The sequence below is a fragment of the Syntrophobacter fumaroxidans MPOB genome (assembly GCF_000014965.1).
Lineage (GTDB): Bacteria > Desulfobacterota > Syntrophobacteria > Syntrophobacterales > Syntrophobacteraceae > Syntrophobacter > Syntrophobacter fumaroxidans.
Genome location: NC_008554.1, coordinates 3,618,233 through 3,675,903, shown reverse-complemented (window position 1 = coordinate 3,675,903; position 57,671 = coordinate 3,618,233). Strand labels below are relative to the sequence as shown.

General features: G+C 59.3%; 42 protein-coding genes, 1 tRNA gene and 1 pseudogene (1 of these 44 cut by a window edge). 35 read left to right on the top strand and 9 right to left on the bottom strand.

The window, feature by feature from the left end:
* Positions 1–214: 214 nt before the first annotated feature.
* Both SFUM_RS23985 and SFUM_RS15405 read left to right on the top strand, forming a co-directional pair.
* Positions 215–610: pseudogene (locus tag SFUM_RS23985) on the top strand (hydrogenase iron-sulfur subunit); the annotation flags it as partial.
* Positions 611–1,224: 614 nt separating this feature from the next.
* Positions 1,225–4,245 carry an FAD-dependent oxidoreductase gene (locus SFUM_RS15405; RefSeq protein ID WP_011699809.1) on the top strand — a complete coding sequence of 1,007 codons (3,021 nt, stop codon included), beginning with the start codon at positions 1,225–1,227 and terminating at the stop codon, positions 4,243–4,245.
* A gap of 173 nt (positions 4,246–4,418) precedes the next feature.
* Here SFUM_RS15405 and SFUM_RS23825 read toward each other — a convergent pair whose 3' ends face one another.
* From SFUM_RS23825 to hrpA, 6 genes are all read right to left on the bottom strand, one after another.
* Complete coding sequence (locus SFUM_RS23825) at positions 4,419–4,613, bottom strand: hypothetical protein (RefSeq protein ID WP_041440708.1); 195 nt, start codon at positions 4,611–4,613, stop codon at positions 4,419–4,421.
* 214 nt (positions 4,614–4,827) lie between these two features.
* Positions 4,828–6,381: a CaiB/BaiF CoA transferase family protein gene (locus tag SFUM_RS15395; protein ID WP_011699807.1), complete on the bottom strand. Its 1,554-nt coding sequence runs from the start codon at positions 6,379–6,381 to the stop codon at positions 4,828–4,830.
* Between the two features lies 1 nt (position 6,382).
* Entirely contained in the window at positions 6,383–7,993 is a 1,611-nt protein-coding gene (locus SFUM_RS15390; RefSeq protein ID WP_041440706.1) for a CoA transferase, read from the bottom strand.
* Positions 7,994–8,380: 387 nt separating this feature from the next.
* Positions 8,381–8,779: a CBS domain-containing protein gene (locus tag SFUM_RS15380; protein WP_011699804.1), complete on the bottom strand. Its 399-nt coding sequence runs from the start codon at positions 8,777–8,779 to the stop codon at positions 8,381–8,383.
* A 1,079-nt stretch (positions 8,780–9,858) separates the two neighbouring features.
* Positions 9,859–10,740 (bottom strand): NUDIX hydrolase, encoded by an 882-nt coding sequence (locus SFUM_RS15370; RefSeq protein ID WP_041440702.1) that lies wholly within the window; start codon positions 10,738–10,740, stop codon positions 9,859–9,861.
* Positions 10,713–14,642 (bottom strand): ATP-dependent RNA helicase HrpA, encoded by a 3,930-nt coding sequence (hrpA, locus tag SFUM_RS15365; RefSeq protein WP_011699801.1) that lies wholly within the window; start codon positions 14,640–14,642, stop codon positions 10,713–10,715. The genes SFUM_RS15370 and hrpA overlap by 28 nt, the downstream gene beginning before the upstream one ends.
* A 242-nt stretch (positions 14,643–14,884) precedes the next feature.
* On the opposite strand from hrpA, the gene SFUM_RS15360 reads away from it, so the two are divergent.
* The 16 genes from SFUM_RS15360 (at position 14,885) to SFUM_RS15290 (ending at position 36,307) form a co-directional block, all read left to right on the top strand.
* Positions 14,885–15,706, top strand: coding sequence for a purine-nucleoside phosphorylase (locus SFUM_RS15360; RefSeq protein ID WP_011699800.1), 822 nt, complete (start codon positions 14,885–14,887; stop codon positions 15,704–15,706).
* A gap of 74 nt (positions 15,707–15,780) precedes the next feature.
* A complete protein-coding gene (locus SFUM_RS15355; protein ID WP_011699799.1) occupies positions 15,781–17,124 on the top strand; it encodes an amidohydrolase in 1,344 nt (447 codons plus the stop codon).
* The gene (locus SFUM_RS15350; RefSeq protein ID WP_011699798.1) at positions 17,090–18,466 is read left to right on the top strand and encodes an amidohydrolase family protein; all 1,377 of its coding nucleotides are present in this window, start codon (positions 17,090–17,092) and stop codon (positions 18,464–18,466) included. The genes SFUM_RS15355 and SFUM_RS15350 overlap by 35 nt, the downstream gene beginning before the upstream one ends.
* 470 nt (positions 18,467–18,936) lie before the next feature.
* Complete coding sequence (gene pyk, locus SFUM_RS15345) at positions 18,937–20,370, top strand: pyruvate kinase (RefSeq protein ID WP_011699797.1); 1,434 nt, start codon at positions 18,937–18,939, stop codon at positions 20,368–20,370.
* 156 nt (positions 20,371–20,526) lie between these two features.
* Positions 20,527–21,816, top strand: a complete 1,290-nt coding sequence (locus tag SFUM_RS15340) for an ATP-dependent 6-phosphofructokinase (RefSeq protein WP_011699796.1) — start codon at positions 20,527–20,529, stop codon at positions 21,814–21,816.
* A gap of 123 nt (positions 21,817–21,939) precedes the next feature.
* Entirely contained in the window at positions 21,940–24,456 is a 2,517-nt protein-coding gene (locus SFUM_RS15335; RefSeq protein ID WP_011699795.1) for a glycogen/starch/alpha-glucan phosphorylase, read from the top strand.
* A 91-nt stretch (positions 24,457–24,547) separates the two neighbouring features.
* Complete coding sequence (gene glgX, locus SFUM_RS15330) at positions 24,548–26,641, top strand: glycogen debranching protein GlgX (RefSeq protein ID WP_011699794.1); 2,094 nt, start codon at positions 24,548–24,550, stop codon at positions 26,639–26,641.
* 362 nt (positions 26,642–27,003) lie between these two features.
* Complete coding sequence (locus SFUM_RS15325; protein ID WP_011699793.1) at positions 27,004–28,386, top strand: sigma-54-dependent transcriptional regulator; 1,383 nt, start codon at positions 27,004–27,006, stop codon at positions 28,384–28,386.
* A gap of 253 nt (positions 28,387–28,639) precedes the next feature.
* Positions 28,640–29,083: a response regulator gene (locus tag SFUM_RS15320; RefSeq protein ID WP_011699792.1), complete on the top strand. Its 444-nt coding sequence runs from the start codon at positions 28,640–28,642 to the stop codon at positions 29,081–29,083.
* A 442-nt stretch (positions 29,084–29,525) separates the two neighbouring features.
* Complete coding sequence (locus SFUM_RS23170) at positions 29,526–29,702, top strand: hypothetical protein (protein ID WP_153307218.1); 177 nt, start codon at positions 29,526–29,528, stop codon at positions 29,700–29,702.
* Positions 29,703–30,425: 723 nt separating this feature from the next.
* Entirely contained in the window at positions 30,426–31,364 is a 939-nt protein-coding gene (locus SFUM_RS15315) for a hydrogenase small subunit (RefSeq protein ID WP_011699791.1), read from the top strand.
* A 76-nt stretch (positions 31,365–31,440) separates the two neighbouring features.
* Complete coding sequence (locus tag SFUM_RS15310) at positions 31,441–33,081, top strand: nickel-dependent hydrogenase large subunit (RefSeq protein ID WP_011699790.1); 1,641 nt, start codon at positions 31,441–31,443, stop codon at positions 33,079–33,081.
* A 90-nt stretch (positions 33,082–33,171) separates the two neighbouring features.
* A complete protein-coding gene (locus SFUM_RS15305) occupies positions 33,172–33,684 on the top strand; it encodes a HyaD/HybD family hydrogenase maturation endopeptidase (protein WP_011699789.1) in 513 nt (170 codons plus the stop codon).
* 185 nt (positions 33,685–33,869) lie between these two features.
* Positions 33,870–34,112, top strand: a complete 243-nt coding sequence (locus SFUM_RS15300) for a HypC/HybG/HupF family hydrogenase formation chaperone (protein WP_011699788.1) — start codon at positions 33,870–33,872, stop codon at positions 34,110–34,112.
* A gap of 259 nt (positions 34,113–34,371) precedes the next feature.
* Positions 34,372–34,923 carry a glycine cleavage system transcriptional repressor gene (locus SFUM_RS15295; RefSeq protein WP_011699787.1) on the top strand — a complete coding sequence of 184 codons (552 nt, stop codon included), beginning with the start codon at positions 34,372–34,374 and terminating at the stop codon, positions 34,921–34,923.
* Between the two features lie 10 nt (positions 34,924–34,933).
* The gene (locus SFUM_RS15290) at positions 34,934–36,307 is read left to right on the top strand and encodes a PFL family protein (protein ID WP_011699786.1); all 1,374 of its coding nucleotides are present in this window, start codon (positions 34,934–34,936) and stop codon (positions 36,305–36,307) included.
* 168 nt (positions 36,308–36,475) lie between these two features.
* Here the strand turns inward: SFUM_RS15290 and SFUM_RS15285 are convergent, their stop codons facing one another.
* Positions 36,476–36,694: a PxxKW family cysteine-rich protein gene (locus SFUM_RS15285; protein WP_011699785.1), complete on the bottom strand. Its 219-nt coding sequence runs from the start codon at positions 36,692–36,694 to the stop codon at positions 36,476–36,478.
* 461 nt (positions 36,695–37,155) lie between these two features.
* Between SFUM_RS15285 and SFUM_RS15280 the strand changes: the two genes are divergently transcribed.
* From SFUM_RS15280 to SFUM_RS15260, 3 genes are all read left to right on the top strand, one after another.
* Positions 37,156–37,230 (top strand) — tRNA-Pro (locus SFUM_RS15280).
* A gap of 390 nt (positions 37,231–37,620) precedes the next feature.
* A complete protein-coding gene (gene fdhF / locus SFUM_RS15270) occupies positions 37,621–39,669 on the top strand; it encodes a formate dehydrogenase subunit alpha (protein WP_083764086.1) in 2,049 nt (682 codons plus the stop codon).
* A 663-nt stretch (positions 39,670–40,332) separates the two neighbouring features.
* Complete coding sequence (locus SFUM_RS15260; RefSeq protein WP_011699782.1) at positions 40,333–41,262, top strand: NAD(P)-dependent oxidoreductase; 930 nt, start codon at positions 40,333–40,335, stop codon at positions 41,260–41,262.
* Between the two features lie 328 nt (positions 41,263–41,590).
* Here SFUM_RS15260 and SFUM_RS21960 read toward each other — a convergent pair whose 3' ends face one another.
* Both SFUM_RS21960 and SFUM_RS15250 read right to left on the bottom strand, forming a co-directional pair.
* Positions 41,591–44,536 (bottom strand): PAS domain-containing hybrid sensor histidine kinase/response regulator, encoded by a 2,946-nt coding sequence (locus tag SFUM_RS21960; RefSeq protein ID WP_011699781.1) that lies wholly within the window; start codon positions 44,534–44,536, stop codon positions 41,591–41,593.
* Positions 44,533–45,531 (bottom strand): TAXI family TRAP transporter solute-binding subunit, encoded by a 999-nt coding sequence (locus SFUM_RS15250; RefSeq protein ID WP_041442847.1) that lies wholly within the window; start codon positions 45,529–45,531, stop codon positions 44,533–44,535. The genes SFUM_RS21960 and SFUM_RS15250 overlap by 4 nt, the downstream gene beginning before the upstream one ends.
* 815 nt (positions 45,532–46,346) lie before the next feature.
* Between SFUM_RS15250 and SFUM_RS15245 the strand changes: the two genes are divergently transcribed.
* The 14 genes from SFUM_RS15245 to SFUM_RS15180 all read left to right on the top strand — a co-directional run.
* Positions 46,347–47,045, top strand: coding sequence for a Crp/Fnr family transcriptional regulator (locus SFUM_RS15245; protein ID WP_041440694.1), 699 nt, complete (start codon positions 46,347–46,349; stop codon positions 47,043–47,045).
* A gap of 301 nt (positions 47,046–47,346) precedes the next feature.
* Entirely contained in the window at positions 47,347–47,658 is a 312-nt protein-coding gene (locus SFUM_RS23980) for a DsrE family protein (RefSeq protein WP_083764085.1), read from the top strand.
* Between the two features lie 357 nt (positions 47,659–48,015).
* Positions 48,016–48,225, top strand: coding sequence for a DUF1858 domain-containing protein (locus SFUM_RS15235; RefSeq protein ID WP_011699777.1), 210 nt, complete (start codon positions 48,016–48,018; stop codon positions 48,223–48,225).
* A 163-nt stretch (positions 48,226–48,388) separates the two neighbouring features.
* The gene (locus SFUM_RS15230) at positions 48,389–48,943 is read left to right on the top strand and encodes a hemerythrin domain-containing protein (RefSeq protein WP_011699776.1); all 555 of its coding nucleotides are present in this window, start codon (positions 48,389–48,391) and stop codon (positions 48,941–48,943) included.
* A 23-nt stretch (positions 48,944–48,966) separates the two neighbouring features.
* Positions 48,967–49,380 (top strand): VOC family protein, encoded by a 414-nt coding sequence (locus tag SFUM_RS15225; protein ID WP_011699775.1) that lies wholly within the window; start codon positions 48,967–48,969, stop codon positions 49,378–49,380.
* A gap of 288 nt (positions 49,381–49,668) precedes the next feature.
* On the top strand, positions 49,669–49,830 hold the full coding sequence (gene rd / locus SFUM_RS15220) for a rubredoxin (RefSeq protein WP_011699774.1): 162 nt from the start codon (positions 49,669–49,671) through the stop codon (positions 49,828–49,830).
* Between the two features lie 244 nt (positions 49,831–50,074).
* Entirely contained in the window at positions 50,075–50,410 is a 336-nt protein-coding gene (locus SFUM_RS15215; RefSeq protein WP_011699773.1) for a cupin domain-containing protein, read from the top strand.
* 51 nt (positions 50,411–50,461) lie between these two features.
* Positions 50,462–50,656, top strand: coding sequence for a ferredoxin (locus SFUM_RS15210; protein WP_011699772.1), 195 nt, complete (start codon positions 50,462–50,464; stop codon positions 50,654–50,656).
* 227 nt (positions 50,657–50,883) lie between these two features.
* The gene (locus SFUM_RS15205; protein ID WP_011699771.1) at positions 50,884–53,160 is read left to right on the top strand and encodes a nitric-oxide reductase large subunit; all 2,277 of its coding nucleotides are present in this window, start codon (positions 50,884–50,886) and stop codon (positions 53,158–53,160) included.
* 447 nt (positions 53,161–53,607) lie between these two features.
* A complete protein-coding gene (locus SFUM_RS15200) occupies positions 53,608–54,330 on the top strand; it encodes a sulfite exporter TauE/SafE family protein (protein WP_011699770.1) in 723 nt (240 codons plus the stop codon).
* Positions 54,331–54,577: 247 nt separating this feature from the next.
* Entirely contained in the window at positions 54,578–55,168 is a 591-nt protein-coding gene (locus SFUM_RS15195) for an O-methyltransferase (RefSeq protein ID WP_011699769.1), read from the top strand.
* A gap of 159 nt (positions 55,169–55,327) precedes the next feature.
* A complete protein-coding gene (hpnJ, locus tag SFUM_RS15190) occupies positions 55,328–56,794 on the top strand; it encodes a hopanoid biosynthesis associated radical SAM protein HpnJ (RefSeq protein ID WP_041440691.1) in 1,467 nt (488 codons plus the stop codon).
* Between the two features lie 69 nt (positions 56,795–56,863).
* Positions 56,864–57,556, top strand: coding sequence for an HAD family hydrolase (locus tag SFUM_RS21950; protein ID WP_011699767.1), 693 nt, complete (start codon positions 56,864–56,866; stop codon positions 57,554–57,556).
* On the top strand, positions 57,553–57,671 hold the 5' portion of the coding sequence (locus tag SFUM_RS15180) for a nucleotidyltransferase family protein (RefSeq protein WP_011699766.1). Its footprint extends 589 nt past the window's final position; only the first 119 of its 708 coding nucleotides appear in the window; its start codon is at positions 57,553–57,555; its stop codon lies off the right edge, out of view. Before SFUM_RS21950 ends, SFUM_RS15180 begins: the two co-directional genes overlap by 4 nt.

Sequence of the window (57,671 nt, the reverse complement as noted above, 5' to 3'; positions counted from 1 at the left end):
TAATGAACCCGTCATTTGCTTTTGTCCTCACTGGGGCTGCCGGGGTGCCGGCGACGGCAGCCGGTGCGGGAGAGCCCGGCGATCGGCGCTTGGCCCCGAGGAGGTCTCCCGGGGTGGTGGAAGCAGCGCAAGCCCGGTGGGAGGGGTTGGGCGTCGATAGTGGAAGAAGAGAAATGATGTGAGAGGCTCAGCTTTGACTTAAAGGAAATGAACCATGACCGATTCTTTCGAACCCAAGATCCTGGCTTTTCTATGCAACTGGTGTTCTTACGCCGGAGCGGACCTGGCAGGCGTTTCCCGTTTTCAGTATCCACCGACCATTCGCGTGGTGCGCACCATGTGTTCGGGCCGGGTGGATCCCGTTTTCATCGTGGAGGGTCTCCGGAGCGGATTTGACGCTGTGGCCGTGTTCGGGTGCCACATCGGGGACTGCCATTATCTCGACGGGAACCTTTTCACGGAACAGCGCATGGCAATGATTCGGGAGTTGTTTGAGCTCTCCGGGATCGGTGCTGAGCGGGCCCAGTTGAGGTGGGTGAGCGCCGCTGAAGGCCAGCAGTTCGCTCAGTTTGTGAAGGAGTTGAGCGATCTGACGCGGACGCTCGGCCCCTTCGACGCCAAACGGCAGGCGCTGGTCCTCTCAGCCCTGGAAGGTGCCCTCGCGGCTCCCCGCTTGAGGTGGCTCCTCGGTATGGAGCGGCCGCTCACCGAAGGGAAGAATGTTTACGGCGAAGCTCTCGACTTGGGAGAATACCGACAGGTGAAGGCAACGGCGGTCCGCGAGGAATATCGGAAAGCTCTCATCCTGGAATGCCTCCGCGAGGGTCCGCTTTCCGTTCGCCAGATCGCCGCCAGGAGCGGGCTGGGAGTCTACGAAATATCCTTGCTCCTGAGCGAGGTGGAGCGGGCGGGGTTGGTGGACCTGCATCATTACGAGGGGACAACCCCCCAATTTGTGCGCCTTGGTTTGTAAACGGATGGGGAACGCGGCGACAGGAATCAGCCGAGCCGGTTCCCAACCCCGAGCCTTGGAACCCATCCGGGCTTCCGGTTCTTGCGGTGCATGGAGGCGCTTTCACCTTGAAGACACGCGCGAGGCGGGCGTTGCGGTATTGCGTTCCAAACCGATCCGGTCTTGAGATTCGTTAACCCGGCATTGTCGCGGGACAATGCTGTTGTGGGGCCTGCGGCGGAGAACCCGGAGGTCAAGGAGTCGTGATTGCCATGAGTGATGTAAAAACAGGGGCCATTGGTGCGGTACTGGTAGTGGGAGCAGGAGTGGCGGGGATGCAGGCCTCGTTGGACCTGGCGGATTCGGGGTATCTGGTCCATCTGGCGGATCGCTCCCCGGCCATCGGCGGGATCATGTCTCAACTGGACAAGACCTTCCCCACCAACGACTGTGCCATGTGCATCATCTCCCCGAAACTGGTTGAGGTCGGGCGTCATCCCAACATCCGCATTTATCCCGGTTCGGAGGTGGAGGCACTTGAAGGCAAAGCCGGCTGCTTCAAACCGACCCTCGCCACTCAGCCACGGTTCATCGATCTCGAACGGTGCACGGCCTGCGGGCAGTGCCGCCAGGTATGCCCCGCCAGCGCCATCAATGAATTCAACCAGGGGATCGATCGCCGGGAAGCCACCTTCATGCGCTATCCCCAGGCCATTCCCCGGGGGTACGGCATTGACCGGGCAAGCTGTCTCGGCTGCGGTCTGTGCGAAAAGGTCTGTCTGGCGCAAGCCGTTCGCTACGACGACCAGCCCCGTCGTACCGCGCTCGAAGTAGGAGCGGTGATCCTGGCTCCCGGCAATGAAGTCTTCGACCCTTCCAACATGGATACTTATCCCTACCGCGACCACCCCAACGTGGTCACCAGCCTCGAATTCGAACGGATCCTCAGTGCTTCGGGACCTTACCGCGGCCATCTCATGCGTCCTTACGACCGTGAAGAACCAACCAGGATCGCCTGGCTCCAGTGCGTGGGATCACGCGATCTGCAGCATTGCGACAACGCTTATTGTTCCGGCGTGTGCTGCATGTATGCGATCAAAGAAGCGGTTATCGCCATGGAGCATGCACAGGGGAAGTTGGACACGGCCATCTTCTTCATGGACATGCGAACCTACGGAAAGGATTTCGAGCATTTCTACAACCGCGCCCGGGACGAGCACGGGGTACGCTTCATTCGCTCGCGGGTCCATTCGGTAACACCGGTTGGCGATGGAGACCTCAGCATTGCTTACGGCACCGAGTCCGGAAGCATCGAGGAAGAAATCTTCAACATGGTGGTCCTCTCGGTCGGTTTCGAAGTGGGACGCGAAACCATCGCTCTGTCGCAACGCCTGGGAATCGAGATCAATGAAAACCGCTTTGCGCGCACCACCAGCTTTGCCCCGGTGGAGACCTCGCGCGAGGGCATTTATGTTTGCGGCACCTTTCAGGGGCCCAAGGACATCCCGCAATCGGTTATGGAGGCCTCCGCCGCCGTGGCGGCTTCGAGTACCCTTCTGAGCGAAGCCCGATGGACTCAGGCCGCGGTTCCGGAAAAGCCCGTCGAAGTGGACGTCAGAGGGGAGCCTCCGCGCATCGGCGTCTTTGTCTGCCAGTGCGGCATCAATATCGGGGGCGTGGTGGATGTCCCGGCCGTCCGGGAATACGCGAAAGGTCTTCCACACGTCGTCTACGTGGAAGACAACCTTTATACCTGTTCCCAGGATACCCAGGTCAAGATGTGCCAGGTCATCAAGGAACAAGGCATCAACCGCGTCATCGTTGCGGCCTGCACGCCCAGTACCCACGAACCGCTGTTCCGCGAAACCCTGGTGAGCGCCGGGCGGAACAAATACCTGTTCGAGATGGCCAACATCCGCAACCACGACTCGTGGGTCCACCAGGGCGATCCCGTCCGGGCCACGCAAAAGGCCAAGGACCTCGTACGCATGGCGGTTGCCAAAGCCGCCCTTCTGGAACCGCTCGAGGAACCTCGTCTCAGCATTACCCGGGGCGCTCTGGTCATTGGGGGGGGAGTGGCAGGCATGGTAGCCGCCCGCGCTCTTGCCGATCTCGGATATCCCGTGCACCTGGCCGAACGTGGCGCCCAGCTTGGCGGTCAGGCACGCAGCCTGTTCAAAACCTGGCGCGGCGAGGACATCCGGCGTTTCGTAGACGATCTCGCGCAAACCGTCCTGCATCATCCCCGCGTCACTGTCCACCTCGCCAGTACCGTCACCCAGGTGGAAGGCTTTGTGGGAAATTTCCGGTCGACTCTCGGAAACGGCACCGATCCGGTTACGGTGGAACACGGGGTGGCGATCATCGCCACGGGGGGAAAGGAGCATCGGCCTGAAGGTTACCTCTACGGGCAGGACCCAAGAGTGCTCACCCATCAGGAACTGGACGAACGTTTCGCCGCTCGGGATCCCTTTTTGAGCTCCGTGGAATCCGCCGTTTTCATTCAGTGCGTGGGCTCGCGCGAGCCGGAACGGCCGTATTGCAGCCGGGTTTGTTGCACCCACACGGTGGAAAGCGCGCTCGAGCTCAAGCGTCTCAATCCAGCCATGGATGTCTTCGTACTCTACCGGGACCTGCGTACCTACGGCGAGCGGGAATTGCTCTACCAGGAGGCGCGCCGGGCGGGGGTGCTCTTTGTCCGGTATACTCTCGAAAACAAGCCGTTGGTGGAAGAGCGTGAGGAAAGGCTGCGCGTGACGGTCTTCGACCCGATTCTCCAGCGGCAGGTGGTCTTGTCGGCGGATCTCATGGTGTTGGCGAGCGCCGTCATTCCCAATGAAGCCCGCCAGCTCTCCCAGTTCTTCAAGATTCCCGTGACGGCCGAAAACTTCTTCCTCGAAGCCCACGCCAAGCTGCGGCCGGTGGATTTTGCCACTGACGGGGTCTACGTTTGCGGCCTCGCGCATTATCCCAAATCCATTGATGAGAGCATTGCCCAAGCTCAGGCGGCCGCCGCCCGCGCGGCCATTCTCCTGGCCCGCGACAGTCTCGCGCTGAGCGGCACCGTGGCTTCGAGCAATCCGAACGTCTGCAGCGGTTGCGGAGTCTGTGTGAACATTTGTCCTTTTTCCGCGCCGCGCTTCATGGAATCGGGAAGAGACGCCGGCAAGGCGGAGATCAATCCTGCTCTGTGCAAGGGCTGTGGGCTATGCGCCGCTTCCTGCCGCTCCGGTGCCATCCGCCTGAAGGGCTTCGATGACGCCCAGATTTTTGCCATGATCGAGAGTGTATAGAGCTTCATAAGAAGAGAGAAGAGATCGAAGACCGATGCGTGCGGTTGGGGACCGACGATCATCGCCCTTTTGCGTGACTGAGCGCACGGAACTGCCGGTCCGGCCGAAGCGAACCGTATGCGGAATGTCCCTGTTCCCGGATCATGCGGACTCCCCGCTGTTCGCCGCATCCGCTACCGGTCCTCGGGCTCGGGGGTCTCATCCGGAGCCAGCCAATAGACGCAATTGGCGCAGCACTGCCCGATGGTCCCCACTCTTCGGACCTCGCCGGGACGATAGGCCTTGCAGCTCGCGTCCCATCTTCTCCACGGGTCGTGACTCATCTCGGCGAATTCGCATACGCCCCATGTGTTGACCAGCTTTTCCATACGCGGTGCTTCCGTGGGCGGGGGGGCAGGGCACGCTTCGCTCCCCCGCTTTATCCGGCCCGTGAGGAAAGGCCGTTTCCCGCGGGCTGTGTTCGATCCGTTTCCATTGCTTTGAAGCTCGGTCGGCACGGCCGGCGACCGGGCTCCATTTCGACGTTCAAACGCCTCGATCGGAGCGGACTGCCTCCGTGACCCGGACAGTCCTCCCCGTCTTCTATTCCGTCTTTTTCGGCCAGGCGGTGCGCCGACCTTCGGCACCCGCTACTTTGCCGATCTCGTGCTGCCTCTCGAGTTCCAGAATCTTTTCCGTGTCATAACCCATGAACCGGCGCAGAACGTACTCCGTATCCCATCCAATCGGCTTGCCTGCAAACTCGGTGTAGCTCGGAGCCTCAGAGAACAGAGGGAAGCAGCCCTGAATATCCATGGGGCCGTACCAGGGATCTTCGACGTATTCGATCTCTCCCCTTTCGCGATAGTGGGGCCTCTCGCAGGCATCCTTGGCGTTCATCACGGGACAGACACCAAAGCCGTGCTGTCTGCCGAGGCTGTCAATCTCATCGACCGTGTGTTGCTCCGCCCAAGTTTCAATCGCCTCATAGATTTCTTCCTGGGCCTCCAGCTTCACCCGTTCCATGTTGGTGGGGTACTTCCCGGGAAGTGCCATGGCGTTGCCGCCAATGGTGTTGCACAGCGTCTTGAAAGCCTCATCATCGGCGCCGATGGCGATGAACCCGTCCTTCGCCTTCACAATGCAATCCGGGCAGATCCAGCGGAAGCGGTTCCCCCAGCGGGTCTGGACGTGGCCGGTCAGACTGTACCAGACCACACCCGGGCCGAGGGCGCGGGTGATATTCTCCACCTGGGAGTTCTCGATCATTTGTCCCACACCGTATTTCTCGCGGGCGAAAAGTGCCAGCAAGGTGGCAAAAAGCCCGAAAGTGCCGCCCATATAGTCGGCTACCCAGATGGGAATCTTCATTTGATCTCCGGGGTCATGGCCGCTGATGAAGACGCTCCCCCCCATGGATTGGGCAAGAATATCGTAGGACGCGCGCACCAAATCCTCGCGGCCCCACTGCCCCGGCCCGTTGGAGGTGAGGTAGATGAGCTTCGGATTGATCTCCTTGAGCTGCTTGTAGCCTTCGTCCCAGCGGTCCAGCGTGCCGCCTCGGACATTCTCCACGAAGATATCCGCTCTCTTGCACAGCTCTTTGAAGATGGTTCCGCCTTCTCCCGGATGGATATCCATACAGGTATGCAGCTTGTTTTTCGCACAGTCCGTCCAGCCAAGCCCCCCCGCCATGGCAACGTCCGTTTCCGCGACGACTCCCTTGCCCAGCACTCCGGTCGCCTTGGTGCCGGTCTTTTCTTCGGACCACATGGGGAAACCGCCCATATCTTTGGGAGGAGCGAGGGCGCGCATGGTGTCGCCTCGGCCGGGGAGTTCCAGTTTGATGACTTCCGCTCCCATTTCGGCCAGCATGGCACAGTGAGAAGGACCAAGGATGAGGGTCGTGAAGTCAACCACGCGGATGCCGTCGAGGATTTTGTCCTTCTTGTACACCCGCTTGCGATGGAACGTGTACCGGCAGAACTCCTCGTAGGGAAGGTCGTCCTCTTCCTCTTCAGTCAAGTCTTCGCCTCTCCTGGCCTTCATCACGAGGGCTTTCTGAGCGGGGCTGAGCTGATCGAAATCATAGTGTACCGCCTCCATCTGCTCGGGAGGCACGTCCTTCTTGAACTTCGATTGTGGTGACAGTCCCATGTCAATACCCTCCTCCCTTCCTGCCAATCACCCCTTCGGCCGTCAGTTGCTCCAGGTCCGATTTATACAGGCCGCAATACTTCCGCAGGATTTCCTCGTTGTCCCACCCCATGGGCTTATTGAGCCATTTGATCCTGGCCTGAGTGAAGTGGAAGTTGGGACGGCAGCCCTGAACCAGTATTCTCCCGTAGAGCGGGTCATCGATTTCTTCCACCGAAGCCCTGTCCAGGAAGTGGGGATCGTTGGCAATCTCCTTGATATTCCTGCAACCGGCGCCGGCAAATCCATACTTCATGGCCATCTGATCAATCTCGGCAAGGGTATGCTCCGCGGTCCACTTGTCGATTTCCCCGTTGATCTCAACCTGCGCCTTCCACGTGATGCGATCCGAATTCATGGGGAGTTCCGTCTCCCATTTCTTCATGTTCTCCGTTCCCATGCATTCACACAGTCGCGGCCAGACGGGACCGATTGCGGCCACGATGCTGAACCTGTCTCCAAATTCATCAGGTTTGGCGCGGTGGAGACCGTAAGGGTTGATTTCAAAATCACAGTTGCCGAATTGCCGCCTGATATTCCCCGTCATGGAGTACCAGGGGAAACTGCAGTCACACCAACGCAGACAGTGAGCATAGCTTGCCACATCGACCATCTGTCCCTTTCCGGTCTTCTCACGATAGTAGAGGGCGGCGGCGACACCCACGGCGGTGCTGATACCGCCGGTGTAGAAGCCCAGCGGCCACCCGGCCCGGGAAGGCAGGTACCCGGCCTCTTGCGCCTCCTCCAGGGTGGGCTTGGACATGTCGAAGGGACCGGCAAAGGAAGGGACCGTGGTCATCACCTGGATGCCCGATTCAAAGGGCTTTCGCCAGGAGTCGGCTCCAAAGGAGCCGAAGCCGGTCACCGCGGCATAAATCAGGCGGGGGTTGATCTTCCTGAGCTGTCGGTAGCCAATGCCGAGGGAATCAAGATAGCCGGGATCATAATTCTCCAGCACGACATCCGCCCGCCCGGCGAGCATCTTGACGATTTCCCGGCCTTTGGCCGTGGTGATATCCACACTGACGCAGTAGCGGTTGCGGGTCTCAACCAGGGCGAACAGAGCCGACCCGTGGGGAGGGTAATTCTCGCCCTCCGCCTTTACGGCACCCCCCTCCTCCTCCGAGGGGCCGACCCAGCGAAGAGGATCACCCTTCTTGGGGTCCTCAACCTTGATCACCTCTGCGCCGTGCTCCGCCAGAAAGGATACTCCGACCTGAAGGGCCAGTGACCACCAGTCCGGCCGGCAGAGCTCCAGCACTCTCACTCCGTCCAGTGCTTCAGGCTTTCTGAACCTCCGCCTGGGATCAAAGATGTAACGGGCCCACTCCTCGTACGGGAGCATCTTCTCTTCTTCGGGGGTAAGCTCTTCCAGTTTCCAAACCTTCTCGACCGCCTTTCGCTGCTCTTCCGTGAGGGCGTCCCACTTGTATGTGATCGGCTTTACCCCCTTTGTTTCAACTACTTTTTTCGCCTTCGGAACAGCGGATTGCGACGCCGTAGCATAGTACGGCAATTCTTCCACGGGGATCTGACTGGGCAGTCTCGGTCTGTCAATCTTGACCGCCTTCAACTTTTTTCTTTCAACCGCAGTTGGTCCTGCACTCGCTGCCATATGCCACCTCCAAATTCATTTGGTTGCGGTACCTGATAGCCGGATTCCGCAAAAGCAGAACTCCTCGCGGCACGTCGCTTTTCTCTTCCGCCGGAGATTCATTCCCTTGCCGGGTCGAAAATCCTGGCCGAAACCACTCCCGGGAGTTCCTCGCTCCCCGGTAACCCGGCCAGGATTGTTGACGGACATGCCCCACCGTCGCCTCCCCCACAATGTCCCATCGGCGAGGCGCCGGCATGAGCGAAAGGGCGGCTTCCCGAAATCCCCTCATCATGCCCCCTGTCCCGGGAATGCGGGATGAGTCTCCGGCCTCCACATTCTCTCCCCAAAGCCGCGCCGGCCTGCTCACAGCACAAAAAGCGCGGGATCGATCTGACTCCTCAGGATGTCGTGCCTGGCGACTATCCCCACCAGTTTTCCTCCTTCCGTGATGGGGAGCCGGATGATGTTCTGCTCCTTCATGATGGTGAGAATCGCGCTGATCGGCGTGTTGACGTCAGCAGTGATCGCATTCTTGCTCATCAAATGCCCAATCTTGGTCTGGGCCAGATTCCTGTCCGCAAAGACCGCCTCCAACAGGTCGAACTCGCTCACGACCCCGACGACCTTGCCCTCAGCATCCGTCACCGGCATTCCGGTGTAGTGCCCGCTGAGAAGCTGCAGAGCGACATCCCGGGCCAGGGTGTCTTCCCTGGCACTGACAACGGGTTTTACCATAACGGTTCCTGCCTTCAGGTCTCTCATGGTTATCCCTCCTTTCTGTCATGCCTTTGCATTCCTGGTGTGCTGTCCTTCTCTCGGTCCCTGCAGCACCGAGCCCGCTCCGGAAAATACGTGAGAACCTTTGAAGAATTTGCCCCGCAATCCCGGCATGATCGCAACGGGCTCATGTGCCGGCGGCCCGCACTGGACCGTCGATCCTGCATGGAGCGGAGTGCAGGAGGTCTCATCCCCGGTTCGTCCGTCCCTGGAACTGGGACACGAGCATGTGCTCCCCACGTTGGATTTCATGACTGAAGATAGGATGCGTCTCAAACGGCGGAAGAAAAAGCGCGGCTTGAGCATCTCGATAAAGAACGAGGCCGACGAAAAATCGGAAACAACGGCATGTTCCGCTCTATGCAATCCAGGGGAGGCGGGACGGTCGTTTCACCACGAATGTGAATCCGGCGAATCCGGCTGGCGAAAAGCGGGTGTGGGTTTTCGGCGATTGCGCCTCGAGTGCCGGTGGAACAACACTCGAAGCCGGGAAGACATGTCGAAGGAAACGTAACCGGTCGATCCCAAGTTGAGTGTCCAAAGCGGCATATTTTTGCGGTTCACTACGAACCGGCGGCTGTAGAACGGCGGGGACGCGTGGCTTTCGGTAGCATCCCGGCGCAATATGGTCGGATAGGGGGCAAGGGTAGCTGGATGGACTTCAGGGCACCTGACAAAGATCCGTTTGCCGGCGCAAGAGAAAAGACGGACGCAAACAGGGGGAAAACGCTCCCGCACCAGCGCTCGGCGTAAACGAGCACGGCGGCGGGAACGCACTGTGCTGCGACAACAAAATTTCAAAGAACCGACTTGACGACGGGATATGGAAAACCTTTGGAAGACGCGATATCACTTCTTTCAGAATATTCGCGGGAAAACCGAAATTCAGCGTGCTGATTGAGATCAGAGGTATCCTAAAGATAATATAATGCAAGTTTTGATTTTGGCTAACTTTTTTTGTTCGCATCAGACCGTTCAATGCTCCGCTCACATTCGCCTTCGCCCGGATGCAAATCGACCGCGTCCGTTTGAAGCTTCAGGCTGCGCAGGATCGCGCCAGTCCGTCAGCGCCCCGCGGCCTTGCCCGACTTGCCGGTCACGTAAGCGTCGGTGAGATGCCCGGGAATGACGGGCAGCGCGCTCAACTCCGGTGGCTGGAATCCGAAGACGATCTCCATGAGAAGCGTGACGATCCGGTAGGTCACCCCCCAGAGCATCTCCGTACCGTGTTCCGAAGCATAGAGAAAGCAGGGAAAGTCGTGCCTCGGTCCGTTGAACCTCCATTCGAGCCGGGGAGGCACGTGGAGGCGGTAGCACCCGTAGAAGGAAGGATTGAGGAGGTTTCGCAGGGGAATCGAGACCACGCGTTCCACCTCCCAACTCGGTGCAAATCTTCTCTGCCAGGAAACCCAGGCGACCATGGGATGGATGACGCGGCGGAACAGGAGCAGGCATTGCGACGGCAAAGGCCCCAGGAACTTGAGAGCGAGAGGATTCAGCCGCATCTCCTCCCAGCCTTCACGCAGGCCGGTGGCGAGGAGCACGGACAGAAGGCGGGCTTCCAGAGGCTGCCTGCGATGGAAGTCGGACCAGTACGGCCACCTCGACAGCGGCGAAAAGGGCAATTCCAATAACCTGGCGATATAGGGATCCAGTTTGCGCTCGATCGTGCCTCCGGGGCAGCAGAGGTCTCCGGGTTGGCGCACCTGCTGAGACCGTTTGTTGAGTATGACGCAGACTTCCGCGGGACGACCTTTTTCCACGACCTGGAGGCCCAGCAGAAGCATCACGGTGGACGTGCGCACCTTGCTGCCGCAGGATTCCTCGTCGAACAGCGATTCACAGCCGCACCGGCAGTACAGGTGTTCGACGATCCGGGACTGCAGGGCATCGGAGCCGTCCGCGGGCAACAGGTTGTTCAATCCACGGCCTTCCACGGCTTCCATTCCTCCAGTTTCTCATCGAGGCGCTTGGCGGATATCCGAAATCGGGTCTTGATTTCGGGCGCAAACAGGCTGATCTTGAACTCCTCGAGCATCGTCCGGTATTCTTCGTACAGCCTCCGCGGCGATTCTTCGGAATGCTCTGAAATCCGGGTCCGCATTTCCTCGAGATGCTTTTCGTACGGGGCAATCTGCCCCGCTTTCAGGCGGTCTTTTTCGGGAGCGGCGTAAGCCCGCTCGGCTCTCAACCTCAAGGCCTTCAAATAACGGGGCAATTCCCGCATGCGGTCGCTCCCGGATTGAACCAGGAAATTCCCCGGCACCAGGGTCACCAGCTCGCGGCTCAGTCCGAGGAGGCACCGCACGGCTGCCGGGTTCGCTTCGGCCATGCGTTTGTAACGCTCGATCTCGGAGCGGGTCGACTCCCTTTCGCCGATCACCGCCTCCACCTCGTCGAGCAGGGCCCTGGCGGCGGCCCCGAGCCTGCCCGTCAAACGTCGAACGACGTCGTAGAATCGTCCGTAGCTTGGAAGCCCGGGTGCATCGAGCTCGAAGAGTTCCCTCAAAATATAGTCATGAAGGCATCGAACCGCTTCCTCCCGACCGCCCATGAAGAAAAGCATCGAGGCCGTCTTCTTCGAAAACGTCCAGTCTCGCCTGAAATACTTCAATTCATCTCCGAAGGTCAGCTCAAACAGGAGGCGAAGGCCCCCGGCGCTCGCCCGGGTGGCTTCTTCCGGTTCGGCGTACAGCCGAACGGCTGCCGTTTGCCCTTCGGCGACAAGCCCCGGGTATGCGTACCGCGTCAGGCCGAGAGCATCCTTGCCGATTGGGACCCGCTCCGGCAATTCGCCGAAGCTCCAGGAGGTCAGCCCTTCCCGTTCCCATGCGGCCCGTGCCTGTTCCCAGAGCCGGTCTTCGTGCTTCTCCACCGCCAGGCTCTTCAGCTCGAGCAAGTCGCGTCCGACTCCCAGCAGATTCCCTTCCGGGCCCGTGATTTCCAGGCGCATCCGCAGATGCGGGGGCAGGTCGATGCGTCGCCACTGGTCGACGGGCACCGAGACTCCCGCCAACTCGCGCACGCACAGACTCAACTGCTCGTGGAAATCGCCGCTCCGCCGGCGCAGCATTTCGATCAGCCTGGCCGCCGTCTCGCCAACCGGAACGAGTTGCCTGCGCTGACTCTTGGGAAGCCCCTTGAGCAGAATCGCCAGCTTCTCCGCGAGCATCCCCGGGACGAGCCACTCGAACGACTGCGGGGCCAGCCGCGGGAGCACGTGAACCGGAACGGTCGCCGTTATGCCGTCGTCTTCCTCTCCGGGTCGAAACGCGTAGCGAAGAGGAAGCTCGACGTCCTCGAGTTTCAACCGGTCCGGGAACAATTCCAGTTCTCCGAAATCCGGCTCGGTCCGAAGGATGTCCGATTCGGTCATGCGCAGAAAATGGTCCCCGCCGTGATCCTTGATCCACTTGTCCAGTGAGCGCAGCTCGCATATTGCCGGCAATCGCCGGTCATAGAAGCGGAAAACGGTTTCTTCGTCCACCAGCAGGTCCCGCCTGCGGGTCTTGCTCTCGATCTCCTCGATCTGCCGGACCAGGTCCCGGTTGTGATCGAGAAAACCGTAGGGTTTCGGCACGTCGTACTCGATCAGAGCGCTACGAATGAAAATATCCCGGGCTTCCGCGGGTCGGACCGCGCCGAAGTTCACCTTCCGCCGGTCCACCACGGGCAGGCCGTACAGCGTCACGCGCTCGAAGGCCGTCACCTGGCCGCGCTTCCTCTCCCAGTGGGGCTCGAATACGGTGGAGCGGCACAGGTGCCCGCCCAGCCGTTCGAGCCACTCCGGATCGACATTGGCCGCCATGCGCGCAAAGAGTCTCGTGGTCTGTACCACTTCCGCCGCCGTCACCCAGGCGCCCCCGCGATTGAAAAGACCCGAGCCGGGAAAGAGCATCACCTGGCGATTCTTTGTTCCGGTGTAGATATTCTTTTCCTTGCGCATGGCGATGTGGCTCAGGTACCCGCTCACCACGGATCGGTGAATGGCTTCGTAGCCGGCGGGATCGGAATTCTCCGGAAAACCGCCCATTTCTTCGAGGATTTCCCGGATTTCCTCCCACACATCGCGCCATTCCCGCATTCTTCGATACGAGAGAAAATGTTCCCGACAGAACTTACGCAATTGGCTCTGGCTGCGGGATGCATATCGGACGAGCCGATTCTCCCCGCGGGTGCCCAGGGCGACATCATGCCGGGTGGGACCGTTCGCGGCGGCGCCCCGATCAGGGTCCTGCGGCCGGGCTTCGGACGATGCGATCGCGGCTTCACACCTCGGCCAGCATTTTTCCCATATCTTGAGCAACGTCACGAAATCGGACCGTGTATCCCGGAAGACGGCGTGCGCCTGGTCCGCCTGGGTTTCCTTGTCCAGGGGCCTTTCCCGCGGGTCCTGGACACTCAGTGCCGCCGCGAGGATGGTCAGTTCCGTCACCGCCCCTTCCTCACGGGCCTGAAGCAGCATCCGGGAAAGTCTCGGGTCCAGGGGCAGGCGTGCCATGACTCTTCCCATGGCCGTCAACCTGCGGTGCTCATCCACCGCCCCCAATTCCCTGAGCACGGCGAATCCGTCCTTGACGGCGGACGGTGAAGGCGGATCGAGGAAAGGAAACTCCTGGATGCTGCCCAGCCGCAGAAACAGCATCCTCAGGATGACCTCGGCCAGGTTCGACCTCAGGATTTCCGGCGCCGTGTAGAGAGGCCGGGCAAGATAATCCTCAACGGAGTAGAGACGGATGCATATCCCCGCCTCCACACGACCGCAACGCCCTTTGCGCTGGTCCGCGCTCGCGCGGGATACCCGAGCCACCGGAAGGCTCTGCGTCCGGGATCGGGTGTTGTACTGGGAGACGCGGGCCAGCCCGGTGTCGATCACGTATTTGATCCGGGGGATTGTGATGGAGGTCTCCGCCACGTTCGTCGCCACGATGATCTTGTCTTCGGTCGTCGGCAGAAAGACTCTCTTCTGATCCGCGGCGGCCATGCGCCCGAAAAGCGGTATCACCACCGTGTTGAAATAGCGTTTTTCATCGAGGCGCTGGACGGTTTCCCGAATGTCGCTCTCGGTCGGCATGAACACGAGAATGTCCCCCCGACGCCCTTCCTGCCCGCTGCCTTTCAACTCATCGGTTGCGGCGACGGCCTGGTCGATATGGGTGATGTCCTCGGCGTCCGCTTCCGGGCCCTCTCCGTTCGCAGGAGGCCGGTACCGGACATCGACGGGATAGGTGCGGCCCGAAACCTCGATGATCGGAGCATCCTGGAAAGCCTTCGAGAATTTCCCCGGATCGATGGTGGCTGAAGTGATGATGACCTTGAGCTCCGGTCTCCGGGGCAGGATTCTTTTGATGAGTCCGAGGAGAAAATCGATGTTGAGCGTTCGTTCGTGGGCCTCATCGATGACGAGTGTGTCGTAGGCGCGAAAATGACGGTCGGACTGGGCTTCCGCCAGGAGAATTCCGTCCGTCATGAACTTTATCCGCGTGGAGCGCGTTGTTCGGTCGTGAAAACGGATCTTGTACCCCACCCGCCGGGGTCCCGTTTCCGCCAGCTCTTCGGATACCCTGTCCGCAAGCGTAACGGCCGCAATGCGGCGCGGCTGCGTGCAGCCGATCATGCCCCGAGCGCCGCGTCCCGCTTCCAGGCACATCTTCGGTATCTGGGTGCTCTTGCCCGACCCGGTCTCCCCCGTGATGACCACTACCTGGTTCTCGGCGATCGCCCCCAGGATCTCCCCCCTGTGCTCGACAATCGGGAGATCGGAGGGATACCGGATCGGAGAAAAGGGCTCATCACGGCCGGAATGCAATTCTCGAACGGGCTTTTTCGTGCGACAGGACGAATTCATAGAATGTTTCGGGCTTCGATTGCTCCCGGCACCGCCTTGAGAGTGAAAGAAAAGAGAAATACACACAAAACGCGAACTCTACCATGACGAGTGATCTTTACAAATCGCGGTGCTTGTGTCAATTGTCTCGGAATATTTGAAGGCCGGGGGGATTGTGCGTTCCCGGGAATGGACATGGATCGCGTCGCGGCCCCGGCGAAAGTGGCGGTTCCGTCGGATGGGCCGCGACCACGGGGGAGAACATGGAAGGGTATCGCAGAAACGTCGACGAGGCGGCGGCGTACATCCGGTCTCACATCGATTTGACGCCGCGGATCGGCATGGTTCTCGGCACCGGCCTGGGTGGAGCCGCGGAATGCATCGAATCGGCCGGGACGATCTCCTATCATGAAATACCGCACTACCCGGTCAGCACCGTCACCGGGCACGAGGGACGCCTCGTGTGCGGACGATGGATGGGACAGCCCGTATTGGTCATGCAGGGACGGTTCCACCTTTATGAAGGGTATTCGCCGCGGCAGATAGCCTTCCCCATCCGCGTGATGAAAGCACTCGGGGCTGAGATTCTCGTCGTCTGCAGCGCCGCCGGCGGACTCAATCCCCTCTTCGATCCGGGCGACCTTATGGTCGTTTCCGACCACATCAACCTCACGGGTCACAACCCGTTGATCGGTCCCAACGCGGACGAATGGGGTCCGCGGTTTCCAGACATGACCGAACCCTACGGCAGGAGACTCCAGGCATTGGCCCTGGATACCGCCGTCGAGGAAAAGATCCCGGTGCGGCGTGGAGTATACGTCGGCGTGCTCGGACCGAGCCTGGAAACCGCCGCGGAAACGCGGCTCCTGAAGGCGGCGGGCGCCGATGCGGTGGGAATGTCCATGGTCATGGAAGTCATCACGGCGGTCCACGCCGGGCTTGAAACCCTGGGCATCGCCGTGATCACCAATGTGAACCTCCCCGATCATTACCAACCGGCGATTCTGGAAGAGATCATCGCCACTGCCCGGAAGGCGGGTCCCGCGCTGACCCGTTTGCTGGCAGGAACCATCGGGAGACTGTAGCGTGAGGCTTTCGGGATGAAAACCCCGCGTTCCTCCCGCGCAACGGACATTCACCCAGACAATCCGGACGCATCATGAATTCATCCGAAGCACTCGTCGACATGGGATCCTCGCGAGCCGACCTCCTGCTCGTCAACGGCATGGTGCTCACCCTCGACCCGGACGGACGCCGTTTCGATCCCGGCGCGGTCGCAATCCTGAATGGGGAAATCGCCGCCGTCGGCCCGGCGGAGCGGCTCGCGGCCGACTTCCGGGCGACGCGGACCCTGGACGTCGGAGGCTGCGTGGTGTTGCCCGGACTGATCAACGCACACACACACGCGGCAATGACTCTCTTTCGAGGACTGGCGGACGATCTCCCCCTGATGGAATGGCTCCAGCAGCATATATTCCCCGCCGAAGCCAAGCTCACCGAAGACTGGGTCTACTGGGGGACCATGCTCGCCTGCGCCGAAATGATCCGCTCCGGGACCACAACGTTTTGCGACATGTATCTGTTCGAACACAAGGTGGCTGAAGCAGCCCGGGCCGCCGGCATGCGCGCCGTGGTAGGAGAAGTTCTCTACGATTTTCCCTCTCCGCACTACGGACCGATCGAGAACGGGCTCCGCTTCACCGAATCGCTCATCGAGCGATGGAAAGAGGACCCGCTCATCCGCATTGCCGTAGAGCCTCATGCGCCCTATACCTGTTCGCCGTCGCTTCTTACCCGCTGCAACGACATCGCACTCCGGCATCGCGTTCCGCTCATTATTCACCTGTCCGAGAATGAGGCGGAAGTGGAGCAGGTCCTCAGCCGGTACGGCCGTCGTCCCGTTGCTCACCTTGAGGAGATCGGGCTTCTCGGACCGCACCTCGTGGCCGATCACTGCGTGGCCCTCGACGAACGCGACTTGGAATTGCTCGGCGAACGCGGGGTCCACGTAGTCCACAATCCGGAGAGCAACATGAAACTGGCCTCGGGCATCGCCCCCGTCCCGAAGCTGCTCGAGCGGGGAGTGAACGTGGCTTTGGGGACCGACGGCTGCGCCAGCAACAACAACCTCGATCTCTTCGGGGAGATGGACACCTGCGCCAAGCTGCACAAGGCAGCCACCCTGGATCCCACCGCGATGCCGGCGGAAACGGTGCTCCGCATGGCCACCGCCGGCGGGGCCAGGGCACTGGGAATGGGAGGGCGGATCGGGGAACTCTCGGTCGGACGGCTCGCCGACCTGATCGTGGTGGATTTTCGAAAACCTCACCTGGTCCCGGTCTACAACCCGATCAGCCATCTCGTGTACGCCGCCCGCTCCTCCGACGTGCGGCACGCCGTCATTCACGGCCGCCTGGTGATGGAGGACCGCAGGCTGCTCACCATGAACGTCGACGAGGTCATGGAACGTGTCCGATATATCGCCCGCACGATCAAACCCTGAACCCGGCGGGACCCCACCTCGCGAGGTCGATTGGCTGCTTGCGGATGCGGACTGGGTTCTGACCTGCGATGCAGCCATGAGCGCGATCCCTTCGGGCGCGGTCGCCATCGAGGGCGACACCCTTGTCGGGGTCGGGTCATCGCGGGACATCCGGTCACGGTTCAGAGGCCGCAACGAAATGTGTCTCAAGGGCTGCCTCGTCGCCCCCGGTCTCATCAACACCCACGGGCACGCGGCCATGAGCTGCTTCCGGGGGCTCGGCAGCGATCTTCCCCTGGAACGCTGGCTCACCGAGGTCATTTTCCCGGCGGAGGCTTCTCATGTGACGCCGGAATTTGTCCATTACGGGACGCTGCTGTCGTGCATCGAGATGCTCAAAGGCGGAACAACGACATTTTGCGACGGGTATTTCTTCGAGGAAGAAGCCGCGCGGGCGGCACAGGAATCGGGTATCCGCGCCGTTCTCGGCCAGGGCATACTGGACTTTCCCACTCCCGACCAGCCCGATCCGTCGCGGTTCGCGGAACGCGCCGAAGCTTTTCTGCGCTCCTTCCCCCCGGGGGAGAGCCGCCTGCAACCGTCATTGTTCTGCCATTCGATATCCGCCTGCGGGCCGGAAACCCTGCGGCGGGTCAAATCCATCTGCCGGGAAAGCGGCATCCTGTTCCAGATTCACCTCTCCGAAACGGCATCGGAGGTGGAGCAGGTGATCGGCAGGTACGGAACCAGGCCCGTCCATCACCTGGACCGCCTCGGCATCCTGGATGACCGAACCCTTTGCGCCCATGCCGTCTGGCTCGACCGGGAGGAAATCGATATCCTGGCTGCGCGGGGCGCGGGCCTCTCCCACAACGAGGAAAGCAACATGAAGCTCGCTTCGGGAATCGCTCCGGTTCCGGAGCTGATCGGCGCGGGCGTCCGAATCGGCCTGGGCACCGATGGCTGTGCCAGCAACAATGACCTGGATCTCTTTTCCGAAATGGACATGGTTGCAAAGAGCCACAAGGCGTTTCGAAAGGACCCGATGGCCTGTTCGGCCGCGGCCGTTCTCCGAATGGCCACCCGAGGGGGCAGCGCCGTTCTGTCGCACCAGGGGATGACCGGCGGTATCGAGGAGGGCTGGAAAGCGGACCTGATCGTCATCGACCTCGATCAACCCCACCTTACGCCTCTCTATGACCCCATCTCCCACCTGGTCTATGCGGCCGGCGCGGGGGACGTCCGCCATGTTTGGGTCGACGGCCGCCTGGTGGTCTCGAACGGGACAATCCTGACCCTGGACGAGTCTCGGATCATGAAAGAAGTGCTGAGAATCGCCGGGAAGATCGCCGGGGCGTCCTGAGAGTGCTCGGACGGGGCGCGGAAGGGCCTCGCTCCGAATTCGGGGCCTTTATCGCGCAATGGCGAGGGTCATCGGGAAAGAAACCCTTGTGTGTGCCGAGTCGCCCGTGCGACGGGGTCCCGCTATTCGATCACGGACCCATGGCGACCCGATCGAACGCGGAGCCGCTTCCCGCCCGGCGCCCGGTGGCGCTTTTTCGGGCCGTCATCTCGCGTGCGTAATGATTTCTTCTTTGCCTTGAATCCTGTGACATCGTATGCTCAATTGGGAATTGCGGGAGGGGCTTCGACGGCAAGGCTTTCATGCCGCATGAACGCGGGGCCTGTCTCTTTCGCGCGGGCCTTCGCCGTGTTCGCCGGGACGGACGCGGGAAGTTTCGTCGATGGATGTCCCTCCACGGCGGCCGAAGAGGACTGGGACGGCGGATCATGCCCGCCGGGGCCTTTTCGTTGAACGGAAAGGAAGACCGAATGAGGCTTCCGGCCAACAAGACAAAAATCGTGTGCACCATCGGACCGGCATCGGACTCACCGGATGTTTTGCAGCGCATGATCCTGGCGGGGATGAACATCGCCCGGCTGAATTTCTCCCACGGGGATTTCGAGGGTCACGCGAGGGTTGTGGAAAACATCCGCAAGGCCGCTCGTGCGGCGGGACGCAGGGTATCCATCATGGCGGACCTGCCCGGCCCCAAGATAAGAATCGGGCAATTGGCGCAGGAGCCGATCGAGCTGAATTCCGGCGACGCCTTCACTTTGACGACGGAAAAGATCGTCGGCGGGATCGAGCGAGTCTTCGTGAGCTTTCCGCCACTCACCGAGGTGGTAAAGCCCGGGGACCGGTTGTTTCTCAACGACGGCCAGATCGAGCTTGAAGCTGAACGCGTGCAGGGGCTTGACGTAAGGTGCCGGGTTGTGGTGGGCGGCGAGTTGCGCTCGCGCAAGGGCCTCAATCTGCCCCGCATCGATCTTGGCATCAGCGCCTTTACACCTCACGATCACAACTGCCTGAGATTCGCCGCGGAACAAGGCCTCGACGCCGTGAGCCAGTCTTTCGTGGAAACGGCCGAAGACCTTCGCGCGGTCCGAAGAGCGGCCGCCGAAATCGACTACAATCCCTTCATCATCGCCAAGATCGAACGCGCCGGGGCACTGGATCGTATCGATGAGATACTCGACGTTGCGGATGGGCTCATGGTCGCGCGCGGCGATTTGGGCGTCGAAATTCCCATCGAACGGATTGCCGCCGTTCAGAAACGCCTCACCAACAAAGCGAATCAGCGCTGCAAACCGGTGATCACGGCCACTCAGATGCTGCTGTCCATGGTCGCCAATCGGAGGCCGACCCGCGCCGAAGCCACCGACGTGGCCAATGCCATTCTCGACGGCACGGACTGCGTCATGCTTTCCGAGGAATCGGCCATGGGCAAATACCCCGTTGAGGCCGTCGCCATGCTTGCCGGGATTGCTTTTTCCATCGAACCGCTCCTGCCCGCGTGGCCTTTGAGGGATACCCTCAAGAGCGTCAGCGGGCATTGCGAGCTGACTCCCGCCGAGCTCATCGCGCTGAGCGTCGAAGCCACCCTCGAACGCGTCACTCCGGCCGCCGTTTTCGTCCCCACTCATGGCGGGAACACGGCGCGAAGCATCGCCCGGTTTCGTTTTCCGGTGTGGGTTGTGGCCGTCAGCTCCAAGGAGGCCACTTGCAGGGGGCTTCAGTTCTCGTACGGGGTTTGCCCGGTCCGGGAGGACGACCACCCCGACGACTGGAAACAATACACCCGCGCATGGCTGGATGCCCATGAACTGGAAGGGAGCTTGACCGTCGTGACTGAAGGACCGTCCTCCAAACATCCGGAAGTGAACAACCGAATGGAAATTATCCGGCTCAGGGAAGAAGCATAGGTCCTATAGGATTTAAATAGGACCTATAGGACATACAGGACCTATTACACCCGCCGCAAGTTCGCCGGAGGCCGGGGAAAAAGGCCTGGGTCCTGTGGGACCTCTTGCTTTCGATCCAGTCCAAAAGACTTCAGGAATATCTTCGGAGCACAAACCATGAACGAGGCAGAACTCAATTTCGAAGTGGCAAGACTCGGCGCATGCCGTATTCCTTCTCCCATGGGGAGCATACAATTCGTCGAGGATGACGAACACGTGCTTTACCACACCAGCCTGAAGGAAATAAAGGCGTGCGAATGCGCGGGCAGGGAACCTCCCGGCTTTGAAATTGCCGGTCCGAGGCGCGAAATATTTTTCGACCCCTCGAAGTTGAAATGCGGCATCGTGACCTGTGGAGGTCTCTGCCCGGGGCTCAACGACGTCATCCGATCCATCGTCCTCAGCCTGCACCATCATTACGGAGTGCAGACGGTCTTCGGATTCCCGTACGGGTTCGAAGGGCTGACCTACCGGTACGGCCACCGTCCGCTCGAGCTTTCACCGGAGACGGTCCGGGACATTCACATGAAGGGCGGGACGATCCTGGGTTCCTCGCGCGGTCCCCAGGATGTCCTGGAAATGGTGGATACTCTTGACCGGATGAACATTGGAATCCTCTTCACCATCGGGGGAGACGGTACATTGAAGGGCGCTCTGGCCATCTCCGAGGAAATTGCGAAGAGGAATCTCAAGATCGCGGTAGTGGGCATCCCCAAGACCATAGACAACGACATTTCCTACATGGACCGCTCATTCGGTTTCACCACGGCGGTTTCGGAAGCCCGGACGTCCATCTATGCGGCGAGCACGGAGGCACTCGGGGCTCGAAACGGAATCGGGCTGGTGAAGCTGATGGGACGGGAATCCGGCTTCATCGCAGCTTATGCCACCCTGGCCACGAGCGAAGTGAATTTCTGCCTGGTCCCCGAAGTGCATTTCACGCTGGAAGGATTCATGGAAACGCTCCGGGAGAGAATCCTGAAGCGAAGGCACGCGGTCATCGTCGTGGCGGAGGGGGCCGGCCAGGAACTCATGGCCGAAACCTCCGGGACGGACGCATCCGGCAACGTTCGCTTCGGGGACATCGGCACCTTTTTGCGGGACAGGATCAAGGAATATTTCGGAAAAGCCGGGATGGAGCTCAACCTGAAATACATCGACCCGAGCTACACCATTCGGAGCAAGTCGGCAACCACTCAGGATTCCGTGTTTTGCCTGCTGCTCGGCCACAACGCCGTTCATGCGGCCATGAGCGGTCGCACCGGCATGGTGGTGGGTTTCTGGAATGAGGAGTTCACGCACGTCCCCATCCGTCTGGCCGTTTCGAAACGCAAACGCATCGACCCCAACGGAAAGCTCTGGGATTACGTTCTGGCTGCGACGGGCCAGCCACGGAACATGGCCTGAAGCCGTCCGGGAGGATTACGGCGCTCATCCGACCGGCAGAAGCGAACCGGGCCCGGCCGCCTTCACGGCGAAACTGTTCCCGTACTCATGCGGCCGGCCATACATTTCCCCGGGAGAACACTCATGGCGCAACGCAAGTCAAAGAAAACGAACTCGAACAAGACCGATTGCAGCCGCACCGGCATGACTCTCATCGATTTGAACCGCTGCTTCAACGAACACCTGTTCTACACCCAGGGCAGGCTTCCCCTTTCGGCAACCCTCAACGACCACTACATGGCGGCTGCCTATACGGTCCGGGATCGGCTCCTGCACCGGTGGGTCTGCACGGTTCGCGACTTTATCAGGGAAGGCGTCAAGGTGGTCGGCTACCTTTCGGCGGAATTCCTGCTTGGGCCCCACCTGGGCAACAACATGATCAACCTCGACATTTTCGATGAAGTGCGCGAAGCCTCGGAAAATGTCGGGCGCAATCTGGACGCGATGCTCGATCACGAGGAGGAACCCGGGTTGGGCAACGGCGGGCTGGGCAGACTGGCCGCCTGCTACCTCGACTCCCTGGCCACTCTCGAAATACCGGCCATCGGCTACGGAATCCGTTACGAATTCGGGATATTCGACCAGGAAATCCGCGACGGCTGGCAGGTCGAAAAGACCGACAAGTGGCTGCGCCTGGGGAATCCGTGGGAAATCCCGCGCCCCGAGGTCACATACGAAGTCAAGTTCGGAGGCCACACGGCGGGCTATTGCGACGACGGGGGCTGCTATCGGTCACGCTGGACTCCAGACCGGGTGGTGCGGGGAATAGCCTATGACACCCCCATCCTCGGCTACAAGGTCAACACCTGCAACATGCTCCGGCTGTGGAAGGCGGAAGCGGTCGAATCCTTCGATTTCGCATCCTTCAACGTGGGGAACTACTACGGTGCCGTTCACGAGAAAGTGTATTCGGAAAACATCAGCAAGGTCCTCTACCCGAACGATGAGCAGATCCAGGGCAAGCAACTGCGGCTGGAACAACAGTACTTCTTTGTGTCCTGTTCGCTGCAGGACATGATCAGACTGCACCTCGCCATTGGAAAAAGCCTGGAATACTTCCACGAAGAATTTGCGATACAACTCAACGATACCCATCCTTCCGTTGCCGTCGCGGAACTGATGCGGCTTCTGGTGGACGAGCACCACATGGATTGGGACACGGCCTGGCACGTCACCCGCAACGTCTTCGGGTACACCAATCACACCCTGCTGCCCGAAGCTCTCGAACGCTGGCCGTTGCGGCTGTTTGCCAACCTGCTGCCCAGGCATCTGGAAATCATCTTCGAGATCAATCGTCGCTTCCTGGATGAGGTACGCGTGATCTACCCCGACGACGAAGCACGAATTGCCAGGCTGTCCCTGATCGACGAGCAGGGGGAACGATACGTGCGCATGGCCAATCTCGCGTGCGTGGGCAGCCGGGCCATCAACGGCGTCGCCAAACTCCACACCGAACTCCTGAAAACCACCGTGCTGAAAGACTTCTACGAACTCTGGCCGGAGAAATTCAGCAACAAGACCAACGGCGTAACGCCCCGCCGCTGGATGGTGTTGAGCAACCCGGGGCTGACGCGCCTGATCAGGAGCAGGATAGGCGGCGGCTGGATCAAAAAGCTGGATCGGCTCAAACGGCTCGAATCGTATGCCGGCGACGACGCCTTCCGGCGGGAATGGCAGGCGGTCAAGACCGGCAACAAGCAGGCCCTGGCCGCTCTCATCCTGGAGCGCACCGGCATCTCGGTCAACCCGGACTCGATGTTCGACATCCAGGTGAAAAGAATTCACGAGTATAAGCGGCAGCACCTCAACGTTCTGCACGTTGTCACCCTCTACAACCGCCTCCGGCGAAATCCCGGCCTGGACATGCTGCCCCGCACCGTTATCTTCGGGGGGAAGGCCGCCCCATCTTATTACATGGCCAAGTTGATCATTAAGCTGATCAATTCCGTCGCCGACGTCGTGAACCACGATCCGGCCGTGCGGAACCGGCTCAAAGTGGTCTTCTTTCCCGATTTCAACGTAAAGAGCGCCCAGAAGATCTATCCCGCGGCCGACCTCTCCGAACAGATCTCCACAGCGGGGAAAGAGGCATCGGGAACCGGGAATATGAAATTCTCCATGAACGGGGCTCTCACGATTGGAACGCTTGACGGAGCCAACGTGGAAATCCGGGAGGAAGTGGGAGCGGACAACTTCTTCCTCTTCGGCCTGACGGCCGAAGAGGTCGCCCGGATCAAATCGGAGGGCTACGACCCCCGTTCGATCTACTTGTCCAATCCCGATCTGCGGGAAGCGATCGATCTGATTGGCTCCGGGTTCTTTTCGCGCGGCGATCCCGACCTTTTCAAGCCGTTGGTGGATTCTCTGCTTTACCAGGATGAGTACATGCTGCTCGCCGACTATCAGTCCTATGTGGACTGCCAGGACAGGGTGAGCGAGGCCTATCGCGATCGGGACCGCTGGACCCGAATGGCGATCCTCAATGTGGCGCGCATGGGAAAGTTCTCCTCCGATCGGGCCATTCGCGAGTATTGCAGGGAGATCTGGAGAGTCAGCCCGAACACGGTGGAAATGGAAGACTTCGGCGACCTCGTGAGATGATCCCGGTGGAGGGGGCCAAAGGGTTGCGCGACCGGTTGAAGTGTCGGCGGCCTGCATTGGGTCGGACCGGAACGATCCCACGGGAGGACGAATGATGCCAATACAATACGCGACCAGGCCGGGATCGAGGTATCCCGGTGGAGCCACGGTCGATTCGGGAGGGGTCAATTTCGCGGTCTTCAGTCGGAACGCGACCGCGATGGAACTGCTGCTTTACGAATCCGCGGACTGCCCGGAGCCTTTCCAGGTGATTCGGCTCGACCCCGAAACCAACAGGACCTTTTTTTCCTGGCACGTCTATGTGGAAGGACTGACCGCCGGCGCGCACTACACCTGGCGAGTGGACGGTCCCGACGATACGAAACGATCCGGAAGACGCTTCGACCGGACCCGGGAACTGCTGGACCCATGGGCGGCGGCGGTCACGGATCGGCTCTGGAACCGCAACCGGGCCTGTCTTAACGGCGGCGGCGCTCCATCCATGCGCGCTGCGGTCGTGTCCGGCGGCTACGACTGGGAAGGAGACCGACCGCTGGAGTCCCCATCCGAGTCCACCATCATCTATGAATTGCACGTCGGGGGCTTCACGCGGCATCCATCATCCAAAGTCGCCCATCCCGGCACCTTTCGGGGCCTGATCGAAAAAATCCCCTATTTGAAGGATCTGGGCATCACTCACGTGGAATTGATGCCGGTCATGGCCTTTGACGAACAGGATCTTCCCGAGTCGGTCGCCGCCCTGGGACTGAAAAACTTCTGGGGCTACAGCACGCACAGCTTTTACGGCCCCCACCCGGGGTACTGCGTCACCCCCGAGGCGGGGACTCACGCTCATGAATTCCGCGACATGGTCAAGGCGCTTCACCGCGCGGGCATCGGTGTGATCCTCGACGTGGTGTTCAATCACACCGCCGAAGGCGGGGCCCGCGGGCCCGTCATCAATTTCAAGGGCTTCGTCAACGAGCTGTTCTATCACCTCGAACCCAACGACCGGAGCGTCTACCGCGACTATACGGGCTGCGGCAACACTGTCAACTGCAACCACCCCCTGCCGGCAAGATTCATCATTCGCTGTCTTGAGGGCTGGGTCCGGGAAATGCACGTGGACGGCTTCCGGTTCGACCTCGCCAGCGTCATGGCCCGCGGTGAAGACGGCAACCCGATGCGGCACCCGCCGGTGCTTTGGAATATCGAATTCTCGGACGTTCTCCTGAACACCCGAATCATTGCCGAAGCGTGGGACGCCGCCGGCCTCTACCAGGTGGGAACATTTCCCGGCCTGCGCTGGGCGGAATGGAACGGAAGATACCGGGACGTCATGCGCCGTTTCGTCCGCGGCGAACCCGGGCTTGCGGGACAGGCGGCAACCAATCTGAGCGGCAGCAGCGATCTCTACCAGCCGCTGGACCGTCTTCCGACGAACAGCATCAATTTCATCACGTGCCACGACGGCTTCACATTGAACGACCTTGTCAGTTTCAACGACAAACACAATGACGCCAACGGCGAAAACAACCGGGACGGGAGCAACGACAACCTGAGCTGGAACTGCGGGGTGGAGGGAGACACCGACGACCCGCAAGTCCTGGCGCTGCGGCGCCGGCAGGTGAAGAATTACATGGCGATCCTGCTGCTGAGCCAGGGAGTTCCCATGATCCTGGCGGGCGATGAGGTGCTGAGGACCCAGCGCGGGAACAACAACTGCTACTGCCAGGACAACGAGTTGGGTTGGCTCGATTGGACTCTCATGGAGAAAAACCGGGACGTGCTCCGGTTTGTCCGGGAAATGATCGCATTCCGAAAGCGTCATCCATGCCTCATGCGAACCCGCTTCCTGACGGGCCGAAAGCAGCCGGGAAGGTCCCTCCCCGACGTGAGCTGGCACGGCATCAGGCTCAACGAGCCGCCATGGAGCGATCCGGATGCCCGAACGCTTGCCTGCACCCTGTCCGCCACGGAAGATCATGAAGAAGACTTGCACGTGATCCTCAATATGGCTTCGGACCCCGTTTCGCTTGACCTGCCGGAGATCGCGGGTCTGAGCTGGCACCGTGCGGTGGATACGTGGCTGCCAAGCCCGGAAGATATTCTCAGGGTGCCCGATCAACTGCCTGTCCGGGACCATCGCATTCTGGCCCACGCACGCTGCGTGATGGTATTCGAAGGAAGACCGGGGAGAAGTTGACGGCGGGTTTTCCGAATCGCAACGAAGGAGAATGCCCGAGGAGGTCGAACACCCCGAATCCGGGCAGGTCGCGATCCCTCGCGGAGCGCCCGGTTCAAGCAGCACATGACGAGCGCCGAGTATGCGGGCACCCTGTCTTGTTATTCATCCACGGGACGGGCGGGCACAGTTTCCCCCCGCCACCGATTTACGGAGCCGTTTGCCCCTGTTCGCCCCTGCGTATACGGTCCGGTCCCATCGGAAGCTTTACCGAATGAAGAATCTTCTTCATAATGTGCAGGAAGCGCGACGGTTGAACCGGTGGTGGCCGTCCCGATCCATCTTGCTCCAAACCGTTCCGGAACAGTTGTTGGGAACCGAGCATGCGAGAAAAACACAAGATCCTCATCGTTGACGACGAAACCCCTTTTCGTTCGGCGTTGCGTCGCCTTCTGGAAAAAAACCACATCGTCATGGAAGCCGAAACGGGTGCGAAGGGACTCGAGATTTCCGAGCGGGAGGAGCCCGATCTGATCCTTCTCGATATCGGTCTGCCCGACATGAGCGGGCTGGAGCTTCTGCCCCGGTTCAAGGAACAGCGGCCTTCCCCCACCGTGGTGATGATCACCGCCTACGAGCGCATCAAGGATGTGGTGATGGCGATCAAGCGCGGCGCCTTCGACTACCTCGTGAAACCCGTCGACATCGACGAGTTCGAATTGACCATCCAGAACGCCCTGGAACACGCGGGGCTGAAAAACGAGGTGGACCGCCTGCGCCAGCAGGTGCAGAAGCTGCACGGCGTCGATCGCCTGGTGGGCAAGGATCCGAAGTTCCTGGATGCCCAGATGCTCGCCATAAAGAGCGCCCAGAGCCGGGATGCCGGGGTCTTGATTCAGGGGGCTAGCGGCGTGGGGAAGGAGCTGTTCGCCAAGCTGATCCACACGCGGAGCCCAAGGGCTGCGTATCCCTTCGTGGCCCTGAATTGCGCCGCCTTCAGCACCGAAATCATCGAAAGCGAGCTTTTCGGATACGAACGAGGCGCATTCACGGGGGCCAAGGCCGAAGGCAAGGAAGGGCTGCTGCAGGTTGCCGACGGCGGGACGCTTTTCCTCGACGAAGTGGTGGACCTGCACCCGGAGATCCAGGCCAAGCTTCTGCGCGTCATGGAGGAAAAGGAGTTCTACCCGGTCGGAGGCACGCGCAAGAAAAAAGTGGACATCCGCATCGTGTCTGCCTGTAACCAGGATCTGTGGCAGCTCACGGAACAGGGACGATTCCGCAAGGATCTTTTTTTTCGCCTGGCAACCATCCGCATAGACCTCCCGTCTCTGCGGGAACGGCCCGACGACATCCTTCCACTGGCCCTGTTTTTCATCGAGGAATTCAACGACAAGTACGGCAAACGCTTCCGGGGCCTCAGCCCAAGGGCCGAACAGCTCCTTACGGACCATTCCTGGCCGGGAAACGTGCGCGAACTGCGCAATACCATCGAGCGTGTCGTTCTGCTGGAAAACGATGAAAACGTCCTCGGGCGCCACCTGCACTTCCTCTCGCCTCCAGGGAAGGGCGAGCCGGAACCTTCGGGGGAACGGTTTACCGTCGGGCTGCCTCAGGAGGGGATCGGGCTTGAAGAGATGGAAAAGGAAATCATTTTGAAGGCCTATGACAAGTGCGGAAAGAACAAGTCGAAGACCGCCCGGTTTCTTCGGCTCCCTCGGCACGTTCTTCTCTACCGCCTCAAGAAGTACGGGATTGAAGATTGAAGAATATCCTCCAACCATTGCCTGAACTGCATAATATTGTCCAGTTTATACATAACAAATTGATATTGCTGGATTCGTGTCAATATTGTCAACAATCAACGCTGTCCCGCCCTGCCGATTCGGAGAATATTCTCCAATTCCCATTCCTCTCAAATTGTACCAGTCCCGCGGCCGAATGAGGCGCCGTAGGGGTTTTCAGCTCTTGAACATTCTTGGCACGGCCTTTGCTTGCAACGTATGAAGGAGGCGTGACGTGGATGTTGAAAAGATCGTTCTGCTTGTTGAAGATGACGCCCCATTAAAACGTTCTTTGGAAAAATTTTTGGAACGGGCTGGGTATGCCTGCCACAGTTGCTCAACTGCACGTGAAGCGTTGGCGCTCGTCGAGGGGAATCATTATCCGATTGCGATTGTTGAATATCATCTTCCTGATGCGAATGGCGCGGGATTGTTGGAAAAGTTGAAGCTGGTAAGGCCTGGATTGGCTGCGATCGTGCTTTCTGAATATGATTTTCAGGCGGTTGTGAATGATCTGGTTCGAGTGAATGTTGGATTTTTTCTCAAGAAACCCTTCGATGTTGTCGATTTGGAAGCTGCACTTTCACATGCGGAATCACAATCCGGTGGAATCGAGAATGAACCGGGATGGAAATCGGAATTCAAAGTTGAGGGCGTGCCCGCCTCCCTTTTCAAGTAGGGAACTCTCAGTGACGAATGCTCGCAGCTCAAGTTGAAGTCGCGTTGATACGAGGAACTGGTGCGAATCGGGTGGAAGCTGGGTATGGACTGAGTTGAATGCGGAAGAGGTTTTCCGGTTGCTGCTGAATCTGACGTTCGAGTGCTTTTATCTCACTTCATGTGGAACTCAAGCGATCGTTGGACGGATGAAATCAAGCTCCTGATCGAGTTGTTGCTCCCGCTCCCGCTGGTGGTGGAAATTCTTACTCCTCATGGAACCTGTTAGCTGAGAGCCCCCTTGGTTTGACAAAAGGCCACAGTGAGAAATCACTGTGGCCTTTTGTTGTTTACCGGAGTATGATGTTTCGGTTCATGAGGCATGAACGGAGGCTTTGGAGGATTATGTGCAACGGTCCGAGACGGATTCAAGGACCCCGAAACGGGAAACAGGAGACCAGGAGATGGAAGTGCAAAAGCCCGAACTGCTGGAAAAGTTGGAGGAAAAAAAGATAAGCGTCGCGAAGGCGGCGGAAGCGATCGGCTTTGATCCCAGACTGTTGGGACTCTACCTTGTGAATGACACCTACCCGGTGCCCAAGAGGATCCTCGAGAAGTTGGCCGCAGTGGTCCAGAATTGATCGAAAATCGTTTTCAGCACGTCTTCTTTCGAGCCGGTTTCTTTCGAACCGGCTTTCCCTTTGTTCTCACCCGCGATGCTCATTTTCCCTGTGCCCGCCTCGGGAACGCCCAAAGCGGCGTTCTTCCATTCATATAGATATTTTAATTGGACAGCATTGGTGCAAGTTATGTCACAATGTTCCAAGCTTATGATTTGTTTCACATCTTTACACTCAAAAAATGTTCCCACCATTACACTATTATGCTTGCAAAAGTATTGTGTTGCATATATGAAAGGAGCCATCGGCGTCGGTTGCGAAGTGGGGCCGGCTCCGGTCATCCGCGTGGTTGCAGGTTCAACCCGGCGGATCGAGTGATCTGAATTCCGGACTGAGCGAGTGGCCCGCTCCCCGTTCTTTGATCGAAAGACCACCCCCCTGCAATGCTCAAGTTCTTTCCAGATTGAAGTCTCCTCTGAAAGGCAGAGCTGCATCGAGAATTCGGCGATGCTCATGGTGGCTTTGTATCGGATGATCCTCATTGAGTATGAGGGTTCTCATGCGAGGTGCAAAGCATGAGAATTGAAGGTTCCCATCGCGAAACACCGTTCTTTAGGGGCGGCAAGACAATGGCGCACCCTATCGAAATTGCGTCTTGAAGGCGCATTGACCGGTCGGAAAGACTCCCTTCGGATGGGCGCTTGGCAGGCACCAGAAACACCATAACGTGGAGGAGGTTTTCTTATGAAGCACCAAGAAGGCTTCGAGGAACGGTTGGAAGAAAAAGGAGTTTCACGACGAGATTTCATGAAATTCTGCACATTCCTGTCGGTAACGATGGGGCTTTCTTCGTCGTTCGTACCCAAGATCGCTGAAGCGCTTGCTTCGCCTCAACGGCCGCCGGTCGTCTGGCTCGCTTTCGCGGAGTGTACCGGCTGCGCCGAGTCTCTGCTCAGAACAACCTATCCCTGGATCGACACCCTGGTCCTGGACATCATCTCCCTGGACTACCATGAAACCATCATGGCCCCGTCGGGTGAAGCAGCCGAGAAGTCGCTGCATGACACGGTCGCCAAGTATCCCGGAAAGTTCATCTGCGTGGTCGACGGTGCCATTCCCACGGCCGAGGACGGCAAGTACGGCATGCTTGGGGGACGCACTTTTCTCGAAATCGCCAAAGAGGTCTGCCCCAAGGCTTTGGCCACGATCTGCATCGGGACTTGCGCTTCCTACGGCGGCCTTCCCGCTGCCGCTCCCAATCCGACGGGAGCCAAGTCCGTAAAGGACGCCATCGGCATCAACACCGTCAATATTCCCGGCTGTCCGCCGAATCCCATCAATTTCATCGGGACGGTCGTGAACTATCTCCTGTTCGGTAAGCTTCCCGCCGTGGATGACAAGGGAAGACCGTTGTTCGCCTACGGTCAGACCATCCACGACCAGTGTCCGCGTCGAGGTCACTTCGAGGCCGGTGAATTCGTGACCTCCTTCGAATCGCCTGAGGCCAAGATGGGTTACTGCCTCTACCAGTTGGGCTGCAAGGGACCCGAGACGTACAACAACTGCCCGCTCGTGAAGTTCAACATGGGCACGAGCTGGCCGGTACAGGCGGGACATCCTTGCATCGGGTGCAGCGAGCCCAACTTCTGGGACAAGATGTCGCCTTTCTACAAGTCGCTGTAGCGGCATCTCCCGGTGATTTGACGATGTTCGGCACGTGGTGCTGTAAAAACTTATCGATGAGTCAAGGAGAACCATCATGGGACAGCGAGTAGTCATCGACCCGATCACCCGTATCGAGGGTCATCTGCGTATAGAAGTGGAAGTGACCAACGGCAAGGTGTCCAACGCCTGGAGCAGCTCGACGCTCTTCCGCGGCCTCGAGATCATGCTCCAGGGACGCGATCCCCGCGACGCCTACCTGTTCACCCAGAGAGCCTGCGGCGTGTGCACTTACGTTCACGGCCTGGCATCGGTCCGCGCGGTGGACGATGCGGCCAAGATCACGGTGCCCGAGAATGCACGACTGATTCGTAACCTGCTCCTCGGCGCCCAGTTCCTTCATGACCACATTGTGCACTTTTATCACCTGCACGCCCTCGACTGGGTGGATGTGGTCAGCGCGCTCAAGGCCGATCCCAAGAAGACGGCGGATTTGGCCGCAAAGGTCTCGCCCGCCCCGGGCAGCGGCATCAGCGACTTCAAGGAAACTCAGGGCCGCGTGAAAAAACTGGTCGAAAGCGGTCAGTTGGGCATCTTCGCCAACGGTTACTGGGGGCATCCGGCGTACAAGCTGCCCCCCGAGGTCAACCTGCTGGCGGTCGCGCATTACCTGCAAGCCTTGCGGCAGCAGGCCCGCACCGCTCGAATGCACGCCATCTTCGGCGGCAAGAACCCGCATGTCCAGAGCCTCGTGGTCGGCGGCGTCACCTGCGCCACCGATCTGACCCCGGATCGCCTCGCCGAATTCAAGTACCTTTACAAAGAGACCATGGATTTCGTCAAGCAGTACTACATCCCCGATCTGAAAGCCGTGGCGGGCTTTTACAAAGACTGGGGCAAGATCGGCGGAACCAAGAATTTCCTCGTCTACGGTGAATTCCCTCAGAGCGACAAGGAACCCGACAGCTTCCTCTTCCCGCGGGGCGCCATTTTCAAGCGCAACATCGGCCAGGTGCAGGCGGTCGATATGGCCCAGGTGCAGGAGCACGTGAAGCGCAGCTGGTACGAAGGCGACAAGGCGCTGCATCCTTCCGAGGGTGAAACCAAGCCCAAGTACGAGGCCCTCGACGTCGAAAAGCGGTACAGCTGGATGAAGGCCCCGCGCTACAAGGGCGAACCCATGGAGGTCGGGCCGCTGGCGCGCGTGCTGGTGGCCTACGGCAAGGGTCACGCCCCGACCAAGAAAGCCGTGGACGGCCTGTTGAAAGAGTTGGGCGTTCCCGTGGACGCTCTCTTCTCGACGCTCGGCAGGACTGCGGCCAGAGGTCTGGAAACGGCGATCATCGGCGATTCCATGGAAGGCTGGCTGAACCAGTTGATCGAGAACGTCGGCAAAGGCAATACCAAGATATACCAGGATTACCAGATGCCCGCCGAAGCCATGGGAGCGGGTCTGAACGACGTTCCCCGCGGCGCGCTCGGGCACTGGGTCCAGATCAAGGACCAGAAGATCGCCAACTTCCAGCTGGTCGTTCCGTCCACCTGGAACCTCGGTCCGCGTTGCGCGCAAAACAAGCCGGGACCGGTCGAGGAAGCCCTGATGGGAACCCCGGTGGCCGATCCGAAGCGTCCGGTGGAAATCCTGCGCACCGTTCATTCCTTTGACCCGTGCATCGCGTGCGGCGTCCATGTGATCGATCCGAAGTCCAACGAGGTCTACAAGTTCAGGGTTGTGTAGCCCCGTTTTGACGGAGTATTGTTACGGGAACCCGGCGGACGCGCCGGGTTCCTGTTTTTTTGCGCAACCCGGCGCAAAAGGCTGTATCCCATGAGTGAAAAGCGGATTTTGGTCCTGGGGGTGGGCAACGTTCTTCTCAAGGATGAGGGTGTTGGAGTCAAGGTCATCGAGACGCTTGGCTCCGAATACGCTTTTTCGTCCAACGTCGAACTGATGGACGGCGGCACCCTTGGACTGCGGCTTCTCGACCCCATTTGCGACGCGGACTTTCTGATCGTTGTGGATGCGGTCCTGAACGGAGGGACTCCCGGCACGCTCTACCGCCTCCCGGTGAGCGAAATCGAAAAGCGGGTCACGTTCAAGAATTCGCTCCACCAGCTGGATCTTGTCGAAACTCTGGCCTACGCGGAAATCCTGGGCAGACGGCCGGACGCCGTCATCATCGGAGTCGAACCGGAGGACATTTCGCCCTGGGGGCTGGAGATGACGGATGTGGTGAAGGCCGCGTTCCGGGAGATTTGTTCGAAGGTGCTCGAGGAAATCGAACGGGCGGGGGGCTCCTTTCGAAGAATCAATCCGGATGACTTGTCTTCCGTGAAATGATACAGTGATTGCGCTTCCCGGAGGTCCTGCGTTTCGTTTCGACCGCAGGGCAACGCGTCACAGGCGGGGGGAACGCGCTCCCGTTGAACGAACGCCTCACCGGATTTGTCGAACGCAATGAGGAAACCGCCGTCGCATCCGCCGCCCGCGCGGCCGTGCGACTCATTACAGTAAGGAGCCGTTGCATGTGCCTGGCCATTCCAGCGGAAGTCTTGGAGATCGAGGACGAAATGGCGACCGTGCGAGTGGGAGATGCGATTCGCAGGACTTCCCTGATGCTGCTGCCGGAGAAACCGAAGCTGGGAGATTACGTCATCATTCACGCGGGGTTTGCTCTGCATACCGTCGATCCGCAGGAAGCCATGGAATCCCTGCGCATCCTTCGCGAGATGGCTGCGCTGGCCGGTGACGATCCGCCCGAGGGGTAGACTCAGCCGGCGAACCGCGCACCCCGGGGAGAACCGGTAAAGGCACTCACCCGTCGGGTCGTGACCGACTCGCGGTCCGCCGCGCCGATGCGGGCGGTCCGTCGCTCTGGAGGCTCCGGCTGCCGTCCCGCTTTCACGCCTGCGTCCCCGGGAACACCGGGGGCTTTCCAAAACAGCCGACTGGATAAAGGGTCACTCGCCGGTGCGGGGGCATGCAGGGTCTGCAGGCGCGGCACATTCGATTTCAGGCAGGTCAGCCATGAAGAAGATCATCATTTCCGTTCTCGGGCACGACAGACCGGGCATCATTGCCGCCGTCTCGAAGATACTGCTCGAACACGAGTGCAATATCGAAGACGTCAGCCAGACGATTCTCCAGACGGAGTTCGCCGGCATCTTCATCGCCTCGGTTCCCGAGCGCGCCTCCGAACAGTCGCTGTCGGCAGCCTTGCGCGAGAAGCTCGAACCGATGGGGTTGTCGGTGCTCCTCAAGCGCATGTGGGAAACCGAGGTGTGGGCCGCCCCGCCGAGCGAGCCCTTCGTCATCACCACCGTCGGCCCGGACCGGCTCGGATTGGTGGCCGGCGTGACCGAGCTGTTGGCCGGATACGGAGTGAACATCACCAACCTCAAGGCGTTGTTCCGTGGCGGCAGCGATCCCACGCGCAACGTCATGATCTATGAAGTGGACATTCCGCTGGGAATCGATCAACACGCCTTCCGCGCGGCGCTCCAGGAGCGCTGCCGGGAACTTGACCTCGATGTGAGCCTCCAGCACCGGGACGTGTTCGAGGCGATTCACCGCGTATAGGTTGCGGGCCATGCTGAGCGATCGCGAAGTTCTTTCGACCCTTGAGATGCTGAAAAACGAACACCTGGACGTCAGGACCGTCACCCTGGGCGTCAGCCTTTTCGACTGCGCCGGCCACGATCCGGAGAAGTTCAAGGAGAACGTCCAGCGCAAGATTTTCCGCCTGGCCGGAAACCTGGTGAAAGTCTGCGATGAAATAGGGATACGGTACGGGATCCCGGTGGTGAACAAGCGCGTTGCGGTCAGTCCGATCGCCGTTGCGGCCTGTTCCTTTTCGCGCCCGCAGATGGTGGAAGTGGCTCGCAAGCTGGACGAAACCGCCGCGGACATCGGCATCGACTTCATCGGAGGGTTCGGAGCGCTGGTGGAAAAGGGCTTCACGGAAGGGGACCGCGCGCTCATCGCGGCGATTCCCGAAGCGTTGGCGTCGACACGGAGGGTCTGCTCCTCGGTGAACGTGGCGTCCACCCGCGCCGGCATCAACATGGATGCGGTCTATCTCATGGGAAAGACCATCAAGGATGCGGCGGAGCTGACCCGCGAGGCCGACGGCATCGCCTGTGCCAAGTTGTGCGTCTTCGCGAACATCCCCGAGGACGTTCCCTTCATGGCCGGCGCCTACCTGGGGGTGGGGGAGCCCGATTCGGTCATCAACGTGGGCGTGAGCGGCCCGGGAGTCGTGAAAAAGGCCATCGACCGGGCCAGGGCCGCCAATCCTCATCTCGACCTCGGGGCATTGTCCGACATCATCAAGCGGACATCCTTCAAGGTGACCCGCGTGGGAGAGCTCATCGGCCGCCAGGTGGCCGAAAAGCTCGGAGTGCCTTTCGGCGTGGTCGACCTGTCGCTTGCCCCCACGCCCAACGTGGGCGACAGCGTGGGGGAAATCTTCCAGAGCCTCGGGCTGCAGAGTATCGGGGTTCCGGGCACCACCGCCGCCCTGGCACTCCTCAACGACGCCGTCAAGAAAGGCGGGGCCTTCGCCAGCTCATACGTGGGCGGATTGAGCGGGGCCTTCATTCCCGTGAGTGAGGACCTGAACATCGCCGCGGCCGCATCCCGGGGTTATCTCAGCATGGAAAAGCTCGAGGCGATGACCAGCGTCTGTTCCGTCGGACTCGACATGGTGGCGCTCGCCGGCGATACGTCGGCCGAAACGCTCGCCGGAATCATCGCGGACGAAATGGCCATCGGCGTCATCAACAAGAAAACCACCGCCGCGCGCCTCATCCCGGTTCCCGGGAAGAAGGCGGGTGAAAAGGCTTCCTTCGGGGGACTCCTGGGTGAAGCCGTCATTATCGCGGTTTCCAGCAATTTCGGTTCCCGTGAATTCATCTCACTGGGGGGAAGAATCCCTGCCCCGATCCATAGCCTCATCAACTGACGGCGCGCCGAAGGGGCGATTCACCCGGCAAGCGCGTCTTCCCGCAGCGATTCGCGTGCAAAATCGCGCACTGAGGGATCGGCGGACGGGGAGGCGGACGGGGGGAGAGCCATTTCCCGGCCCCGTTCCACCGGGTTGCACGGAGCCGCATCGAGCTCCGGGCCGTCCTTACTTCTTGCCGCCCTTGGTTCTCGCCTTCTGCTTTTGCTGGCCCACTCGCACCTTCTGGTCGGGCTGCTGCGCTTCAAGCTTCACGTGACTGGCGGAAGGGCACTTTCCGATTCTCCACTTCGCCGCCGGGGATGCCCATATGCGGCACTTGCCCTCATCGATGTTGTCGCATCCCTCGCATTCCTTGACGATCGGCTTGCGTTCCACGTCCTTCATGAGCTGCTCTCTCCTCCGTGAGATGACATTTCGCCTGCCCCGGATAACAATTCCTTAAGTTCGGTGAGATTATATGCATAAGGGACAAAGATAAAGCCGAAACGTTCCCGGGTCGAAAAAAAATCGTCTGCGTGTTTTTGCCTCCTGACGGGCGGCTTTGCCCGGCCGGTGGCCGGTTGTTCGCAGAACTTTCCCCGCCGCTGCCGTTTGTGATCGACCGCGGGGAAAGAGAGCCTTCAGCATCGCACCTGCGGCGGCGCCGGATTGAGCGTCCAGCAGTGATAAAGTGGATTTGAACGGGTATGCTCGGAGCTGCCTGGTCAATGGAGGGAACGGGAGCGGCGCGGCGGCATCGGCCGGCCGTATCGCATCGAGACCTGCCGGCCTTCCTCAATTGGCGCGCCGGGAACTTCGGATTGCTTTCGGGCGATGCATATGATAAGGGAAACAGGTTCCAGCGTCGGGGCGTAGCGCAGACTGGTCAGCGCACCTGCCTTGGGAGCAGGGGGTCGGAGGTTCAAATCCTCTCGCCCCGACTCGGTTCAACAAACAACACCCAATCCATGCGGCAGCTTCCTGCTGCTGATTTTGTCAGAAATTCGCTATACGGTCCCCGATCCTGACCCGGCTGCTCATTGAGTGGCTCGGCGTGTGGTTTGATTCCTCTCAGCCCATCGGGCAGAGCCGCCACCCGAAGTACCCCCTTCACTTCCGCCATTGCCTTCTTTGCGGTTTCCGGTATCGGATGAGGGACAGGCTTGCGTCGACACTTCTTCCGGGTAGGCTCCGCACGCGACGGCACAACGCAATCCCAATTCTTTTTTATTATGTCAACATTGACATAATAACGATGAAAGAGTACGCTGCCCAAAGGGTTTGGCTGACTCCGGTTCGCTGTTCACGTGCAAAAGGGAGGTAATCTGCGAATGGAATTCAAGTCGGTGATCACTACGTGTCCAATCTGTGCTTGCGGCTGTGGGATGTGGCTCGAGGTAATGGACGGACGGATCGTGGCGACGGCGCCTTCGAAAACCAGCCCCACCAATAGAGGAAAGCTCTGCATCAAAGGCTGGAACGTCCATGAGTTCGTGCAGCATCCGGATCGGCTCAAAAAGCCGCTCATCCGCAAAGACGGGGTCTCCCGGGAGGTCCCCTGGGATGAGGCTCTGGCTTATACGGCGGGTGAGCTTCGAAGGATCAGGGATGCATACGGACCGGACAGCATCGCCTTTCTCAGTTCCGCTCGCTGCACCAACGAAGAAAACTACATTTTGCAGAAGTTTGCCCGCACCGCCGTCGGCACCAACAACGTGGATCATTGCGCCCGCCTCTGACACGGCCCCACCGTGGCAGGTCTTGCCCTCGCATTCGGAAGCGGCGCCATGACCAACTCCTTCGATGAGCTCGAAAACGCCAACTGCCTCTTCGTCATCGGTTCCAACACGACGGTCGCTCACCCTATCGTTGCGGGGCGACTCTTAAAGGCCAAGGCCAAAGGGAACACGCTCATCGTTGCCGATCCTAGAAAATCTCACGTGGCCGGGCTGGCTAACATCCACATCCAACACAAGCTCGGCTCGGATGTGGCCCTCATCAACGGCATGATGCACGTCATTTACAAGAATGGCTGGCACAACCGGGCATTCATTGAAGAGCGCACTGAAAATTCCGATGCCTTGATCGAGATGATCGAGAAGTATCCGCCCGAACGGGTCGCCGAGATTACCGGCGTGCCCGCATCGGCGATCATCGAGGTAGCGGAATGCTATGCCAAATCGGAGGCAAGCTCCATCGTTTACTGCCTGGGAATCACTCAACACACGACGGCGGTGGACAACGTGAAAAGCCTTGCCAATCTGTCGATGCTGTGCGGCCAGATCGGGCGTCCGTCGACCGGGGTAAACCCCTTGCGGGGGCAAAACAATGTGCAGGGCGCGTGCGACATGGGCGCCCTTCCCAACGTCTATCCCGGCTACCAGGCGGTCACCGTCCCTGAGGTCCGGCAGAAATTCGAGACGGCCTGGAAAAGGAACCTGCCTCCCAATGCTGGATTGACCATCATGGAAATGCTGCAGGGATGCAGCGACGGCAAGATCAAGGCAATGGTGATCCTGGGAGAGAATCCCGTGATGAGCGATCCGGATTCGAACCATGTGAAGCACGCTCTGGAATCCGTAGAGTTCTTCATGGCCATAGACATCTTCCCTACCCCGACGACTGCGCTCGCTCACGTCGTCTTGCCGGCGGCGTCCTTTGCCGAGGTGGACGGCACCTTCAGCAATTCCGAGCGGCGCGTGCAGAGGGTGCGCAAGGCGATAGAGCCCATTGCGGGAAAGACGAACTGGCAGATCATCCAGGAGCTTTCCACCCTGCTTGAGTACCCCATGCACTACGAGAGTTCGGAAGAGCTCTTCAACGAAATGGCCGCCTTGAACCCTTCCTTCGGTGGAATAAGCTACGCCAGGCTCGAGAGGGAGGAGCTTTGCTGGCCGTGCCTATCTCCGGATCATCCGGGAACGCCCATCCTGCACATCGGCAAGTTCTCGCGAGGGCGTGGGCTCTTTCATGCAATCGAGTACAAGCCGCCCGCGGAAACCCCGGACGAAGAGTATCCTTTCTGGCTGACCACCGGAACGGGCTATGCCCATTACCTCACCGCTACGATGACGAGGCGCTGCAAGCACCTCGACCGTGAAATGCCCGAGCTCATAACGGACCTCAATCCGGAAGACGGCATACGGATGCGGATCGCCAACGGCGAATATGTCAGGGTGAGCAGCCGCCGGGGGACCCTAATAACGAGGGTTCAACTCACCCAGCGGGTAAAACCGGGGATGGTCTTCATGCCGCTCCACTATGAGGAAGCGGCGGCCAATTTGCTCACCAATCCGGCTCTGGATCCCATCAGCAAAACTCCTGAATACAAGGTGTGTGCCGTAAAGTTGGAGAAAGTCGCCCAGGGCGTGACCGTATAGATGAAAGCAGCACTTTTCGAGGGCGTTGAGGCCGGTTGAGCGCTTTGGCCTCCCAACGGCATGCATGGCTGAAGGATGGATTGGGACTGAACAATTCGGGTGGGATCGGCTGATCGATGAAGCCGATTCCCCCGCGGAACAACCTGAAGCGAGAAGGACCCGGAAGGGGTTTCGAAAGGATTGGATCCCATGCCTGTCTACGTCATCCCGGTTGAGCGGGAGGAATTCCCGGGAAGCATAGATGTTGTTGACCAAAGATCGTTCGGGCCCAAGGGGCGCGTGCCCTTTTGCAGGATTGAGGTGCCGGATGGGGTCAGCCTCAAGGAATTGTCTATTGCGTATCAATCACGACCGATGTCGGAACGGGAACTGAATTGGCCCAATTGGATTTGCCAAAAGGGCTACGGAAAGCAGTTGTATCCATAACACCCCGTTACTGCAAGGAATCCCCCTGCCTCGCATGGCAATTTCCGGGCACAGCCCTGCAGGGTCCGCGGCATGCCGCTTTACTCCGGTTTCGAACTGTGCGAATAGAACCTGGTGCCGGCGTTGTTCCTGTTTCTTTTCCAGCTTTGCATGATTTGCCTGCATGCTGCCCGGGAAAAGCGGAACAACCGGCAAGTCCGCAATGGGATTCGCTCACTTTCATGGGAGGAAGACGTCATGACCGGCGGAACGGATGTCCCGCGCGTCTCTTTGAATACCCGCATCGGATGGATAGGCACGGGGGTGATGGGGCTTTCCATGTGCGGCCACGTGATGCGAAAGGGCTACGCCACGTCGGTGCATAATCGCACCAGGCACAAGGCGGCGCCCCTGGTGGAGAGCGGCGCGGGGTGGGCTGATTCTCCGAGGCAGGTCGCGGAGCAATCGGATGTCGTTTTCACCATGCTCGGTTTTCCGCAAGACGTGCGGGAGGTCTATTTCGGGCGGAACGGACTTCTCCAGGCGGCGCGGCCGGGGATCATACTGGTCGACATGACCACCACGGAGCCCTCCCTTGCGAGGGAGATCCATCAGGCGGCCGGGGAGCAGGGAGCTTTCGCCGTGGATGCTCCCGTATCGGGCGGGGACGTGGGCGCGCGCAACGCCGCCCTTTCCATCATGCTTGGAGGGGACCGGGAAGTCGTGGACGCCATCCGGCCCATCCTGGAAGCAATGGGGAAGAACCTCGTCTACCTGGGCCCCGCGGGTTCCGGCCAGCACGCCAAGGTGTGCAACCAGATCGTCATCACGGGAACCATGATCGGCGTTTGCGAAAGCCTCATGTACGGATTCAAGGCGGGCCTCGATCTTCCGACGATGCTCAGCTCGATCAAGGATGGAGCGGCCAAATGCTGGACCCTTGACAACCTCGCTCCCCGTATCCTCCGCAGGGATTTCGCTCCCGGTTTTTTCGTCGATCACTTCATCAAGGATATGGGCATCGCGCTCCAGGAAGCCGCCCGAATGGGTCTGTCCCTCCCCGGACTGGCCCTGACCCATCAGCTCTATCTGGCGGTAAAGGCCCAGGGGCACGGCAAGTGCGGGACCCAGGCCCTCATTCTTGCCCTCGAGCAGATGTGCGGGACCGTGATCCAGGGAAAAGACTGACCGATTGGCGCCGTGCGCCGCATGGAGCGAATGCCGCGGTCCGAATTTCCTGGTCGGGAACCGGATGTGATACGAGCTCGCGTCCAAGGTGGTCGTATTGACGGGCAGGCATATAGCCGTCCCCGGGAACCGGTTTTCATGCTCTGCGGGTGACGCACGCGCCATGGGCCGGGAACCCAGTGTGAATCGCTGCGGGTGGGGCGGGGAATGTATTGATGGGAAGCGGAAACGTGGCCGGCGGAGTCGATCCGGATCAGGACATGGTTGAACCGGGGACGGACCGGACCTGAAGGGAAGCCATGCGGATCGTCCCCCGTGCGGTTTTCCTTCAAGGGCCGGATTCTTCATCCAGGATCCCGCGGATAACCTCGGCAATCTCGCGCATTTCGAGCGGTTTCATGGCAAGTGTTCGGATACCTTCTTCCTTCACCGCCTCTTCGGTTACCCGCTCGGAAAATCCGGTACACAGGACAATCGGGATATCCGGTCGGATGCGCATCATTTCCCTGGCAAGAGCCACGCCGGTCATGCGGGGCATGGTGTAGTCCGTTATAACCAGGTCGAAGCGATCTGGCTGAGCTCGGAACAATTCCAGGGCTTCGACGCTGTCCGTCACGCCGCGCACTTTATAACCCAGATGCTCCAGGACGCTCTTTCCCATCTCGACCAGGACATCTTCGTCATCGACAAGGAGGATTCGCTCCGCCTTCCCGAGTGGAGGCGCTTTCTCCTCCGGAGCCTCCTCCCGTTGCGCAACTTCCACGCTCGGGAAATAGACGTCGAAACGCGTGCCGACTCCCGGATCGCTGTCCACCGTAACGGCGCCGCCGTAATTTTTCATGATTCCATGGACCGCGGCCAACCCCAGTCCGCTGCCCTTGCCCACTTCCTTAGTGGTGAAGTACGGGTCGAAAATCCGCTCCCGAATTGCCGGGTCAATTCCATGCCCCGTATCGCCGACCGTCAATCGAAGGTAATTTCCACTCCGCAGACCCGCCGGTGAGGCATCCGCCTCTTCATCGATCGTGACTTCCGCCAGGCTCACTTCCAGGACCCCTCCCCGTTCTTCCATGGCGTGAAAGGCGTTGGTGCACAGATTGACCACCACCTGATGGACTTCCGTCGGGTCGACCATGGCGCCGCCCGTCTGGGTTTCAATGTTCGAGCGGATTTCTATGGTGGCGGGCAGGGACGCCCTCAACAGCTTCAGGGCCTCCTTGACGATCGGCGCAATTTGAGTGCGCGCGCGTTCCTGAGGCTTTCTAAGACGGCTGGTGGCGAGAATTTGCCTCACCAGCTCCTTCGCACGATGACAGGCTTTGAGCACCTGTTCCAGATAGTGGCCCGCGGGATTGTTCCTGGAAACGTCGGTCAAGGCCATTTCCGTATAGCCTAATATGGCGGCGAGGATGTTGTTGAAATCGTGGGCGATCCCGCCGGCGAGGGTGCCGAGGGCTTCCATTTTCTGGGCCTGACGGAGCTGCGCTTCGAGCTTCTTGGTTTCGGTGATATCGATGATGATGCCCCGGATACCCGACGGTTTTCCGTCATCCAGCTTTGCCGACGAGTGTATGATGACGGGAAAGGTGCACCCGTCTTTTCTGAGCGCCTTGTACTCATTGAGCCCGATCCTCTCTCCGGCCATGACTCTTCTTGCATTCTCGGCGGCTTTCGGGCGGTCCTCGGGCGAGATCATCATGTAACCGTTCACGCCGCGCTCGATTTCCTCCTTTGAATAGCCGAAGTGGTCGTAGGCGTTCCGGTTGACGAAGGTGAGACGTCCGTCGGCGTCCATTTCAAAAATCGTTTCTGGCAGCAGCTCCGCCAGTTCCCTGAACCGTGCCTGGCTCTCGCTCAATGCCGCCTCCGCCCGCTTGCGTTCCGAAATATCCAGGGCGGTAAAGGTGACCCCGGCGGCCAGATCCGTCGGATCGATGGGGGTGGAGCTCAAGAGGACATCGATCACCGCGCCGTCCCCCCTCTTCCAGAGCGTCTCCACGGTTCCCGTTCCCCAGTGCCTGATCTGGGCGTGTTCTTCTTTGCCCGCCCGTTCGAATTCCTCCTGGTCCAAATAGAGCATTCGTGCGCTGCCGCCCACAAGTTCCTGCCTCGAATAACAGACCATGCGGCAAAGACGGTCGTTCACCTGTTTGAGAATCCCGTCGGTCAGCAGTCCGATGCCGATGGGCGCAACACGGAAAATGCTCTTGAGGGTGGCTTCGCTCTCCCGGAGTGCCCCTTCGGCATGCTTTCGTTCGGTGATGTCGCGGACCATGCTGAGTATGGCGCGTTCGCCGCCGAAATCGACCATTCGGCTGTTCACTTCCACGGGAATACGGCTTCCGTCGCGAACCGCGTGAATCGTCTCAACGAAGGCGCTGCCCTTGTGCGTCAACTCATCGACCCACTCGGGCAGGAGAACCGAGCCTTCGGAAGCGTCGATACCCATGAGACCAAGCCTCAACAACTCCTCTTTGCTGTAACCGAGCCGGTCGCACAGAACCTGGTTGACTTCCAGGAAGCGACCCTCCAGATCGTGAATGGCGATTCCGTCGCCGGCATTGTTGAACAGCGTCTTGAACTTGTGCTCGCTCTCCCGCAGAGACTGTTCGGCTCGCCTGCGTTCAGCCCGGGCTTCATTCTCCCGGCGTTGAAGGATGTGCTGAAAAACGAGAAGGAAAACCATGGCGAAGGTGATCACCACGGCCAGGGAAAAGAGCAGGTTGACACTGAAGAGGAATCGGTCGAGCCGGGTGCGCTGCTCGTTCAGAATCGCTTGAGCTTTCTCTTCGGAAGCGTGGTTCAGAGCCCTGGCTTTATGAAACGCCTTGGAGATTCTCAGCAGGACGACGCCGATCGTGGTCTCCGATTCAGGGCCGTATCCCGAGACACCTTCAGAAAGCCAGACCCGGGCATCGGCGAGCGCCGGGGCAACGACTGCGTGAATGGCGGATGCCTGAATGAGATTGTCAAAAACATATGTGTTGCGGAGCCTTACGACGGCGTTGTTTGCGGCGTCGACTTCCCCGCGGAGCCGCTTGAGATTCTCTGAGCTCGGGACGGCCCTGGTCAATTCAGCCGCGGACACGACATCCGCAAGATCCTCGATGATGCGTGCCACGTCGTGCAGCTGTTCGAGCAGTGTATTCGGCAGGTTTTTCTCCACCGAGCGCAGGGTGAGGTTGGTCAACATCCCGGCGGCAACGAGGGCAACCAGAACGGCAATGACGGCGTTCCACAAAAATATCCTCAGCAGGCTGCGAGACCGTTTCATGGCATCGGAGCTTCCTTTGGAGTGATCCCTTGTTCCCTGTAGAATCTTTCCGCACCTGGATGAAGGGGTATCGGGATGCCGTCCAGGGCGGTCTTCAAGGTTATCAACTTCCCCTGCGGGTGCCCCTCATGGAGAAGCGAGAGCGTCCGTTCACTCCAAAGGGCGGCAGTCACTTCATGCACGAGACCCTCGGGGGATTCGGAACTGACCGTCAGCAGGGCGAAGACCTGCAGGGTCGAAATCTCCGGAATCCCTGGATAGGCACCGGCGGCAATCGTTGAGGGAACGAGGTATGGAGACCGTTTGGCGATTTGCGACGCGATCTCGGGATCAATGGGAACAAGGGATATGCCGATGTCGGAGACGCGGGTAACCGCTTCCATGGGGACCCCCGCCATCATCACAAAACCCTGCAGTTCGCCGCTGACCATCTTGTCGTGAGTGAACACCGGTTTCAGGTACACGGGGAGCAAGTCTCTCTCGGACAAGCCGTGGGCTTCCAGAACAATCCGCATGACCGACAGCGTCCCCGAACCCTTCTCGTCGATGGAAATGCGTTTTCCGCGCAGATCGGAAAACCGCCGGATATCGGCGTCCCGTCGCGTCACGATCTGAAACTTTTCGGGATAGAGGCTCGCCACCGCCCGAAGCTTCCGCGGACCTTCATCCCCGGCGAAGACATTTTCCCCCCGGAACGCCAAAGCCGCAACATCGGCCTGGACCAATCCGGCTTCGATCTCACCGGAAACCACATTGCGCACGTTTTCCACGGACCCCGCGGAGTTCTGAGCCACGCCAACCAGTCCGCTCACGCCGCTTTTCCCCTCTCCGGCAACGGTCTTTCCCTGGCCGTATTCGGTCAGTCCTTTCGCGATCAACTTGCCTATCGGGTAATAAACACCGGTGAGGCCCCCGGTTCCGATGCGAAACAAGCGCTGCTCTTCCGCGGCGAGAGAAGCGGGAACCGCCGAGACAAGAAAGAACAGGCAAATCATGAAAACACAGAGAGATCGTGGGAAAGATGGCCCGGTCAATTCTTCTTCTCCTTCGCACTATTCCGGAATGCAGGGGAACATCCCTTCCTCCGAAATCGCACTATTGCGCTCGGGTCGCAGATATGCCCATTCCTTTTCTTGATCCGCACAAGGTGTTAATCGGTCGGGAGGAAACGATCGGCTTCCATTACGGCCGTCACGACGAACGAACGGTCCAGGGCAACGTCCGTAGTTATTGCCTTCGGTAATTATAAAATTATCATTCTTACTTCGTAATGCAAAACGAATTCTTCCCGGCCTTTTGAAACCGGTTTTTGATAAGTGCTTTATAACTTGTTGATCTTATAATGGCGAAAGGAAGGCTTGGGACGCCGAAGCTCTACGAGTTTTTCAAAGGGACAGCTCGACGCACCGGTGAACAAGTGGGCCGCTTCCCCATTACTACTGTAACGGAAAGCCGGCCGGATTGCGAGGCGGCCCGTGGTTTCCCCTCACGCCCTCGCCACACCCGAAAGAGACCGGGGTTTGAGGGAACTCGTGAAATACGATGTCGGAGACTCCATACCCTGGATGTACTTGATTCCATTTATGAACTGTGAGAGCATAAACTGAACGGTTGCGCCGATGGCCGGGACTTGGCTCAGTCAGACGGGGGCGGGCATGCCGTGCGGGTGGAGAACGAACTCACGGTGAGCCCGTGTGATTCATCCGGAGAATCAGCCGGAAGGGCGGGTTGAAGCTCGGCCGTCACAGCCTGATCCCGGCTCGGGAGCTTCCCCGACGCAGCCGATGAAGGATGCACTTGAGTGGCCGCTATGAGCAGTCTTACGGATTTGTCGGATACCCTCAGCAGGTCGGCTCTGTTTGCCGGCATTGAAAAAGAGAAGCGTTCGGGTATTTTGAGCTTCGGTCATCACCGCGTCTGCGAATCGGGGGTCACGCTCTTTCGTGAGGGGGAGTCCGCCCTTCGATCTTATCTGGTCCTGAGAGGTTGCCTGAAACTGACCAAGCTGCACGAAGACGGCAAAGAAGCCATCGTTCGTTATGTCAACCCCGGCGAAATCACAGCCGCGGTCTCTGTTTCCAATGGAAGAACGTACCCTGTCACGGCACAATCCGTCGGCCCCTCCGAAGTCATCGGGTGGGGCAGGGAGACCATGCTCGAGCTCATGACCACTCATCCGCAATTGGCAATCAATATGCTGCGCGCGGCGGTCGAGCGTTTGGACGACATTCAGAACCGCTACCTCGAGTTGTGCGCGGAACGGGTGGAGCAGCGGATCGCGAGGGCTCTGCTGCGCATCATGAAACAATCGGGCCGCAAGACCGACAACGGTATTCTCATTGCTTTCCGCCTCAGTCGACAGGACCTGGCCGATTACACCGGCACCACCCTGTACACCGTGAGCCGTACCCTCAGCAACTGGGAAAAGAAGGGGTGGATTGCATCTGGCAGGGAGCGCATCGTTGTGGCCGACCCGCACGCTCTGGTGACCTTTGCCGAAACCGGCTGACCCATCGCGGTATTGACGCCGCATCCAGGTGTGCTCTGTTCCGGTTCGCTTGCCCCTTTACCGCTGAATCTCCAATCCGCTCCGCTCAATTTGCTCCGGCGCAAAGACACAACCCCGCTCAGCAGCCATGGTTGGAGCTTATACCGGCTGCTCCGACGGAAAGGCAGAGTGTTGCCCGAGCACGATCTTGCCCAATCGGCTTTCGAACCGATACCGCAAGGATACTATTGTACCGGAAACACATTTCGTACCATGACCATGGACTCTATATGTTGAAAGCCTAAACGAGGGGAGAGAAACGATGAAAGTACTTTTTGTAATTTCAACGGACGATGCTGAAACATCCTACAATGCGATGAGGCTTGCAAACTTGGCTGTGAAGAAAGGCGATGAAGTGAGTGTTTTCATGCTGGGAAAGGGTGTTCTTTACGAAAAAAACAGCACCGCTGAATTCAATGTGGTTGAACAGGTCGGCAAATATGAAGGTGACTTCTATGTCTGAGGGGTTTGCATGAAATCCCACGGTCTGGAGGGATCAAGCTCTTGCCCCATCGCCTGGATGGACGACCTTTACGAATTGTCCATGGAGGCGGACAAGGTGTTCACTTTCTGAAACGGAACGTGCTCGGCCCGAACGCCCGGTTTCGCCGGTTCAATTGGCGATCCGGGCGTTTGTTGGAGAATCGAGGGACCCTGCAGGGACGGCCGGCGGAATCTTCGGCAACCTGTTGACGACCTCCATGGCCGCGATGCCGCACACCGGCGTATCCCGCGCATGCGCCGCCGTACACCGTCTGGCGGACGTGTTGAAAACCAGGGTTCTCCAACGTCATGGACAATGCGCCGGGGGCAGCGCACCTTCACGATACCGGATCGAAGACCCCGAAGCCGGAATGCTGTTTGCGATTTGGCGCTCATGTTTGCGCCCGCGCAAAGACAAAGACCACTTCGCATCTTACATTGAGGAACAATGAAGCTCGATTCGAAAATGACGGTCGGCGAACTGGTGACGCGCCATCCATCGGTCATGGAGGTTTTCATCAAGAGAAGAATGCCATGCGTGGGGTGCCCGACCGAAAGATTCCATACGATAGAGGATATCGCCCGCATCAACGGAATCGTACTGGAGCACCTGCTGAAAGATCTGCTGGATGCCATCGGTGTCGGGGAAGAAACATGAGCGAATTCAATCGACCCGGTCACAGTCGACGGCTTCCGGGTTGGCAGGCGGATTCCGTCCGGAACATTCATTTTTAAGGAGCCGCTCTTGCGCACAAGAGGCGGACCACGGTGCCCGGGGGATTCTGTCCGGACAGGATGGAAGAAAGGATGGAGGCCATACAGTGAAAGCAACGGATGAACTCAAGAAAGAACACCGGGGAATAGAGCTCATGCTGAGGGTCCTGGAAGCCGTGGCTGACAGATTCAGGCGCGGTGAGCGCGTTGATCCGGCGCATCTCCAAGGTATCTTGGAGTTCCTGTCGGTTTTCGTCGACAAGTGCCATCACGGCAAGGAGGAGGAATTCCTGTTTCCGGCGCTGGAAATGGCAGGCGTGCCGCGTGAAGGCGGTCCGATCGGGGTCATGCTGAGCGAGCACGAAAAGGGCCGCGGGCTTGCCGCGAGACTCAAGGAGGCGGTGACCGGCCGGCAACCGGGGGATGCCCCCGATACGGCCGGAGCTCAGCGGATCATCGGTGAATACGTGGCGCTGCTGACCCAGCATATCGCCAAGGAGAACATGGTCCTTTTCGCCATGGCGGATGCCAGGCTGGATTCGAATAAAGACGCCGAGCTTTACGAGGCGTTCGAGAAGCTCGAGCGCGAGCGCATCGGCGTGGGTAAACACGATGAGTTTCATGCTCTTCTGGATCGGCTGGAGGCCGCATTCCTGAAATGATCGGCGGTTGAAAGCGGCGGACGATGCAAGATCATTTGATGACCACCAATACGATTCTTTACTGTAAGGAATGGGAAAAAACCGTCGGTTTCTACAGGGACCGTCTGCGGTTGCCCGTCCTCTTTTCCACGGACTGGTTCGTGGAATTTCGCCTGAACGCGGTGTCGAGATTGAGCATTGCCGATGAAAAACGATCTTCCGTCAAGAGCTGTGGGGGTGAGGGCGTTACCCTGGCGCTGGAAGTCGATGACATTGAAACGGTATGGGAACGCTCCGAGAGCGCGGGTTTGAAACCGACGGCGGTCCGGAAGCATCCCTGGGACGCCAGGGTATTTCATCTTTTTGACCCGGAGGGACACCGTATGGAAATATGGCAGTCGTCCAAACACGGTGCGGCGCAGGGTCCCGGCACAAAGCAAAGGGACACCGCTCAATGATCGGAAAAGCAAGCCCCGCCCCTCACCCTCCGGAATAGCAAGCGGTGCCGTTGTCGAGGGGTTGTCCCACAACACGGCGCCGGTCCTGCTGTTCGTCGGCTCCGGGGGCATTCACCCCATTCACCCGCACTCCGCGCTTCCGGGCTGCTTTTCGGCCAATGTGGCCGTGGCGCCGGTTGAAGACTGTTGAGGATTTCGATAACGCGCAACGATATCGGCGGAGATGACGTTGCCGCCATGCTGGCCCGAGGCAACCGACTGACTTCTATCGAGATCAAAGGAGGAACCATGGAGAAGTGGCGTTGTATTCCTTGCGACTATATATACGATCCGGCGGAAGGCGACGAGGAGGGCGGTATCGAACCGGGCATCGCTTTCGAGGGTCTGCCCGAAGACTGGGTTTGTCCCATCTGCGGTGCCGGCAAGGATCAATTTGAAAAAGTGGAGTAGGCGGATCGATTTCCGAGAGAGATGCCGGTCTGCCGGCACGCGGCCGACTTCCGGGAGCGTGACGGGTAATGAGTTGTTGTCGGAGAATCCTTCAAAATACCGGGCGCGGCGTGCCTGATCGTCCCATGGTTTTGCATGGGCAAGTTCACATTCAGGTGCTGTTCCGGGTTTCGGAAAGGGATGTCGGAAGCGCCGCAGTTGTTCCCCGGCGGGCTTCCGTGGTTTTTCAGCAAAGGAGACCAATATGGGTGATGTATCCAGCGCGGTGAAAGGCAAGGCATTCAACTTGAAAGGGGCCGTCGACTACGCGGACGGTTCCGTCGTCAGCAAGACCTTGATAAAGGCGGATGCCGGAAACGTAACGCTCTTCGCATTCGATGCGGGCCAGGGGCTGAGCGAGCACACGGCCCCCTTTGACGCGGTGGTCTACGTACTGGACGGAGAGGCTGAAATCACCATCGGCGGGCAGCCGCAGAATGTCGTCGCGGGCGAAATGCTGATCATGCCGGCCAATATCACCCATGCCCTTCAAGCCAGGAAACCGTTCAAAATGTTGCTGGTCATGATTCGCGGGAAGTAGAATCGAACCCTTTTCAGGGCAGCGAAATGCCCGGAATCGGCGGGATCGGTCATGAGCAAGAAAGTATACATTGAAACGGAAGAATGTGTCGGATGCCAAAGCTGCGTTGGACTCTGCCCCGAGGTGTTCGGTTTTGACGACGACGCCGAAAAAGCTTTTGTCATTCTCGCTGAGGGAGGGCCGGAGGAGTGCATCGACGAGGCTATCGCGACTTGTCCCGCGGAATGCATCCACTGGGAAGAGTAGCATCCGTCCTTATACCGAGGCGCGTTCAAGATGACACAACGCCTGCCCGTCGGGAGGTTGACGCGGGCGGGATAAACCCCGCCCCTTGCTAAGGATCGATGTGCCCGTCAGACGTAGAGGAGGACTTTATGCCCTCCCGCCCAATGCACTCATCTTGAACGCAAAAGTCTATTACACCGTAACGACAGAACACAATCAAGGCCGGTTCGATTCAAGGGATTGGAACGATGAATGCAAAGCTAAGGTCAGTATTTTTGTTCTTCCTTGTCCTCACTTTCGTTGTATTGATTTGGGGAGGATATCTTATAAACAAGTCCAAACCTCCCATCCCCGACAAGATTACAACGATTGCCGGAGAGGTCGTCTTTTCCGGGAAGGATATTGTCGACGGGCAGAATTACTATTTCAGCCGAGGCGGACAGCATATTGGAACCATATGGGGACACGGCTCATACCTCGCTCCCGACTGGTCGGCTGATTTCCTGCACCGGATGGGGCTGTACCTGGCAGCGCGCCACCACGGGCTCTCCACCGCCGAAGCCCATCGTTTTTCGCAGGCCGATTTCGAGGGGTTGAAACCCGAGGAACGCGCCCGCCTGGGCGTGATCGTCCGGGAGGAAATAAAGACGAACCGGTTCGACCCTGCAAGCGGCGTACTGAAGTTCACGCAATATCAAATGGAAGCGTTCAAAGCCCTGGTCGATTATTATACCGTTCTTTTTCAGAACGGCCATGAAGGCATGGGCCTGCAGCCCGGAATCGTGCGGACCGCTGAGGAAGGGCGTCTCGTCACAGCTTTTTTTGCCTGGTTGGCCTGGGCCGCCGGAACAAAACGGCTTGACGCGGAGCATACCTACACGGCCAATTGGCCGTTCGATCCGCTGGTTGGGAATCATCCCTTGCCGGATTTCCTGATCTGGTCCATCGTCAGCGTCATTCTGCTCATCCTGGGAATCGCCGCGGCGCTGTTCGCCTACCAGCGCTATATTGGCCGGGACGAATACGAGACCGATCCCGCTGTCGATTTTCCGGAGCCAAATCCAACCCCCAGCCAGAAAGTGACGTTGCTCTACTTTCTGACGGCGATCGGACTGCTCATTGTCCAAATCGGCATGGGAGCCGTGACTGCCCATTATACGGTGGAGGGCACTTACTTTTTTGGCATTCCGCTTGCCGGGATTCTTCCTTACGCCGCGGTCCGTACATGGCACCTCCAACTGGCCGTCTTTTTCATTGCGACCTGCTTTCTGGCGGCGGGTCTTTTCATCGGGCCTTTCGTGGGCAAGGAACCAAAGCATCAGGGGACCTGGGTGGCCGTCCTTTTCGGCGCCGTCGTGGTCGTGGTGCTCGGTGCTCTGGGCGGCTCCTGGTTATCCGTTGCCGGTGTGTTCGGAGACCAGGGCTTTTACCTTGGCCATCAAGGGTATGAATATATCGAACTGGGGCGGGTGTGGCAGCTGTTGCTGATCGCCGGAATGCTGATCTGGCTGGTGCTGGTGTTGAGAGCCATCCGGCCCGCGCTTCACGAGGAAAAAGACAATGACGGTCTGACTCACATGCTCCTCTACAGTACCGTCAGCATACCGCTCTTTTACATGGCCGGTTTGTTCTACGGCAAGGGAAGCCACCTCTCGGACGCGGAGTATTGGCGATGGTGGGTGGTTCATCTGTGGGTCGAAGGATTTTTCGAGGTCTTCGCCACCGTTGTGATGGCTTTCCTGCTTTCCCACATCGGAGCCGTCAGCAGGAAATTCGCCCTGACCGCCATTTATTTCACTATTTTCCTTTACCTTGGCAGCGGCGTCATAGGCACTTTCCATCACCTCTACTGGGCGGGATCGCCGACATCGATCATCGCTCTGGGTGCCGTGTTTTCCGCGCTGGAAGTCGTCCCCCTCACGCTCCTGGGCTTTGAGGCGGCACACAACCTGAGAGTGATCAAATCCGGGGGGAAGGCCTATGCATACAAGTGGCCGATCTACTTTTTTGTTTCCGTGGCCTTTTGGAATCTGGTTGGAGCCGGCATGTTCGGGTTTTTGATCAACCCGCCCATCGTCCTGTATTATGCACAGGGAATCAACACCACACCGATTCATTCGCACACCGCTCTTTTCGGCGTGTACGGAATGCTGGCCATTTCCCTGCTCCTCTTTTCCGTTCGCCACATTGTTTCTCGAGCCTCATGGTCCGACAGGATGCTGAAGTGGAGTTTCTGGGGACTCAACGGCGGCTTGGCGAGCATGGCCGTTTTCAGCCTGATACCCTCTGGATTCTACCAGCTCTTTTTCGCGGTCAAGCACGGATTGTGGTATGCGCGCAGCCCGGAAATCACATCCGGGCCGGTGATCCGCGCATTGAGCTGGGCGCGGCTGGTGCCGGACGTGATCTTTGCCGGCGGGGCCATCGTGTTGTTCGTATTCCTGCTGCGGGCCGTATGGCTGTCATTTCTGAGGAAAGATGAGACCGGGAGCGGCGGCGGCCGGGCAGTGGAATCGAACCGGTGAAATCGATTCCGGATGCGAGAAGTCGTCAACCGGCTCCATGCGTTCGTGCACGCGAGTCTATCGCGGGAAGAGGAAGAACGTTCCGACCTGCCGACCCTGTTGACCCCACGACCTTGGAATGAGGTACCCCCGGGCTGTTTCTGTTCCGGGGCGAAACCGGGACGCTTGTGGGGGCGTCCTTGCGTCCTCCGGTGACGTTTCCGTTGTGTTCGGGGAAAGGGTGTTTCGAGGCCGCCTCGATGAAATGAAGTCTGAGGGCAGTGACGACTTGACCTCGAGTGCATGATGGGCTTAATAAGGAACCGGCACTTTTGCCTTTGCTATGTCTGACGGGCACGTCGGTCCGTAGGGGCCGGGGTTATCCCTGCCCGCCTCACTTCCCGTCGGGCAGGTGTTGTGTCACCCTGAACGCACCTCGGTATGAGACTCCTCAGGAAAATTTGCTTCGTGACTCCATATCTCATCATCGCGCTCATCACCTTCCTGGCGGGTTTCACTCAGGGCCTTTCCGGTTTCGGATCCATCCTCCTTGCCCTGCCGCTGCTGACAATCATGCTCGACATCAAAACAGTCGTTCCGCTGGCTGCCCTGGATGCTTTCCTGGTAGCGATCATTCTGCTTTTCGAGCTCCGCAGGCACCTGGACTGGAAGAAGATTCTTCCACTCGTTGCAGGGTCTTTTCCGGGTATCCCCATCGGGGTTTTTTTTTTGAAGTACATGAACACCGATGCCATTCAATTGACAATGGGCATCATGCTTCTGATCTACGCGCTTTTCGGACTGCTCTTTCGTCCGGTCGTCTGGGAGATGAAGGCGGCAGGGGCATCATTGGCCGGATTCGGGGCCGGCTGTCTGGGCGGGGCACTGGGCGCATCCGGTCCTCCCGTCATTGTTTACACTTCTCTCCAACCCTGGACCAAGGACGTGATCAAGGCCACCCTGCAGGGTTTCCTGGCGGCTTCGGGGCTGGTCGTGATCCTGTTGCATGCGCTGAGCGGTCTCACAACGATGCCGGTCCTGCGATATTTTCTCGTCTCCATGCCGGCTCTCGTCTTCGGGACGATCCTGGGGTCATTTTTCTATGGCCGCATAGACGAGAAAACCTACAGGAGAATAATCCTCATCGTGCTTGCCCTGCTGGGTGGTTTCCTCGTCTATGAGGTTCTTTGACGCAAACCCGGGTCTGAATGGAATGGCGCAGTAACCGGGCTTCGAGGACACGAGCAGCCGGACGAGCGATTCGTCGGGCGACTACCCGTTTGCGCCCGGCCTTGGGAAACCATCCCCGCACTGTAATCGTCTTCCCTTTTGTCTGTCCTCAGGGCCGGCGCGGCGAAGCAACCGGAAGCCGTCCGGGTGTCCGGAGTTGCCGGCCGTCGACGTAAAAACCCAATGAAAAGAAACGAGGGCTGCCGTAATGTTTCACAATATGCCGAAGGCTTTTCGGGAACGGATGCGGACCCTGGAACAGGTCGATGCCCGGGACCGGACGGATGGGACGCCCCGTTCGCTCAGGTTGCGCCAAATACCGAGAGAAACGGGCAAGCTCATCGCCCTTCTGGCAGCGTCCGCACCGGAGGGGGACTGGCTCGAAATCGGTACCGGCGCCGGGTATTCCACCCTGTGGTTGGCCCTCGCCTGCCTCGAAACCTCGAGGAACCTCGTCACCGTCGAGGTATCGGAGGAGAAGGTCCGTCTGGCTCGAGAAACGATCCGGCTGACCGGCCTGGAGAGCATTGTGAAATGCATCCGGGGTGACGCCCTTGAATACATACCGCATGTTAACCGACTTTCCTTCTGCTTCCTCGACGCCGAAAAGGACGTCTACATGAGCTGCTACGACGCGGTTGTCCCCCGCATGGTGAAGGGGGGTCTCCTGGTGGCCGACAATGCGATCAGCCATGGGGAAATCCTCGGGCCTTTCATCGAAACGGCGCTTCATGACGAGCGAGTGGACGCGATGGTGGTTCCTGTTGGAAGCGGAGTGCTCGTCTGCAGACGGGGGTGACCGGTTTTTGAAACTGCTGTTGCACATGTGTGAGAATGGCGCTATAAATTGAGCAACTGATAAGTAAGATCAGGGTCCACATTGTGAGCCTGTCGTGACGGGCGATAATCGACCTGTTGCGATCGGGGCCTTTTGCTGCTCATAAGGGGTTTATTCATCGTGAAACAGACTCTGTTCCTGAGTCCACCGTCTTTTGAAGGATTCGATGGTGGCGCCGGCGCCCGTTATCCCGCCAAACGGGAAATCACATCCTACTGGTACCCGACCTGGTTGGCTCAACCCGCCGCACTGGTGGCTGGAAGCAGACTTGTCGATGCCGCGCCTCATCACCTGACGGTAGGGGACATCCTCAAAATCGCAATGGACTATGAGCTCGTCGTCACACACACCAGCACGCCCTCACTCCTGAACGACATCCAGTTCATCGAGGCGCTGAAGGAACGGCACCCGAAAGTGCAGGCCGGCTTCATCGGCCCTCACGTCACGGTTCTGCCGGAAGAGACGCTCCGGCAGTCTGGCGCCATCGATTTCGTTTGCCGGAGCGAGTTTGACTTCACCTGTCTCGAACTGGCGCAGGGGAAGCCATACGACAAGATCGACGGCCTGAGCTATCGGGCACCGGACGGATCGATCCGACATACCCCGGATCGCAAGCTGCTGATGGACCAGGACAGTCTGCCCAGCGTCTTCCCGGTCTACCACCGGGATCTTTCCATAGAAAAGTATTCCATCGGCTATCTGCTCCATCCCTACGTGTCTTTCTATACCGGGCGAGGTTGTCCGGCCAGGTGCAGTTTCTGCCTGTGGCCCCAGACCATCGGCGGCCACAAGTACCGGGCGAAAAGCCCGGAGGTGGTCATCCGGGAAGTGGAGGAAGGCAGGGAGCTCTTTCCGCAGGTCCGCGAATGGTTCTTTGACGACGATACCTTCACGGCCAACCCCGGTCGCGCCGTCGAGATCAGCAAAGGGATGAAGCGGCTGGGCCTCAGATGGTCGTGCAACGCGCGCGCGGACGTGGATTACATAACGCTCAAAGCACTGCGGCAAAACGGCATGCGGCTGGTGGTGGTCGGCTTCGAGTCGGGCAATCAGCGTATTCTGGACCGGGTGAGGAAGGGCATCACGCTGCAGCGGTCGCGTCAATTCATGAAGAATTGCCATGAGTTGGGCATTAAGGTCCACGGCACATTCATCATCGGTCTCCCGATCGAAACGCGGGAAACCATCGAGGAAACCATCCGGTTCGCACAGGAACTGGACCCCTATGCCATCCAGGTATCCCTTGCGGCGCCTTTCCCGGGGACGGAGCTGTACCAACAGGCCGTAAGCAACGGGTGGTTCGACAATGATGTCCTGGTCGGGAAAAACGGCATCCAGACATCGAGCCTGCGTTATCCGAACCTGCGCCTCGATGAGATCGAGGAGGCCGTCGAGCGGATGTACCGCCGCTTTTACTTCCGCGTGAAGCCGATGGTCCGCATGTTTCGCGAGATGTTGACCGAGAAGCACATGCTGTTGCGCCGCGTGCGGGAAGGCAGGGAGTTCCTGGACTACCTGCACTTTCGAAAAGGGACCGCCCACGATCAAGCCCCGGGGGCTCGGCAATCGTCGCGAACCGCCTGTTGAGTGATTCGGCGTCGCCCGGCATTGACTGCCCGGCGATGCTTTTTTGTTGATGGAGGCCGGAGCTGGGAAATGCGGCAGTCTTTTCGCTGCAAAGCGGTTCTGTTCGATTTCGGCGGAACGCTGGATTCGGATGGCGAACATTGGCTGGATCGATTCTACGAGCTTTACAGGCAAGTGGGGATCGACCTTCCCGCGGATGAAATCAAGCGCGTATTCTACGTGGCGGACGATCTGTGCTGCAGTGATCCGGAAGTCGATCGAATGGGCCTTAGACCGCTGATGAAACACCATGTCGGCCTGCAGTTCGCTGCCCTGAGCTTGAAGAACCCCGAGAAAGCGGCGGAAATGGTCGAAGGATTCTGCTCGAAAACGGAGCGCATCCTGCAGCGGAACGCACGGCTGCTCAGGCGATTGAAACCGTTCTACAGGCTGGGCCTCATTTCCAACTTCTATGGGAATGCCGCCGTGCTGTGCGACGAAGCGGGATTGGCGGAGTCTCTCGAGGTGATACTGGATTCCATGCGGATCGGGGTCGGCAAGCCCGACCTGGAAATATTCCGGATCGCCCTGAGGCGACTCGATGTGGAACCCGCGGAAGCCGTTTTCGTCGGCGATTCGTTCGAGCGGGACATCATGCCGGCTCGGCAGCTCGGCATGCAAACCATATGGCTCAAGGGCCCCGCCCCGCGTCTGCCCGAGAATGCCGGACCGGTGGGCTGTCATATTTCGAGCCTCCTGGAAGTGGAAACGATCCTCTTATGAAGATGGGAATCATTGCGGCCGGAAAGGGAGAACGTCTTGCCCGGGGGGGAATTGCAGCGCCCAAGCCGTTGGTATCCGTAGGAGCGAGGCCGCTCATCGCCAGGATCATCGATGC

Bases quoted from the DNA above. Each gene is read 5' to 3' on its own strand.
- SFUM_RS15355 (WP_011699799.1), top strand. From the start codon at position 15,781: ATGAATTCATCCGAAGCACTCGTCGACATGGGATCCTCGCGAGCCGAC.
- SFUM_RS15300 (WP_011699788.1), top strand. From the start codon at position 33,870: ATGTGCCTGGCCATTCCAGCGGAAGTCTTGGAGATCGAGGACGAAATG.
- SFUM_RS15260 (WP_011699782.1), top strand. From the start codon at position 40,333: ATGACCGGCGGAACGGATGTCCCGCGCGTCTCTTTGAATACCCGCATC.
- SFUM_RS15360 (WP_011699800.1), top strand. From the start codon at position 14,885: ATGGAAGGGTATCGCAGAAACGTCGACGAGGCGGCGGCGTACATCCGG.
- SFUM_RS15210 (WP_011699772.1), top strand. From the start codon at position 50,462: ATGAGCAAGAAAGTATACATTGAAACGGAAGAATGTGTCGGATGCCAA.
- SFUM_RS15305 (WP_011699789.1), top strand. From the start codon at position 33,172: ATGAGTGAAAAGCGGATTTTGGTCCTGGGGGTGGGCAACGTTCTTCTC.
- SFUM_RS15395 (WP_011699807.1), bottom strand. From the start codon at position 6,381: ATGGGACTGTCACCACAATCGAAGTTCAAGAAGGACGTGCCTCCCGAG.
- SFUM_RS15315 (WP_011699791.1), top strand. From the start codon at position 30,426: ATGAAGCACCAAGAAGGCTTCGAGGAACGGTTGGAAGAAAAAGGAGTT.
- SFUM_RS15340 (WP_011699796.1), top strand. From the start codon at position 20,527: ATGAACGAGGCAGAACTCAATTTCGAAGTGGCAAGACTCGGCGCATGC.
- SFUM_RS21950 (WP_011699767.1), top strand. From the start codon at position 56,864: ATGCGGCAGTCTTTTCGCTGCAAAGCGGTTCTGTTCGATTTCGGCGGA.
- rd (WP_011699774.1), top strand. From the start codon at position 49,669: ATGGAGAAGTGGCGTTGTATTCCTTGCGACTATATATACGATCCGGCG.
- SFUM_RS15225 (WP_011699775.1), top strand. From the start codon at position 48,967: ATGCAAGATCATTTGATGACCACCAATACGATTCTTTACTGTAAGGAA.
- SFUM_RS15310 (WP_011699790.1), top strand. From the start codon at position 31,441: ATGGGACAGCGAGTAGTCATCGACCCGATCACCCGTATCGAGGGTCAT.
- hrpA (WP_011699801.1), bottom strand. From the start codon at position 14,642: ATGAATTCGTCCTGTCGCACGAAAAAGCCCGTTCGAGAATTGCATTCC.
- SFUM_RS15235 (WP_011699777.1), top strand. From the start codon at position 48,016: ATGAAGCTCGATTCGAAAATGACGGTCGGCGAACTGGTGACGCGCCAT.
- SFUM_RS15250 (WP_041442847.1), bottom strand. From the start codon at position 45,531: ATGATTTGCCTGTTCTTTCTTGTCTCGGCGGTTCCCGCTTCTCTCGCC.
- SFUM_RS15295 (WP_011699787.1), top strand. From the start codon at position 34,372: ATGAAGAAGATCATCATTTCCGTTCTCGGGCACGACAGACCGGGCATC.
- SFUM_RS15195 (WP_011699769.1), top strand. From the start codon at position 54,578: ATGTTTCACAATATGCCGAAGGCTTTTCGGGAACGGATGCGGACCCTG.
- SFUM_RS23170 (WP_153307218.1), top strand. From the start codon at position 29,526: ATGGAAGTGCAAAAGCCCGAACTGCTGGAAAAGTTGGAGGAAAAAAAG.
- SFUM_RS15245 (WP_041440694.1), top strand. From the start codon at position 46,347: ATGAGCAGTCTTACGGATTTGTCGGATACCCTCAGCAGGTCGGCTCTG.
- SFUM_RS15370 (WP_041440702.1), bottom strand. From the start codon at position 10,740: ATGGAAGCCGTGGAAGGCCGTGGATTGAACAACCTGTTGCCCGCGGAC.
- SFUM_RS15205 (WP_011699771.1), top strand. From the start codon at position 50,884: ATGAATGCAAAGCTAAGGTCAGTATTTTTGTTCTTCCTTGTCCTCACT.
- SFUM_RS15380 (WP_011699804.1), bottom strand. From the start codon at position 8,779: ATGAGAGACCTGAAGGCAGGAACCGTTATGGTAAAACCCGTTGTCAGT.
- SFUM_RS21960 (WP_011699781.1), bottom strand. From the start codon at position 44,536: ATGAAACGGTCTCGCAGCCTGCTGAGGATATTTTTGTGGAACGCCGTC.
- SFUM_RS15405 (WP_011699809.1), top strand. From the start codon at position 1,225: ATGAGTGATGTAAAAACAGGGGCCATTGGTGCGGTACTGGTAGTGGGA.
- SFUM_RS15325 (WP_011699793.1), top strand. From the start codon at position 27,004: ATGCGAGAAAAACACAAGATCCTCATCGTTGACGACGAAACCCCTTTT.
- SFUM_RS15290 (WP_011699786.1), top strand. From the start codon at position 34,934: ATGCTGAGCGATCGCGAAGTTCTTTCGACCCTTGAGATGCTGAAAAAC.
- pyk (WP_011699797.1), top strand. From the start codon at position 18,937: ATGAGGCTTCCGGCCAACAAGACAAAAATCGTGTGCACCATCGGACCG.
- SFUM_RS15335 (WP_011699795.1), top strand. From the start codon at position 21,940: ATGGCGCAACGCAAGTCAAAGAAAACGAACTCGAACAAGACCGATTGC.
- glgX (WP_011699794.1), top strand. From the start codon at position 24,548: ATGATGCCAATACAATACGCGACCAGGCCGGGATCGAGGTATCCCGGT.
- SFUM_RS15285 (WP_011699785.1), bottom strand. From the start codon at position 36,694: ATGAAGGACGTGGAACGCAAGCCGATCGTCAAGGAATGCGAGGGATGC.
- SFUM_RS15215 (WP_011699773.1), top strand. From the start codon at position 50,075: ATGGGTGATGTATCCAGCGCGGTGAAAGGCAAGGCATTCAACTTGAAA.
- SFUM_RS23825 (WP_041440708.1), bottom strand. From the start codon at position 4,613: ATGGAAAAGCTGGTCAACACATGGGGCGTATGCGAATTCGCCGAGATG.